Consider the following 56550-nt stretch of genomic DNA (forward strand, 5'->3'; position numbering starts at 1 on the left):
GCGAGATCGTCATTGCGCCAGCTTTCGATCGTCAGCGTCTTGTCCTGGGCGAGCGCGATCCCGGCTGTGCCGAGAATGCTGGACGCCATCAGAAGTCCAGTAAGCAACCTGTTCGTCATTTCCATTCTCCCTGTTTGTACTTTCTCTCGGGCCTCTACTGATGAGAGCCTCTGCTCCCCTCGAGCTTCGAAAGTGCGGGCCTGAGCCGTTGGTCCGCACCTTCAAGAAGTTGGTTTGCCGCTTCCGGGCTCGATGCGCCGGAGGCCAAAAGGATGGCGAGCTTGACCGAACCGCCGCTCTTTTCGAGCAGGGCTTCGGCAGTCGCGGTGTCGCAGCCTGAAATCGCCGAAACGATGCGCGCGGCACGCTCGTGCAGCTTGATGTTGTCGGCGTGCAGATTGACCATGTAACCGTCATGGACATGGCCGAGATGAATGGCGGCCAGCGTCGACATCATGTTGAGTGCGATCTTCTGCGCCGTGCCGGCACCCATGCGGGTCGAGCCGGCGACGACTTCCGGCGGCGTTGCCAGCAGCACCGAAACATCGGCGAGGTCGAACATCGGCGCGCCCGAGTTATTGGCAAAAGCGATGGTCGCGGCACCGCGGCGGCGCGCTTCTTCGAGCGCGCTCATTGCATAAGGCGTCGAGCCGCTGGCCGAGTTGGCGACAAGGCAATCGCCCGCCTCAAGGCCGGTCGCGGCGACATCACTGGCTGCCTGGCCGGCATCGTCCTCGGGACCGCCGGCGAGATTGACCAGCGCCTCGCGGCCGCCGGCAAGAAGGATGAACACACGCTCGCGCGGGATGCCGAAGGTACCGGGAAGCTCCAGCGCATCGGCCAGCGCCATCAAGCCTGAACTACCAGCTGCGGCATAAACCAGGCGGCCGCCGCCAGCGAGGCAGGCCGCAACCTTTTCGGCAGCTTGGGCAATGGCGGGGATGGCTGAGTGGACAGCACGCGCAGCTTCGATCTGCGCATCGGCAAGCAGGCGAAGAACGGAATCGGGCGCCTGGGCATCAATGCCCCCAGCATCCTTGTGCACCGCTTCTGTACGCCTTGGCGCCATTCTGTCTCTCCCTTTCATCGACAATACCAAAAAAATACCACTTGTCCAGCGCCGTTAACAAATTCCTTTGCTGCAGCGCAAGGCAATTCAAAAACTCTATAAAATTCAACCAAATGAACATCTGGTTCCGCCATCCGGAATTTAACACTTGGCTATTGGTATTTTATTGGTATTATCACGCTTGAGGAGAAAACACCGTGGATCTTGTGCTCGGGATAGATGGTGGCGGCACTGGCTGCCGGGCCGCTCTGGCCAATGCAAGTGGCGACATTCTCGGCCGCGGGCGTGGCGGGCCGGCCAATATCCGCACCGACCTTGCCGGTGCGTGCCACAACATCGTCGAGGCCGCCCGCCAGGCATTGGTGGATGCCGGCCAGGACCCGGCATCGATCGCCACTGTCGATGCCGTCCTCGGGCTCGCGGGCGCCAATGTCGGTGACTACAAGCAGCGGCTCGAAGACATGCTGCCGTTTCGAAACAGTTCCGTCGAAAACGACTCGCTGATCTCGCTGGAAGGCGCGCTTGGCGACCATGATGGCGCCATCGCAGCGCTCGGCACCGGAACCGTCTATCTCGGCCGCAGGGCCGGCCAGTTCCAGCCGCTCGGCGGCTGGGGCTTCCAGATCGGCGACCTCGGCAGCGGCGCGCGCATCGGCCGCGACCTCTTGCAGGAGACCCTGCTGGTCTACGACAGGATCCATGCCGGCTCGGCGCTGACCGACATCATGCTGGAGCGTTTCAACGGCAACCCCAGCGACATCGTCGAGTTCACTACCAACGCCAAGCCCGGAGACTACGGCCAGTTCGCGCCGATGGTGTTCGAGCACGCAGCGAAGGGCGACGCGGTCGGGCAGAAGCTCGTCGACCGCGCCGTCGCCGATGTCGAGGAAACGCTTGCCGTCTTCGATCTCACGCCGAGCGAGCGGCTCTGCCTTCTCGGCGGGCTCGCTGGCCTCTATGCGCCGCTGCTGTCGAAACGCTACCGCGCGATCATGCACCCGCCACTGCAGGACGCGCTGGGCGGAGCGGTGCAGATGGCGGTGAAGAAATACGCCAAGGCGGGAGGCGGCCATGGATGATGCCGCCGAACGCATTTTCGCCGCCCTGCGCGACGTCAGCCAGTCTGGTGCGCCGCTCTATCTCCAGCTCAAGAAGAACATCGAAGAAGCGGTCAAGCGCGGCCTGATCGGCCCCGGCGACGCCCTGCCTTCGGAGCGCGACATCGCCGCAGAGGCCGACATTTCGCGTGTCACAGTGCGCAAGGCGGTACAGGACCTGGTCAAGTCGGGCGTGCTGGTGCAGCGCCACGGCTCCGGCACCTTCGTTGCCCCGCGCATGGAACGCGTCGAACAGTCGCTGTCGCGGCTGACCTCGTTCACCGAAGACATGGCACGGCGCGGCATGGCCGCGCGTTCGCAGTGGCTCGACCGCGGCATCTACACCGCCTCGCCTGACGAGATGATGGTGCTGGGCCTTTCCGCCAGCGAGCTGGTGTCCAGGCTCAGCCGCCTGCGAATTGCCGACGAGACGCCGCTTGCCATCGAGCGCGCAACAATTTCGGCTTCGGTGCTGCCAGACCCTCACGAAGTGACATCTTCGCTCTATATGGCTCTTGGCAAGACCGGCCATCGCCCGGTCCGGGCCGTGCAGCGCATCTCCGCCGTCAATCTCGGCGAGGCCGAGGCACAGCTCCTGGCCGTGCCCATGGGCTCGGCCTGCCTGCAGATCGAGCGCATTTCATACCTTGCCAGCGGCAAGGTGATCGAGTTCACCAAGTCGATCTATCGCGGCGACGCCTACGACTTCGTCGCGGAACTGAGATTGCCCGGCCCGGATGGGCAAGAAGGAGAAGGTACTTGAACGCGACTACCCATATGCGGCGCGAAATCGCCGAAATCCCCGAAGCGACAGCCCGCCTGCTCGAAGGATCGGCCAAGGAACTGGCCGAGACCGGCCTGCACCTGAAGCGCGCCCAGCCCCGCTTCGTCACGACGGTCGCTCGCGGTTCCTCCGACCACGCCGCGTCCTTCCTCAAATATGCCATCGAGCTCAATGCCGGCCTGCCCGTGGCCTCCATCGGCCCGTCGATCTCGTCGATCTACGGCGCACGTCTGAAGCTTGCCGATTCCGCCTGCCTCGCCATCTCGCAGTCGGGCAAGAGCCCCGACATCGTCGCCATGGCCGAGGGTGCCCGCGCCGGTGGCGCGCTGACGATTGCGCTCACCAACACCGCCGGCTCGCCGCTGGCCGAGGCGTCCGACCACGCCATCGACATCCGCGCCGGCGTCGAAAAGAGCGTCGCGGCGACCAAGACCTTCGTCAATTCGGCGGTCGCCGGCCTTGCCGTGCTCGCCCACTGGACCGGCGACGACAAGCTGCTCGCAGCTCTCGATGCCCTGCCCGAGCATTTTGCCAAGGCTGTCGACTGCGACTGGATGGGCATTGCCGGCGAACTGACCGAAGGCAATTCGCTGTTCATCCTCGGCCGCGGCCCGTCCTTTGCCATCGCCAACGAGGCGGCGCTGAAGTTCAAGGAAACCTGCGCCATGCACGCCGAGTCCTACAGCGCGGCTGAAGTGATGCACGGCCCGCTGGCGCTGGTGCGCCCCGGCTTCCCGGTGCTGGCGCTGGCTGCCCGCGACGCCTCGGAGCCGTCGATTGCGGACGCCGCCGACGGCCTCGCCGATCGCGGTGCTGCGATCCACATCACCTCGTCGCTGGCAAAGAAGGCCAAGGTGCTGGAGCATGTCGCCACCGGCCACCCGCTGACCGATCCGCTGATGCTAATCGCCTCGTTCTACGGCTTCGTCGAGGCCTTCGCCCGCCACCGCGGCCTCAACCCCGACGCCCCGCCCAACCTTCGGAAAGTGACCGAAACGATATGAGCGAACGTCTTGCCATTGCTGCCGGGCGCATCTTCGACGGTGACGCCTGGCACCAGGATGCCGCGCTGCTTGTAGTGGACGGGCTGGTCGAGGGCATCGTCGCGCGCCGTGACATTCCCGCTGGCGTGACGGTGACGGAGGCCGGCGCCATGCTCGTCCCCGGCTTCATCGACCTGCAGGTCAATGGCGGCGGCGGGTTGATGCTCAACGACAAGCCGGACGTCGACACGCTCGAAGTCATCTGCAAGGCGCAGATGCCCTTCGGCACGACGGCGGTGCTGCCGACGCTGATCACCGACACACGCGAGATCACCCGATCGACAATTGCGGCCGGCGTCGAAGCGGCCAGGCGCAAGATGCCGGGCTTCCTCGGCCTGCATCTTGAAGGTCCGCATCTGTCGCTCAGCCGGAAGGGTGCGCACGATCCCCAGCTGATCCGCCCGATGGATGCCGACGACGAGGCAGCTTTGATCGCCGCGCGTCCGTCGATGCCCGTGCTGCTCACCACCGTCGCGCCGGAATCGGTCAAGGCTGAGCAGGTCAAGGCGCTGGCCGATGCCGGCATCGTCGTCAGCCTCGGCCACACCGATACCAGCTACCGCACGGCCAAGGAATATGGCGAGGCGGGCGCTTCGATGGCGACACACCTGTTCAACGCCATGAGCCAGATCGGCAACCGCGAGCCGGGTCTCGCCGGCGCCGCCGTCGAGATATCAAGCTTCTCGGCTGGCCTGATCGCCGACGGCATCCATGTCGACCCGGCAACGATGAAGATCGCACTCAAGGCCAAGAACGGCCCTGCCCGCATCTTCCTCGTCACCGACGCCATGGCAACCATCGGCACCGACCTCAAGTCGTTCGAGCTCAACGGCCGCACCATCAAGCGTGAGAACGGACGGCTGACGCTGGAGAACGGCACGCTGGCCGGCGCCGACCTCGACATGATCTCGGCAATCCGCTTCATGCACCAGACGATCGGCTACGAGTTCGGCGAGGCGATCCGCATGGCCTCGCTCTATCCGGCGGAAGCCGTCGGCCAGGAAAAGCGCCTCGGCCGCCTGGCCAAGGGCTATCAGGCGAACGCCGTGCAGCTGACCGAGGAGCTCGACGTGTCGGGCACCTGGATCGATGGCAAGAGGGTATTTGGCGCCTAAGCGCCTCGGCCGGGCACGGTCAGTAGCCCCCGAGGGGGCTTTGCCCATTCAGCCTCCAGGTCAGATCGCCGCCTTGTCCGCCGCAGCCCGGATCGCCTCGATGTTCGCGGCATAAGCCGCAGGCCCGCCCTTGAACACAGCGTTGCCGGCGACCAGCACATTGGCACCGGCGGCGGTGACCAGCGGCGCGGTTTCGGGCGTGACGCCGCCGTCGATCTCGATGTCGATCGGACGGTTGCCGATCATCGCCTTGACGCGCTTGACCTTGTCGATGACCGCCGGGATGAAAGCCTGGCCGCCGAAGCCCGGATTGACCGTCATCAACAGCACCAGATCGAGGCGGTCGAGCACATATTCAATTACCGATTCCGGCGTCGACGGGTTGAGCGACACGCCGGCCTTCTTGCCGAGATTGCGGATCGTCTGCAGCGAGCGGTCGAGATGCGGGCCGGCCTCGGCGTGAACCGTGATGATGTCGCAGCCGGCATCGGCAAAGGCCGCCAGATACGGATCGGTCGGCGCAATCATCAGATGGCAGTCGAATACCTTGTCGGTGCGGTCGCGGATCGCCTTGATGACCGGCGGGCCGAAGGTAATGTTGGGGACGAAATGGCCGTCCATGACATCGAGGTGAATCCAGTCGGCGCCAGCGGCGACGATGGCCTCGACCTCTTCGCCGAGCCTGGAGAAGTCGGACGACAGCACCGAGGGCGCGATCAGGGTCTTGTTGCTCACGTTCAGGCCTTTCGAAAGGGGCAGAGGCGGTTTTCCCGACTGCCTAATCTCCGGCGCACGGCTTGTCGAGCCGAGAATCCCGCCATATCGCCGCAAAATCCTGAAAAAGCGGAACCCCGCCGGCAAGCCGGCGGGGTTCCATTGCGTTGGCATCGATCACAGCAAGCCGATCACTGCGGAATGATGTTGTTGTTGCTCGGGCGCTGCGGCTGCTGTTGCCTCTGCGGGATCAGCCCACGCAACACATCCGGGTTGATCGGCATGATCTCGAGCGTCGGACGCTGGCGCGGGCGGCAGTTCGGATACTGGCCGACCGTGCCGCGCGGGCACTCACGCTCGATGGTCATGCACTGGCCGTTGATCAGCACCTCGCCACGGCGGCAGACGGTGTCCTGCCGGTCAGGCACGCAGCGGCCACGCACCAGCGACGTGCCTTCGGGGCACTGCGTCGTCGGCGCCTTGCGGCATGCGCCCCTGATCAACTGGGTGCCACGCGGGCAGATGCAACGGCCATCCTGCGTCCGGATCTGGCCGGGCAGCAGCGTGCACTGGCGCACCGGAGGCTGATCCTTGACGCAGCGACCGTTCCTCAACTCGGTGCCGCGCGGGCAGATGCAACGGCCATCCTGCGTCCGGATCTGGCCGGGCAGCAGCGTGCATTGGCGCACCGGGGGCTGATCCTTGACGCAGCGACCGTTCCTCAGCTCGGTGCCACGCGGGCAGATGCAGCTTCCGTCCTGCGTGCGGATCTGACCAGGCAGCAGCTTGCACTGGCGTTCAGGAGGTTGTTCCGGACGCACGCACTTGCCGTTCTTAAGGTCCGTGCCGCGCGGGCAGATGCAGCGCCCGTCATTGGTGCGGATCTGCCCAGGCAAGAGCACGCACTGGCGCACAACCGGCGGAACCGGCGTCACCGTGCCACCACCCTGGACGCACTGGCCGTTGCGGAACGTCGTACCCTCGGGGCAGACGCAGCGGCCTGCCTGGTTGAGCACGAAGCCTTCCGAACACTGCTGCTTTTCCTCATGGTCGATCAGGAAGCGGTGGCAGGCATAGGGGCTGCCGCCAACACCACCCGGAACCGCAGTAGCGCCAGCCAGATCGAGCCCGCGAACCGGCGTGTCCGGCGGAAGCACGGCAACGCAGTTCTGGGCCGGCACCGGCCGGGGAAGATTGGCGAGACGGCCGTCGTTAGGGATCACCACCGTCACCCTGTGGACGCGGCTTTCGCCAGCGCCAAGGCTGATGTTGGTGACGCAGGACAGCGGCAGAGTCGCCGGTTCAGGCGAACAGCCGAAGGGCGGCTCGATCGAGCTGATCGCAACGCCATCCAGCCGGCCGAGGCCATCCACGCCGATCGCATCGCCGATACGGACCGAGCCATTGAACGGGCCGGTGCCACTGTTGGTGATGGTGATCTCGAACGTGCAGGGCTGGCCGGTCTCGCACTGGCGGTCGCCAGTCTTGGCAACCGTCAGGCGTGGCCGTCCCGGGTGCGGGATGCGCATCGTGGCGCAGGCCTTGTTATTGGCCAGCACCGTCTCGCCGGGGATCGCCCGGACCTCGCCGCAGTTGCGGATCATGTCGGACTGGTAGTCCGCCGGCACGATGGCAACGACGGAAAGCGGCACCGACGCACCCGGCACCAGTGCTACTCCAGGATGGTCGCAGCGGAACTGACCGGGACCGGCCGGACCGCAAGCCCAGGGCGGGCTCGGGCCGAAAGTCGAGGACGACGGCGCTCCCGTGGGATAGTCGTCGATGACGGTCAGCGGGCCGACATAGTTTTGCGTGCCGTTGTTGTAGACCCGGATCAGGAAGCTGCAGACGCCAACGGCGCTGCAGGAAGCCGAACGCGGGTCCTTGGTGATGCGCAGGTCGACCTTCTTTTCCACCGGCGGACGGCAATCGGGATCGCCGCGCTTGCAGATCGGAATGGTGGCGCACGCCTTGTCGTTGTCGGTACGGCCGAACACCTCGGGCTTTTCGCTCGCCGTGTAGTCGTACTCGGCGCAGTTGCGGATGAAGCGTGCCTCCCAGCCGGGTCCGGGCTTGAAGCCGATCTTGAGATCGACAAACTCGCCGGGATTGAGCGTGGTGGCAGGATGCTCGCAGCTCATAGGGCTGGTTGCCGGCAGACAGGTCCAGGGCGCGTTGGGCCCGGAATCTATCGTTGCGTTGCCGGGCAAGGTCACCTCGTCGAGCACGATCTTGCCGTTATAGGGGCCGTCGCCGACATTGCTGACGCGGATGGTGAAGTTGCAACCGCCTTCCAGCGTGCAACGGGCGACGTCGGCACGCTTCTCCACCTTGATGTCCGGTTCCTTGTCGGGCGGGCACCTGAGGTCGGGCGGAATGACGATGTCGACCGTCTGGGTGCAGCACAGGCCGACGCCCTCTTCCGGTCCGGCATAGGTCTCGATGCCGGTGACGATCAGATGGACGACGTCGCCGGGGCCCGCGCCCTCGATCTCCCAGTGCAGCACGCCGCCGCCGGGCGGAACGAGTTGCAGCGGCGGATCGATGGTGATGCCGGGCGTGGTGGTGCGAAGCTGCACCCAGCGGCCGGCCATCTCGGGCCCGACGGGCATGTTGTAGATGTAGGCGCCGCCGCCGGGCACGCAGTCGACATCGCCACGTTCGACTTTGAAGCACGGCTCGCTGCCCGGAGGTGGTGGCGGAGGCGGCTCGCAGTCGGTCACGTCGATGCGGATCTGGGTCTTTTCGCCGGTGCGGAAATCGCCGTCGTCAGGCTTGGACGGATCGTGCGAGGGAATCTCGAGCGAGCCGGGACCTGCCGACAACTTGACGAAGCCCTGGTTGTCGACGACCGCGGGTGCCGGGAAGGCAGCGTGGTCGATGAGGGCGGTGATGCGGATGTCGATGTAGCGCTCGTTGGGTGCGCCAGCACCGTCGAGATCGGTCGCCGACAGTCGGAAGTCGGAAATGCCAGCGGTGTCGTTGGGGTTCGCCGTGGTACCGATGGCGGCTGCCGGCAGCGGACCGCCGACGGCATCAGTGCCATCGCCGGATGCCTGGACATTGACGATCGTCAGGCCTGCGGCGACCTGGTCGCGGAAATCCATCCGCAACGTCTTGAGGCCGTTGGCGAAGGCCGGATCGAAGAACTTCTCCGGATTGCCGCGGGCACCGAAGCGCAGGTTGTAGACGACATAGTCGCAATTGCGCTGGGCACCCTTCTTGGTGAAGAACGGCACGACGTCGTCATGGCCGGGATGCGGGATGACGCGGTCGAGCCTCAGTTCAGGCACGACCTCGGGCAACGGCTGGGCTGTTGCCGGCGACAGGGGCATGGCGGCGAGCGCGATCCCTGCCGCCATCAGCCAGCGCGCGCCGCGCCTGGCGAATGACAGGGGTTTCATGATCGTCTCCATGACGGTTGGGTTGCTCTGCGTGGCGAGCGGGGCGGAAGCGTGGATGTTCATCTCTCCCTCCCTCACGGTTCGCAGCTGACTTGGGGCGTGGCAAGCGGCACCACTACTTTGCAGCACGGGTAGTAGCCGCCCTTGTCGGCGTCGGACTGCTTGTAGAAACACAGGCCGACATTGACGGTGTCGCCGGGGAAGTGGCCGGTCACCCCGATGGTGAACGGCGCACCCGCCGGCTTGCTCTGCTGAAGCGGTGAAATGCCAACGCCCGGCGTCCTGGAATCGGCCTTGACGGAATCGCCGCCAATGCCTGCAACGTCACGGACATAGAGATCGGCCTCGAGCCCGGCCGGGGTGCAGAAGTACTCGACCGCCTCGATGTCGAGGCAGGGCGGAATGTTGCCGGGCGGCGGGAAATCCGGCGGCCACAGCGGCGTCGGATAGTCGCCCGGATAGGGGATCTGCTCGTAATAGCCGGCGCGGCCTTCGCAAGGACGCCAGATCTCGACGTCGCCGACATGGCCCTCGACCTCAGGGTCTTCATAAAAGCTGTCGAAGTCGACGAACCACGAGCCGAAAGGCGGAACGTTCGCCGGCTTGACCAGCGAGGTCGAGGTGATCTGCACCCCATGGACGGCGAGCGGGCCACCCGCGGCAAGCTGCTCGGCCAGCGCCGGGTTGTCCCTCAGCTTGTCGCCTGTCTTGACGATGGTGTCGGTGCAGGCATTGGGGTTGATGAAGCCCTGTGCGTCATAGCCATATTGCAGGTCGATGCCACCAGCCGACTGGCGATTGGCTTCGGGGAAGCCGACGGCATATTCCTGCGGCACCGGCACCCAGATGCTTTCCGTCGCCGGATCATCGGGACTTTCGCGCCAGTAGCGGATGACCTCGCCATCGCCTGTATCGGCAAACTGGCTGTAGTCGTAGCGGTTCTCGATCTCTCCGCGCTGGGCCAGATACATGAAGCCCTTGTTGTCGAAGGCAATATCGGTGACCGGCAGGTCCTTGTCGGCCTCGACCGTCAGCTCCCAGCGCGGGTCGCCGGCGAATTTGCCGTCACGAGCGATGCCGACCGACCAGATCTCGGCCTTGTCGCCGACCGCGTAGTAGACGCGGCCGCCGTGGAAGGCTGTGCCCCAGACACGGCGTTCGTCCTGAGTGTAGCCCCAGGTGCCAGGGTCGTCGCTGTCGAAGGCGGCACCGGCGATGTCCATGACAGCGCCGTCGTCGGCAGTTGGCGCCAAGCCGCGCACCGGCCGCCCTGTGACACCGTGATCGAAGGTGTCGATCAAAGCGCCCGTGGCGTCGATGCGATGGATCAGGCCGGTGTCGAGATCGGAGGCGAAGAACTGGCGATGCGCCTTGTCGAAGGCGACGTCGCCAATGCCGGGACCACTGTTGGTGTCGATGTCGGCGAACTTGCTGACGGCACCGGAGATGCCGTCGATCCGCCAGATCGTGCCGGGACCGCCGCCATTTTCCTCGCCGAACTGGCCGGCCATGAAGGTGGCGCCGGCCTTGCCGCGACGCTCACGCTCGGGACGTCCATCGTCGTCGGCATCAGGCGTGACGATGCGGATGCCGTGCAGCGAGGTCGCGCCCGCGTAGAGATCGGGCACATCAGAGGGCGTACCGTCGCGGACGCCGTCGTCATAGGTCAGCGCGAAGACCTGGCCGATCTGGCTGGCCAGGACCTCGAAGGGCAACGGCGTGTTGACGAGCTGGCCGGTCGGCGGACCACCGAGGGCCGAAACGTCAAAAACGCGCAAAGTTGCGCGCTCGGTGTCGATGAAGGTTTCGTCGACCGGATCGACCCAGGGCACCAGGCCCTCGTCTATGCCGGGGATGATGGTGCCGGAAAAGCCGGTGACCGCCATCGATCCGGGATTGATGATCTGGGTTTCCTGGGCTTGTGCCGGCGGTGCGAGCCAGGGACTTGCGGCAAGCGCCAGTGCCATCATGCCGGCGTTGAGCGCGAGTGCTCTCAGGCGGGCGCCTGACGGTTCGGCTGGTTGCGCGAGCGCACCGGAACCACCACGAAAGCACGGCATGACACCTCTCCCGAGTTGTGTGGAAGAAGGTGCTGGAGCGCAAGCAAGAGCAAAGCGCTGATACCCGGCACTTTCCTCCCTTGCATTCCTGCTATTGTCCCTCGGCGCGACGATACGCCGGGGCTTACCCAGGGTCAATGCAACAAGCCCGAAGCCCAACGCGCCCACCCTCTCTCTGAGGCGGTGGTCGCGCCGTGCTCCGGGTGCTCGCGGTGACCCGCAACACCTGGTGTTTGTGGTCATTGGGTTTTTCCTTTGCTGACACCGCGCTATGCGGGGCCTGGACGTTGGTCGCTCCGACACGGGGAAAGGTTCACCACGGCGGGCATCTCGGCGGCCGCACCCCGAAACGCGCCGTGGTGTCGAAAATCCCGTGAAAATGCCAATTGAAATCGATTACATTTTCGGCTTATGATCCCCTGCAGTAGTTTTTCTGTGCATCGGGAGGAGTTCATGAGGAAATTTTCAGTACTGGCGCTCACCACCGTCGCGGCGCTGGCCGTGTCCGCGTTCTCGACCCAGGCGGCCGACTACAAGATCGGCCTGTCCAATGGCTGGGTCGGCTCGGAATGGCGCACGCAAATGATCGAAGAGGCCCAGGCAGCGGCAGCCGCCTGGAAGGAAAAGGGCGTCAATGTCGAGGTCGTGGTGCAGAGCGCCAATGTCGACGTGCCCGGCCAGATCGCGCATGTCCGCAACTTCATCAGCGAGGGCGTCAACGCCATCATCATCAACCCGAACAGCCCGACGGCGTTCGATCCGGTCTTCGCCCAGGCCAAGGAAGCCGGCATCCTGGTGATCTCGACCGACGCCGAAGTGTCGTCGCCTGACGCCACCTATGTCGGCATCGACCAGAAGGCATGGGGTGCGGCAGGCGCCAAGTGGCTCGCCGAAACGCTCGGCGGCAAGGGCAATGTCGTTGCCATCAACGGCGTCGCCGGCCACCCGGCCAACGAGATGCGCGTCGCCGGCTACAAGGAAGTGTTCGGCCAGTATCCCGACATCAAGATCGTCAACGAAGTGAATGCCAACTGGGATCAGGCCCAGGGCCAGCAGGCGATGCAGAACCTGCTCGCCACTTACCCCGACATCAACGGCGTGTGGGTACAGGACGGCATGGCGGCGGGCGCCTGGAAGTCGATCATCGACGCCAAGAAGGAATCGTCGATCGCCGCCACCGGCGAGATCCGAAAGGACTTCATCGACATCTGGACCAAGGACAAGCTGAACTCCGGTGCCTCGGTGAACCCGCCCGGCGTCATGGCTTCGGCACTCAACGTTGCCGTGCTGATGCTGCAGGGCAAGGAACTGAAGGAGCCGGCAACGGCTGGCCAGTACAAGAACGCCATGTACCTGCCGATCCCCTTCATCGACAGCAAGAACCTCGCTGACGCAGCCAAGGCCGTCAACGGCAAGCCTGGCTACTACTCGTACACCAGCCAGCTTTCGATCGCTGACGCCGAGGCGCTGTTCAAGTAAGCTTCCTCCCAAGACGGGGACGCGGCACCTGCCCAGCAGGCCCGCGTCCCCGCGACCGACGAAGCTCCGGGAAGCCACCACCATGTCGAAACTCATCATGCGCGGCGTAAGCAAGGCTTACGGCGCCACCCTTGCCTTGCGCCGCGGCGACCTCACCGTCGAAGCCGGCGAAGTGCATGTGCTGATCGGCTCGAACGGTTCGGGCAAGAGCACCTTGTGCAAGGTGCTGGCCGGCAGTGTGCGCCCAGACAACGGCGAAATCCTCATCGACGGCAAGCCGGTCACCATCAGCGGCCCGCATGCGGCACGCGCATCCGGCATCGGCATCTTCTACCAGGAGCTTAGCCTCGCCGGACATCGCACGGTGGCTGAAAACATCTGCCTGCCCGACATGCCGGGCGGCATCTTCGTCGACCGCGCCGCGCTGGAGAACCGGGCACAGCGCTACATCGCCCTGTTCGACACCGTTTCCGGCGAAGGCTTTGCGGCTGAAGCAGTGGTCGAGAACCTGCGTGCCGACCAGCGCCAGCTGGTCGAAATCATGAAGGCGCTGGCGACCGAGGCGCCGATCACCATCTTCGACGAACCGACCTCGGCGCTCGACCGAGCACAGGTCGACCGCTTCTTCGAAATCCTGCGCGACCTGAAGGCCGAAGGACGCAGCATCATCTTCATCTCGCACCGCATGGACGAGATCTTCGCCATCGGCGACCGCGTCACCGTCATCCGCGATGGCGAGACGGTTGGTACCGAAAACATCGCCGACACCAACCCTGGCGCGGTGATCCGGTTGATGGTCGGCGGGCAGGACGAGCTTGCGCCCGGTGCCAGTGCGCCGCCTGCCACGGCTGCGACACGCAATGGCGCGGTGCTGACCGTCGCCAACTTCTCCGGCAAGGGCTTTGCCAATGTCGGCTTCGAAGTCGCCAAGGGCGAGATCCTCGGCTTCGGCGGCCTGCATGGCCAGGGCCAGTCAGCGGTGCTGCGCGCCATCTTCGGCGCCAACCCCTCCAGCGGCGGCGCCCTTGCATTGTCCGGCTCGGCCTTCGTGCCATCCGATCCGCGCGCAGCAATCCGGCGCGGCCTGGCCTATGTCTCCGGCGACCGCAGCCGCGACGGCGTCATCTCGGGCCGGCCGATCCTCGAGAACGTGACGCCGATCCACTATCTCAAGCAGAAGCTCTTCCTCGCGCGTCCGTCAGCCCTGGCAGAACGGGTCAAGCCGGCGCTCGAGGCGCTGCACACCAAGTTCGCCGGGCTCGGCCACCCGATCAACTCGCTGTCGGGCGGCAACCAGCAGAAGATCGTGATCGCGCGCTGGCTGATCGACCGGCCCGACGTGCTGTTGCTCGACGACCCGACCAAGGGCATCGACCTGTCGGCGAAGGCAGACCTGTTTGCGCTGATCCGCAAGCTCGCCGCCGAGGGCATGGGCATCGTGCTCTATTCCTCCGAAGACGCCGAGTTGCTCAACAATGCCGACCGCATCCTCGTCTTCAACGGCGGCCAGGTGCGGCGCGAACTCACCGGCGCGGACAGAACGCGCTACAATCTCTACCAGGCAGCTTACGAGGCCGCGTGATGACGACCGCGACCCTATCCACCCCAAAGCCTGGCGGCCTGAAGCGCCTCATTGAGCGCTATCCATTCCTGCCTGCGCTGCTGATCGCGCTCGTGCTGCTTGGCCTCAACGGCCTCTACCAACCGCGCAGTGTCAGCTTCATCGGCATCACCGGGCTGGTGAAGACCTACCTGGCGCTGATCATGCTCGCCATCGCCCAGACCTACGTCGTCTATGCCGGCGACATCGACCTGTCGGTCGGCGCCATCGTGTCGCTGGTCAATGTCGTCATCGTCGTGATGATGGAAAAGATGGGCGGCACCGGCTTCTCGGTGGTGGCAGCACTTGGAATGGGCCTGCTCGTCGGCCTCGCCTGCGGCATCGTCAACGGCATCGTCGTCGCCGCACTGCGACTGCAGGCGATCGTTGCGACCTTCGCCACCAGCATTTTCTTCACCGGCCTGGCGCTCTATGTCATGCCGGTTGCCGGAACACCGGCGCCGGCCACCTTCTGGCGCACCTATGGCGGCCGCTTCTTCGAAATTCCGTTCGTCTTCTATGCGGCAGTGTTGCTCGCCATCGTGATCTACGTGCTCGCCCGCACGCGACTTGCAACGCAACTGCTCGCCGTTGGCGACGACGCGCAGGCGGCCTTTCAGAGCGGCCTGCCGGTGACGAAGATCCGCATCCAGGGCTACGCGCTGTGCGGATTGTTCGCAGCCCTCGCCGCCTTCTGCATCACCGGTGACACGGCAAGCGGCGACCCGCTTGTCGGCGGCAAGATGACCCTGTTTTCGGTGGCTGCGGTGGTGCTCGGCGGCAGCGCGCTGTCGGGCGGCTTCGGCACCGTCGTCGGCTCGATTGTCGGGGCGCTGATCATCGGTCTGATCAACTCGTTGGTGTTCTTCGTCGGTACCCCGTCCGAATGGCAGAACCTGGTCCAGGGCCTCGCCATCCTTGTCGCGCTTATGGCCGGCATCCTTGTGGGACGGAGGGCACGGGCATGACCACGACCACGCAAACACAGGCAGCGGCGCCCTCGCCGGTGTTGACCTTCCTCAAGAAGCCACTGCTGGTGGCGCTGATCCTGATCGCCGCCCTGCTGCTGCTCGGCGAGGCGCTGTCACCGGGCTTCGCCTCGGGCCAGCAGATCCTCAGGCTGCTCATCGTCGCAGCACTTCTCGGCATCGTCGCCGCCGGCCAGAACCTGGTCATCCTTGGTGGCCGCGAAGGCATCGACCTGTCCGTCGGCGGCGTCGTTTCGCTCAGCGCCATCATCGGCGGCAACCTGATGAACGGCGCTGACGCCGGTATCCTGCCCGCGATCCTCGGCTGCATTGCCGCCGGTGCTGTGATCGGCCTGTTCAACGGCCTCGGCGTGACGCTGCTGCGCATCCCGCCGCTGGTGATGACGCTCGGCATGCTCGGCGTGTTGCAGGGCCTGCTGGTGGTGATCCGCAACGGCATCCCTTCGGGACGGGCGGCACCCGGGCTGTCGCAGTTCGTCACCCAGCCCTTCCTGCTCGGCCTGCCCGGCATTATCTGGCTGTGGGTGGCGATCGGGCTGCTGCTGGCCTTCATGCTGGGCCGCACCGTGTTCGGCCATCGCATCTATGCCATCGGCTCAAACGAGCAGGCGGCGTTCATGGCAGGCGTGCCGGTCAAGCGAACGCGCATCGCCCTGTTCATGCTGTCGGGTGCCTTCGCCGCTGTCGCCGGCATGTGCCTGATCGGCTATTCCGGCTCATCCTTCGCCAATGTCGGGGAACAATACATGCTGCCCTCGATCATCGCCGTGGTGTTCGGCGGCACGCCTTTGTCGGGCGGCAAGGGCGGCTATACCGGCACCATGGCAGGTGCGGTGCTGCTGGTCGTTTTGCAGAGCATCCTGACCACGGTGCATATCGACGAATCCGGACGGCAGATGGTGTTCGGCGCGACATTGCTGATCCTGATGCTGTTCTATGGCCGAGGCAGGGCGATGCGCGCATGAACGAGCGACCGAAGATCAAGGACATCGCCGAGCGGCTGGGCGTTTCCGCAGCCACCGTGTCGCGCGCGCTCTCTGACAGCGGCCTCGTCGCCGAGCCGACGCTGAGCCGCATCCGCGAGGTGGCGCGTGAGATGAACTACCGGCCCAATGTCAGCGCCCGCAACCTGCGCACGCAAAAGGCGATGGCGGTGCTGATGGTCGTCCGCGACGTTGGCAACCCGTTCTATCTCGAAATTCTGAAAGGCGTCGAAGCCACCGCCCGCGCCGCCGGCTACTCGGTGCTGATGGGCAACACCGAAAACGACTCCGATCGCGAAGTCGAGTATTTCGACATGCTGCGCGACGGCCATGCCGACGGCATGATCCTGATGACCGGCAAGCTGCCGGAGCGCGAGGGCTTCCTCGCCTCGGTCGAGGGCGGCGCGCCGATCGTTGTCGCGCTGGAGGAGATCCAGAACGCCGACTTCCCGCATGTGATGGTCGACAACGAGGCCGCTGCGCGCAACGCGGTCGAGCACCTGATCGGCCTCGGCCATGTCAGGATCGCCCATGTCTCCGGGCCGGTGCCCGAAATCATGAGCGTCGACCGCCGCGATGGCTACCGCTCGGCCATGCAGGCCGCGGGCCTCGCCATTGCCGACGGCTACGAGCAGCGCGGCGATTATCTGCTGCACACCGGCCAGCGCCTGTGCCGGGCGCTGTTCGAGCTGCCCGACCCGCCGACGGCAATCTTCGTCGCCAACGACGAAATGGCCTTCGGCGTGATCCACGAATTGCGCAAGCTCGGCCTCGACGTGCCCGGCCAGGTCTCGGTCGTCGGCTTCGACGACCTGTTCCTCAGCGAGGCCTTCTACCCGCCGCTGACCACCGTCAGCCAGCCGCGCACCGACATCGGCCGCGCCGCCATGACCATGCTGCTCGACCTGCTGTCGGGCGGACTTACGCCGCGCAAGCCGGTGATGCTGCCGACCACGCTCAAGGTTCGCGGCACCACAGCACCTGCGCCGAAATGATTACAGTCTAGGGGACCATACATGACCGGATTGCCCAAACAGCGGCTGCGCGTCGGCTTCGTCGGAAGCGGCTTTATCGCGGACTTCCACCTCAAGGGCATGCTCGGCGTGCGCAATGTCGACGTCACCGGCGTGTTCAGCCGCAAGGCGGAAAACCGGGCCCGCTTCGCCAACCGCGTTGCCGAACTCGGCCTCGGCGAATGCACCAGCCACGACAGCTTGGAATCGCTTGTTAACGCCGACAATGTCGATGCGATCTGGATCCTGTCGCCTAACTACACCCGCCTCGACGTGATGCGCACGCTACATGCCGAGGTGAAGGCCGGCCGCAGCAAGGTCATCGCTGTCGCCTGCGAAAAGCCGCTGGCCCGCACCATCGCCGAGGCGCGCGAGATGCTGCGCCTGGCCGAAGACGCCGGCCTCAACCACGGCTATCTCGAAAACCAGGTGTTCTGCACACCGGTCATTCGCGGCAAGGATATCATCTGGCGCCGTGCCGCCTCGGCTACCGGCCGGCCCTATCTGGCGCGTGCCGCGGAAGAGCATTCCGGCCCGCACGAGCCGTGGTTCTGGCAGGGCGACAAGCAGGGCGGCGGGGTGTTGTCCGACATGATGTGCCACAGCGTCGAGGTCGCCCGCCACCTGCTGACCAAGCCGGGTGCTCAGCGCAAGTCGCTGACCATCAAGCAGGTCAGCGGCACCGTCGCCAATCTCAAATGGACGCGGCCCAACTATGCCGACCAGCTGCGCAAGCGCTTTGGCAATGATGTCGACTACCGCAACCGCCCGTCGGAGGATTTCGCCCGCGGCACCATCCTGCTCGAGGACGAGGACGGCAACGAACTGGTCATCGAGGCGACGACCTCCTGGGCCTATGTCGGGGCCGGCCTGCGCATCCAGCTCGAACTGCTCGGGCCCGAATATGCGATGGAGTTCAACTCGCTCAACACCGGGCTCAAGATCTTCATGTCGCGCGAGGTCAAGGGCGAGGAAGGCGAGGACTTGGTCGAGAAGCAGAATGCCGAACAGGGCCTGATGCCGGTGCTCGAAGACGAGGCCGGCGTCTATGGCTACACCGATGAGAACCGCCACATGGTCGAGTGCTTCCGCAAGGGCGAAACGCCGATGGAAACCTTCCATGACGGCCTCGCCGTCGTCGAGATCCTGATGGGACTGTATCGCTCGGCCGAAATCAGCGGCTCGGTCAGCTTCCCGGCGCCGGAGCTCGAAAACTATGTGCCGGTGGTCGCCCGCACGGGCGCCTGAGCGGATCATCCGACGGCCGGATCATGGAGCGCCGCTCCGGTCGGCTGGCGACGGGCAAGGCCACTGTGTCAAATGACCTTGCCCGAGCCCCAGAGACACGTTGGGCAGGGTCGTCAAATCATTCGAAACACGTTATGATTTGCCCAGGTGAAGGTCGCGGTTTGGCGTGACCACTCTTGCCAAGCGCGAGCCGCGACCCACCCCAACGGAGGAGTGGTCATGGCAAGTTTCCATGTGTACGCAGGCGCCACCAATACGATCGTGCATCCCGCGATCCGCCGCATAACGGTCGCGGATGTGTTTGACGCGCTGCGACGTGGCTTCGACGACTTTTGGGACAAGCCTTCGCATTACGTTTTCCTGTGCCTGATCTACCCGGTCGTCGGGGTGTTCCTGATCACATGGACTTCTGGCGGCAACGCCCTGCAGCTCATTTTCCCGCTGATGTCCGGCTTTGCCTTGCTCGGCCCATTTTTCGGAATAGGCCTGTACGAGATCAGCCGAAGGCGCGAGCAAAACCTCGACACGTCCTGGAAGCATGCCTTCGATGTCAGGCATTCGCCGGCCATTCCTGCAATGCTGGCCATCGGCATCATGCTGCTCGTGCTTTTCGTCGCGTGGCTGCTGGTCGCGCAGGGGCTCTACACCTGGCTTTACGGGGCCGGCGCACCGCAGTCGATGGCAGCTTTCTTCGGCGATCTCTTCACCACCCAGCGCGGCTGGACGCTGATTATCCTGGGCAATCTGATCGGTTTCCTGTTCGCCCTGGCAGTGCTCTGCACCACCGTCGTCGCCTTGCCGTTGCTGCTCGACTGCGATGTCGGTGCCTATGCCGCGATCGAAACCTCGGCACGGGCGGTGCGGGCCAATCCGCTGCCAATGCTGCTATGGGGCCTGATCGTCGCTGTCGCGCTGCTGATCGGGTCGCTGCCGTTCCTGGCGGGCCTTGCCATCGTCATCCCGGTGCTCGGCCACGCGACGTGGCACCTCTATCGCAAGGTCGTGGAAGTCCCGGCCGACAAGAAGACGCCCCTGCCACCTACTCCCGACAAGGGGGAAGATGGACACTTCCCATACTGGCTTCGCGGGTAATCGCGCCGCTACTGCAGCTGACGGCTTGGCGCCTTGGCGGGTGCCTTCACCGGTGTTGGTGAAGGCACCGAAAGCCGATCGAGATGCATGCGGATATGGGCGGCCTCGGCTGCGGTGTTGGCCAGCGCGATCGCCCGGTCGAAAGCTTCGCGCGCCTCGTCGGTGCGGCCGAGCTGCATCAGCAAGCCGCCCTTGACGCCGAAGAAATGGAAATAGCCTGACAGTTTCGGCGCCAGCGGCTCGATCAGCTTCAGCGCCGCCTCCGGCCCGCGCAATTTAGCGAAGGCAACGGCGCGGTTGAGCGTGACGACCGGCGACGGCGTCATCGATTCCAGCACCGAATAGAGCAGGTCGATCTCGGCCCAGTCGGTGTCCTCTGGCTTTGCCGCGCGGGCATGCAGTGCCGCGATCGCCGACTGGATCTGGTAGGGGCCGGGACGGCGGTGGCGCATGGCCTTGTCGATCAGCGCAAGACCCTCGTCGATCAGCGCCTTGTTCCACAGCGTGCGGTCCTGATCGTCCATCAGCACCAGTTCGCCATTGGCATCGAAACGGGCGGCGGCGCGGGCATGCTGGAGCAGCAGCAGCGCTGTCAGGCCCATCACCTCCGGCTCGGTTTGGAACAGGCGCAGCAACAGCCGCGCCAGCCTTATCGCCTCCTCGCATAGCGGCGCGCGGTTGGCGATCTCGGTGGCGCCGGCGGAATAGCCTTCGTTGAAGACGAGATAAACCATCGCCAGCACGGCGGCGACGCGTTCGGAGCGCTCGACCGGGCCGGGCGCCTCGAACGGCACGTCGGCGTTGGCGATGCGCGCCTTGGCGCGGGTGATGCGCTGTTCCATAGCGCTTTCGCCGACAAGGAAGGCGCGCGCGATCTGCTTGACCGACAGGCCCGAGACGATGCGCAAGGCCAGTGCCACCTGCTGCGTCGCCGGCAGGTCGGGATGGCAGCAGATGAACAGCAGGCGCAAAATGTCGTCGCGGTAGTGCTGGCCGTCGAGCCGCTCGGCGATATTGGCTTCGGCATCCTCGAGATCTGACACCAGTTCCTCTGCCGGCAGCGGCGCCTGCTTGCTCTGGCGGCGGGCGGCGTCGATGCCGGAATTGCGGCCGACGAAAATCAGCCAGGCGGCCGGATCACGCGGCGGTCCCTTCTCCGGCCAACTGCGCAAGGCACGCAGGCAGGCCTCCTGGAACGCTTCTTCTGCGGTATCGAGATTGCGGAAGTAGCGCAGCAGGGCTGCCACGGCCTGCGGCCGGGCGGAAGAAAGTGCCGTGTTGATCCAGGCCGGGTCGGTCATGCTGCCTCTTTTCCGGGGAAAAATGCGCCGATCGGGCGCAGTTCGTAAGAGCCGCCGCCAGGATTGGCATCGGCCAGTTCTCGGGCGACATCGACGGCATCGTCGAGCGACGCGCAATCGACGACGTAGAAGCCGAGGAACTGTTCCTTGGTTTCAGCGAACGGTCCGTCGATGACCAGCGGTTCATCGTTGGTCTTGCGCAACGTGGTGGCGGCCGTCGTCGGCATCAGGCGCGCAACAGGCCCGAGCCTGCCCTGGTCGCGGAGCTTGCCGGTCACGACCTGAAGACGGGCCATCACCTCGTCGTCCTGCTCCTTGGACCAGGCGCAGACGACGTCTTCGTTGTTGTAGCAGAGGATGGCGTAGAGCATCTTTTCAGTTCCTTCATGACTAGGACGCGCGAGTATGCGCAAATCCGACAGGGCTTCAGCAATTTTTTCGTCGTTCGCGAGGACCAATGCCTTCGGCCATCGTGATGGCTTGTGAAAAGCCGGGAGAGGTGCAGATATGGCGCCGGTTTGGCGCCTGCAAGGTGCCGGCGAGGTTGGAGGATCACCGATGAAAAACGCCGAAATTTCACAACGCAAGATGCAGACCATCGCCCGCGGCGTCGGCATGACGACGCAGGTCTATGCCGACCGCGCCGAGAACTCCGAGATCTGGGATGTTGAAGGCCGCCGCTACATCGACTTCTCCTCCGGCATCGCCGTGGTCAACACCGGCCACCGCCACCCGCGCGTCATCGAAGCGGTGAAAGCGCAGCTCGACCGCTTCACCCACACCTGCCACCAGGTCGTGCCTTATGAGAGCTATGTCCGGCTCGGCGAAAGGCTGAACGCGATCGCCCCGATGAAGGGCGACAAGCGCACCGTCTTCGTCACCACGGGTGCCGAAGCCGTGGAGAACGCCATCAAGATCGCCCGCAACGCCACCGGACGCCAGGCCGTCATCGCCTTTGCCGGCGGCTTCCACGGCCGCACCTTCATGGGCATGGCGCTGACCGGCAAGGTGCAGCCCTACAAGGCAGGCTTTGGCGCCATGCCGGGCGACGTCTTCCACGCGCCGTTCCCTGTGCCGCTGCATGGCGTGACGACGGCCGATGCGCTCGCAGCGCTCGACCGGCTGTTCAAGGCCGATGTCGACCCGGCGCGAGTCGCTGCCATCATCATCGAGCCGGTGCAGGGCGAAGGCGGCTTCTACGAGGTGCCGCGCGACTTCATGACCGCGCTACGCAAGGTCTGCGACCAGCATGGCATGCTCTTGATCACTGATGAGGTGCAGACCGGTTTCGCCCGCACCGGCAAGATGTTTGCGATGGACCATCACGATGTCGCGCCCGACCTTATGACCATGGCCAAGAGCCTCGCCGGCGGCTTCCCGCTCGCCGCCGTCACCGGCCGGGCCGAACTGATGGACGCGCCCAATCCCGGCGGCCTCGGCGGCACCTATGGCGGCAGCCCGATCGGCGTCGCTGCGGCACACGCCGTGCTCGACGTCATCGAGGATGAGAAACTGTGCGACCGCGCCAACCAGCTCGGCGCGCGGCTCAAGCAGCGGCTGGAATCGTTGCGCGACGACGTGCCCGAAATCGTCGACATCCGCGGCCCCGGCTTCATGAACGCGGTCGAGTTCAACGACGTGAAGACCAGGCTGCCTTCGGCCGACTTCGCCAATGCGGTGCGGCTCAAGGCGCTGGAAAAAGGCCTGATCCTGTTGACCTGCGGCGTCCACGGCAACGTCATCCGCTTCCTGGCGCCAATCACCATCCAGGACGAGGTGCTGACCGAGGCGCTCGACATCCTCGAGGCGTCGATCCGGGAAAGCCGGACGGCCTGACACTGCCCTCTCCGTAGGTTAATGCCGCCCCTCACCCTTACCCTCTCCCTGTGAAGAACGGGGAGAGGGAGCGTCAACGTTGCGGCCAGCCTTCTTTTCGGAAACCGCGGCCGCCTTATCTTTGGCAACTAAAAGCAGCATGGCGCAGGCGGAGAAGCTTCGTCCTTCTCCCCGTCATTACGGGGAGAAGGACCGGCAGGGGATGAGGGGCAGCGCCAAGTTGGCGGAATTATTCCGCCGGCAGCGCAGCCAGCGCTGCCTTCAGCACGTCCGTACCGCCTGCGACCTGCTCCGGCGTCGGCGAGAAGCCGAGGCCGAGCATCTTGCGGCCGAGCATGTGGTCGGCGGGGCGGTTGACGGATTCGATGGCGGTCAGACGGTCGACGGCGAAGTGGAACACCGAAAAGCGGTTCTCCGCCGGATCGCCCGACAGGATCTGGCGGTCGCTGCCCGCGGTCAGGCCGACCATCTGCAGCTTCATGTCGCCGATGTCGGACCAGAACCACGGCACGGCAGTGTAGTCGCTGGGGCGGCCGACGATGGTGCGCGCGGCGAGTTTGGCCTGATCGGTGGCGTTCTGCACCGATTCCAGGCGCACATCGCCCCCGGTCTGCCAGTGGCGGTAGCTCGCATTGTCGCCGATGGCGAGGATGCCAGGCACCGAACTGCGCATCGCGCTGTCGATGCGAATGCCATTGGCGATCGTCAGGCCGGCCGTCTCGGCGAGCTCGACATTGGGCACGACGCCGATGCCGGTGATCACCATCTTCGCCGGCAAATGTTCGCCCGAAGGGGTCAGCACGCCCGAGACGTGGCCGCCCTCGCCCTCGATGCGGTCGATGGTGGTCTTGAGCAGGATGCGAATGCCCACAGCCTCCAGCCGCTTGCGCACATGCTCGGCAATCAGCGGGGCCACGGCGCGGCCAAGCAGGCGGTCGAGCGCCTCGATCACCGTCACCTTACGGCCGCCGGCGGCCAAGGTCGCTGCGATCTCGAGGCCAATGAAGCCGCCGCCGATGACGACGACCTCCTCGCAGGCAGCGCTCTGGTCGCGGATCAGCCGGGCATCGGCCACCGAGCGCAGCGACAGCACGCCGGCGAGGTCGGCGCCCGGCAGCGGCAGGACGCGCGGACGCGAACCGGTGGCGAGGATCAGGTGGTCATAGGCAAGGTTGCCGCCGCCAGCGAGTTCGAGCCGGCGCGCGCCGGCATCAAGCCGTTCGACCAGCGTTCCGGGGCGCAATTCGATGGTATGGCCGGTGTAGAAGGCCTCGCCGCGCAAGGGCTGCGGCTGGGCTGCGGCATCCTTGATGAAGGTCTTAGACAGCGGCGGCTTGTGATAGGGCAGTTCCGTCTCGTCGCCGACCAGCAGAACCGGGCCGTCATAACCCTCTTCGCGCAGGCTGGCGGCCGCCTGGACCCCGGCATGGCCTGAACCGACAATGACGACACCGTTCTTCATGCCCGCCTCGCTGTTGGGGATCAACCGGGGAAATGGCCGTTGGTCCACCTTGCTGCAAGGGGCCATGGACAGGTTTTGGGGTGACAGCCGTATGCTGGCCTGTCAAGCGCGCCGGCGCGTATTTTAGCCTGTTGTGAAGCAGCAAGCGCGCCGCTACGCGATGTCGCAGGCCGCGCGCGGCTGCCCGCCTCGCTCCGGACAGGCCCCTCGACAAATCAACGGCTTGGCTGTTCCGCCCGGCCACAAACTGGACAAAAGTAGTTTAGAATCATTCCAAACTATTGATCCCGCTCGTCTTTTTGGCCGAAATTGCGTTGACTTTTGATGCCACTCCGCTTTTATGAAGACGTGCTTTACAGCGCCTGTCTTTGATGTCTGGGCCTTTAACCCTTTCGATTGGAGCTATTCGGGTGCCTGCCTTCGTCGAACCGCGCCATGGTGCGGGTGCTTGCAGCATGGTCGCGCTGCGCCCTGTCAGGGCCTCGAACCACGCGCATGTCCGAAGCGGGATGACCCTTGAGCTTTCATTCGAGTCCATGCCGCCGCTGCAGCAAAATGTTGCCGGCACACGATTTTTCGGCGCTTGTCTACGCCACTTGGTTCACTGAGGAGAGACCATGCCTGCATCCATCTCGCGCAACCGTCACTACGGCAGGCTCGCCGCCATTGCCGCGACGACAGCGCTGACCGCTGCGATCTTCGTACTGCCGGCAAAGGCCGCGACCGACGCCAAGGCGGTTCTCACCACCTATTCCGACATAGCACTCGCCAAGTACGAAGACTCGCTGACATCAGCCAAGGCGCTCGACGTTGCCATCGAGGCGCTGATCGCCAAGCCGTCGGATGAGACACTGAAGGCGGCGCGCGAGGCCTGGAAGGCAGCCCGCATCCCCTACCAGCAGACCGAAGTCTACCGTTTCGGCAATGCGATCGTCGACGACTGGGAAGGCCGCGTGAACGCATGGCCGCTCGACGAAGGCCTGATCGACTATGTCGACAAGAGCTACGGCACCGAATCCGACGAGAACAAGCTCTACACCGCCAATGTGATCGCCAATCCGTCGATCGAGATCAACGGCCAGAAGGTCGACGCCTCGAAGATCACGCCCGAGTTCCTCTCCGGCACGCTGCAGGAAGCCGGCGATATCGAGGCCAACGTGGCCAGCGGCTACCATGCCATCGAATTCCTGCTCTGGGGCCAGGATCTCAACGGCACCGCAGCAGGCGCTGGCAACCGCCCCTTCACCGATTATGACACCACCAACTGCACCGGCGGCAATTGCGACCGTCGCGGCCAGTATCTCAATGCGGCATCCGACCTGCTCGTCGCCGATCTCGAAGAGATGGTCGGCAACTGGAAGGCAGACGGTGCGGCCCGCAAGGCGCTGCTCGACGGCGACGCCAAGGCCGGCATCGCCACCATCCTGACCGGCATGGGCTCGCTGTCCTACGGCGAACTGGCCGGCGAGCGCATGAAGCTCGGCCTTCTGCTGCACGATCCGGAAGAGGAGCATGACTGCTTCTCCGACAACACCCACATCTCGCACCTCTACGACGCCGTCGGCATCCGCAACGCCTATCACGGCAGCTACAAGCGCATCGACGGCTCGACCGTCGAGGGCCCTTCGGTCTCCGACATGGTCAAGGAAGCGGACGCTGCCCTCGACACCGAGCTTTCGGGCAAGCTGGACACCACCGTCACCAAGATGGAAGCGATCCAGGCGCGCGCGGTTGGCGGCGAGGCCTATGACCAGCAGATCGGCGAAGGCAATACCGAGGGCAACGCCACGGTGCAGGCCGCCATCGACGCCCTGGTCGACCAGACCAAGTCGATCGAGCGCGCTGTCGCCGCCCTCAAGCTCGACGCCATCGCCTTTGAAGGCTCGGACAGCCTGGATTCGCCAGACAAGGTCTTCCAGTGAGGACCTACGACGCCTAAATTTCTCTAGCCAAACGGCGCGCCAAGGGAGCGCGCCGTCAGCCACGGTCATTCGAAATCATGCTCATCTGCCATTGCAATCTCATCACCCAGAAGGAGATCGAAGACACAATCGTCGAACTTTTGGACAGGGACCCGTGGACACTGATCGTGCCCGCGAAGGTTTATCATACGCTGCAAAAACGAGGTCGTTGTTGCGGCTGCTTCCCAAATGTGGTCGAAACGATAATTCGGGTCACCGAAGCTTATCACGCTCGTTCTGAAGCGGGCGAGATGGACATCGTTTCACACCTGGACCGCGTCAGAGAGTTGCGCGTTCAATTTGGGAGCAAGGCCAATGAAGGGCGAAAAACAGGTCATCGAGCGGCTTAACGAAGCGCTTTTCCTCGAACTCGGCGCCGTCAACCAGTATTGGGTGCACTTCCGCCTGCTTGAGGATTGGGGCTACGGCAAGCTCGCCAAGAAAGAGCGTGCGGAATCGATCGAGGAGATGCACCACGCCGACAAGCTGGTGGCGCGCATTATCTTCCTCGAAGGCCACCCTAACCTGCAGTCGGTGTCGCCGCTGCGCATCGGCCAGAACGTCAAGGAAGTGCTCGAGAGCGATCTCGCCGGCGAGTATGACGCCCGCACCTCCTACAAAAAATCGCGGGACATCTGCTCCCAGCATGGCGACTACGTATCGATGAAGCTCTTCGAGGAGCTGCTCGCCGACGAGGAAGGTCACATCGACTTCCTTGAGACGCAGTTGCAGTTGCTCGCCGAGATCGGCGAAGAGAAGTACGGCCAGCTCAACGCCGAGACAGCTGACAAGGCCGAATAGGACATGCCGGAATGCGGCGCACTTTTCTGACCACGCGCCGCGCTGATACCGGCAAGTTTCCCAACAGCCCCTTGCAACCACCGCGAAGCGCGAAAGCGCTTCGCGCATTGCTGTTGACCACTCTGGTCCTTGGCCTGCCGTCGACGGCGGCCATTTCGGGCGAGCCCACGGGCCTTGCCACCGAACGCACCGACCTGATCCCCAAGGACAAGGCGCGCGTCGAAAAGATCGTCAAGCCGACCACCGACTTCAGCAAGCCCGAGCAGTTCGAGCGCATGCAGGGCGGCGCGGGAACGTCGGAAAAGCGCGTCAACCAGGATGCGTTCTCGCATTCGTCCGCCAACATCACCTTCGAGGAAGAAGGCACCTTCAAGCTCGGCAACGGCATGTTCCGCAAGCTGTGGGTGTCGTCGCCGTCCTCGACCCAGGCGTCCGACGGGCTCGGGCCGCTGTTCAACGCCCGCGCCTGCCAGAGCTGCCACCTCAAGGATGGCCGCGGCCATCCGCCGGAAGGCAACAGCGATGCCACCTCGATGTTTCTCAGGCTTGCCCGCACGGCGGAGAGCACAGAGGAAAGGGCGGCGATCGCCGACCGCAAGGTGCTGAACTTCCCCGATCCGACCTATGGCGGCCAGTTCCAGGACCTTGCCGTGCCCGGGCTCAAGGGCGAAGGCCGGATGGTCATCTCCTACCAGCAGTTTCCGGTCCAGCTTTCCGACGCCAAGACGGCGCTGCGCTGGCCGATCTATTCGGTGACCGATCTCGGCTATGGCCCGATGGACCCGAACACAACCTTGTCGCCACGCGTCACGCCGCCGATGATCGGCCTTGGGCTCGTCGAGCAGATCCACCCCGCCGACATCCTTGCCAATGCCGACCCCGACGACAGGGACGGCGACGGCATATCGGGCAAGCCGTCCATCGTGCGCGACCACAAATCAGGCGAACTGACGCTGGGCCGCTTCGGCTGGAAGGCCTCGGCGCCGTCGATCCGCCAGCAGTCGGCCGATGCCTTTGCCGGCGACATCGGCATTTCGACACCTGATGTGCCCAAGCACTGGGGCGATTGCACCGAGGCGCAGGCGGCTTGCAGGGAAATGCCCAACGGCGTGCAGGAACGGCTCGGACCGAGCGAAGCCCCCGATCCGATCATGGATCTTGTCACCTTCTACTCGCAAAACCTCGCCGTGCCGGCACGGCGCGACATCGACAACCCGCAAGTTCTGCGCGGCAAGCAGATGTTCTACGAGGCCGGCTGCGCCTCCTGCCACATGCCGAAATTCGTCACCCGCCGCGATGCGCCGAACAAGGCGCAGAAATTCCAGCTGATCTGGCCCTATTCCGATTTCCTGCTGCACGACATGGGCGATGAGCTCGGCGACGGCCAGCAGGTCGGCGACGCCACCGGCAACGAATGGCGCACGCCGCCGCTGTGGGGCATCGGCCTGACCAAGACGGTCAACGGCCATACATTCTTCCTGCATGATGGCCGCGCCCGTAACCTGAGCGAGGCGATCCTCTGGCACGGTGGCGAAGGCCAGAAGTCTCGCGACCGTTTCGCTGCGCTGCCTGCGCAAGACCGCGATGCCCTGATCAAATTCCTGGAGTCGCTCTGATGACTGGACGTTCTCTGGCCACTGCCCTGACCCTTTGCCTGTTGCTGCCCTCGACCGCCGGCCACGCCAGTGAGGCTTCGGACAAGGTGATTGCCGCCGCCATCGACGGCTTCATCCGCCCGGCCTATGGCCGGCTGGTCGAAACGACAGCCGACCTCGGTAAGTCGATGGCTACGCTTTGCGCGACGCCATCGCCCGACAATCTTGCTGCAGCGCGCGCAGCATTCTCCCGGACGACCGCAACATGGTCGGAGGTCGAGATCATCCGCTTCGGACCTGTCACCGAGCAGAACCGGCTCGAGCGCCTGCTGTTCTGGCCTGACCGCAAGGGTACCGGGCTGAAACAGGTGCAGGCCGCCCTCGCCGACCAGGATGCCACCGCCACCGACGCCGCCAGGCTGGGCCAGAAAAGCGTTGCCATGCAAGGTCTCGGCGCGCTGGAATTCGTGCTGTTCGGCACCGGCGCCGACGAGCTTGCCGGCACCTCGGCCGCCTATCGCTGCACCTATGGCAAGGCGATATCGGGCAACATCTCCAGCATCGCTGCCGACGTCGATGCCGCCTGGCGCGACGACAACGGCTTTGCCAGCCAGTGGAAGAACCCCGGCGCTGCCAACCCGCTCTACCGCGACGACAACGAGGCCCTGACCGAACTGCTCGAAGTCTATGTCAACGGGTTGGAGCTGGTGCGCGCCGTGCGCGTCAACGGCTTCCTCGGCAAGGATGCCGCGTCCGATAAGCCCAAGCAGGCGCTCTATTGGCGCTCGCAAGGCACGGCGGCATCGCTTGCCGGCAATATATCAGGCATGGAGGCGCTTTTCGTCGCTTCGAAATTCGGCGAACTGGTGACGGCCGACGAACGCTGGGTGGCGGACTCGATCGGCTTCGAGTTCACCAATGCGCTGGCTGCAGCGGCCGCTGTCACCGGGCCGATCGATGCAGCGCTTTCCGACCAAGCCAAGCGCGAAAAACTCGGCTATTTCGCGCTGGTGACGTCGAGCCTGTCGGAGCAGTTCGGCACCAGGCTGTCGGGTGCGCTCGGCCTGACCGCCGGCTTCTCGTCGCTCGACGGCGACTGAGCACTTCGGCCAAGCCGGCGAAGGAGACGACCATGCTCAATTCCTGCAAGCGGACGCCGCTGTTTGACCGCCGCGATTTCCTCAAGGCGGCCGGTGCGACCTTCCTGTTGTCGCTGACCCCGGTCAAGCGCGCGCTGGCACTCGACACCGACGCCATGTTCGCCACGGCTTACCAGGCACGCTCGGGTGAATATGGCGTGGCCATCCTGTCGGAGGCAGGCAAGATCCTGCACAGCGTGACGCTGCCGGAGCGCGGCCATGACGTCACCTTCGATCCTGTTTCGCGCAGGTCGGTGGTCTTCGCACGCCAGCCCGGCACCTTCATGCTGGTCTTCGACCACACCGGCAAGGACGCGCCGCTGACCATTCCGAGCATCGCCGGCCGCCATTATTACGGCCATGGCGTGTTCTCGCCCGACGGCACGCTGCTCTACGTGACCGAGAACGACTTCGACAACGCCACCGGTATGGTCGGTGTCTACGATGCCCGCGACGGCTTCCGCCGCCTCGGCGAGTTCCCGACCCATGGCGTCGGCCCGCATGAACTGATCCTGCTCGGCGACGGACGCACGCTCGCCATCTGCAATGGCGGCATCGAGACCCATCCGGATTTCGGCCGCGCCAAGCTCAACATTTCGACCATGAAGCCATCCTTCGTGCTCGTCGACCGCATTTCAGGCGATCTGCTGGAAAAACATGAACTGCCTGAAAAGCTTCACCAATTGTCGATCCGACATATGGACATCGACGCTGAGGGCACGGTCTGGTTCGGCTGCCAGCACGAAGGTCCGGCGACGGAAAGGCCGCTGCTGGTCGGCCGCGCGGCGCGCGGCGAAGAACTCGCCATGCTGGAGATGCCAGAAGACATTCTCGGCGGCTTCCGCAACTATATCGGCTCGGTAGCGGCCAACCGCGACGCCGGCCTTGTCGCGGTATCATCGCCGCAAGGCAATGCCTGGGCGATGATCGAAGCGAAGACCGGCAAGGTGGTTGCGAAAAACGATCTCGTCGAGGTTTGCGGCCTGGCGCCCGACCGCGATGGTTTCCTGGCAACCACGGGTGCCGGCCTCCTCGTCGAACCCGACGGCAAGCAGACCGACGATCCCGAGCATGTCTGGGACAACCATGTGCTGCGCTTCGATCCGCAAAATACGTAAGTCATTACTTACCTAAATAAGCCCCGACACATCCGAAAACGCGACCGCCTTGCGCAGCACGGCAAGGAAGCGTTCGCCGGCAATGTCTGCCGAACCGCTGTTGTCGATGGCGATGTAGCCGGGACCGCTGAGATCGTGCGGGGCGGTACGTGCCAACCGCGCCAGCACTTCGCCGCGCGATTCACGGCCACGCGCGGCAAGCCGCTCGGCCAGGATTTCAGGCGATGCGGTGATTTCGACGACCGCGACATTGGCGTAGCGCTGGCGCAGCGCCGGGATGACCCCCCGCGAGGTGTTGGCGACGACAACGTGGCCGACCGAAATCGCATCATCGACGGAAGCAGGGATGCCGTAGCGCAGGCCGTGTGCCTCCCATGACAGCGCGAAGGCGCCCGATGCTTCGGCCTCGATGAAGGCGGCGTCGGCCAGCGTGTCGTGATCCTCGGTGGCGCCGTCGCTGTGGCGGGTGATGACACGGCGGGCGAATTCGACGTGATCGTCGTCGGTCAGGCGCTCGCGGACATAGGCAATCAGCGTGTCCTTGCCGGCACCGCTGGGTCCGACGACGGCGACGAACACGCCGTTGCGGACGGGCGAGCCTACCCGGGTCAATTCACGCTCGATCAAAGCTGAAACCATCATGCGACGTCATTTCCTCCATGTCCGCGCATCGGCCCGAAAATCACTTTCGATTTTCGGAAAGCACGATGCGCCACTTCAAGCCTAGAGCGTCCTTTGTGCGTCCCCGGACGCACGGCGCTCTAGTGCCCCGCCCTGGCAGCGCCGGCCCCTTGTCTGGTGGCTCGACACATTGAACATCTCCAGTGCCGGCCTGTCACGCTCCATGGCTTGGACCACGGGCGGGCGGCGGCACTGCGATGCCATTAGGCGATTTGCATGACGGAATGACGAAACGGAAATGGCGGAGCGGCAATGCGCCCCGCCATGCAGGATCAGGCGACGATGTCGCGGACCTGATAGTCCTTGATCGCGGCAAAGCGGATCATCTTCCAGCGCTCGGCCTCGTAGTTGAGCGAGAACTCGTGCTGGGCGAGGAACACCGGATCGTTGTCGAGATCGCGGGCGATGTCGCCGCGATGGCTTTCGATGAAGCGGTGCAGGTCGGCCTTGTCGTCTGCCTCGATCCAGCGGCAGATCGAAAAGCGCGCCATCTCGAAATCGACCGGCAGCGTGTATTCGACCGACAGCCGCTCTTTGAGCACGTCGATCTGCAGCGCGCCGACGACGCCGACGATGGCCGGCGAGCCGTCCTCGGGCTGGAACAGCTGGACCACGCCCTCCTCTGCCATCTGATGCAGGGCTTCCTTGAGCTTCTTGGCCTTCATCGCGTCGCCGAGACGGACGCGGCGCAAAATTTCCGGCGCGAAGTTGGGCACGCCGCGGAACAGGATGTCTTCGCCCTCGGTCAGCGTGTCGCCGATGCGCAGCGTGCCGTGGTTGGGGATGCCGACGACGTCGCCGGCATAGGCCTCGTCGGCGGTGATGCGCGAGCGGGCGAAGAAGAACTGCGGCGCCGACAGGCTCATCTGCTTGCCGGTGCGCACCAGCTTGGCCTTCATGCCGCGCTTGAGCTCGCCCGAGCAGACGCGGACGAAGGCGATGCGGTCGCGGTGATTGGGGTCCATGTTGGCCTGGATCTTGAAGACGAACGACGTCATCTTCTCTTCCGTCGCCTCGACCTTGCGCGTGTCGGCCTCCTGGGCGCGGGGTGCGGGGCCAAAGTCGCCAAGTGCTTCGATCAGGTCGCGGACGCCGAAATTGCGCAGCGCCGAACCGAAATAGACCGGCGTCAGATGGCCTTCACGGAAGGCCTGCAGGTCGAATGGGCGGCAGGCCTCGCGGGCGAGTTCCAGTTCCTCGATGAAGGCCGGGCGCTCATTGTCGGGCAACAGGCCGGCGGCGCGGTTGGAATCGGGGCCATGCACCGCCGTGCGCTCGGCCTCGGCGTCGCCACGGCGCACCGCGTTCTGGGCGAGATGGTAGGTGCCGGAGAAGGTCTTGCCCTGGCCGATCGGCCAGGTGATCGGCGCGGTGTCGAGCGCCAGCTTCTCTTCGATCTCGTCGAGGATTTCGAAGGTGTTGCGCGCCTCGCGGTCCATCTTGTTGACGAAGGTGATGATCGGAATGTCGCGCAGGCGGCAGACCTCGAACAGCTTCAGCGTGCGCGGCTCGATACCCTTGGCGGCGTCGATGACCATGACCGCGCTGTCGACCGCCGAAAGCGTGCGATAGGTGTCGTCGGCGAAGTCTTCGTGGCCGGGCGTGTCGAGCAGATTGAAGACGTTGTCGCCATACTCGAAGGTCATGACGGAAGTTACGACCGAGATGCCGCGCTCACGCTCGATCTTCATCCAGTCCGAGCGGGTCTGGATCTTGTCCTTCTTGGCCTTGACCTCGCCGGCGAGCTGGATCGCGCCACCGAACAGCAGAAGCTTTTCGGTCAGCGTGGTCTTGCCGGCGTCAGGGTGCGCGATGATCGCGAAAGTACGGCGGCGCGCCACCGCCTTTTCGATGTCTTCAGCCATCGGGGATTCCTTGTGATGGCGGGCTTCTAACAGCCGATGCCGCGCCTGTCGAGGAATTGGAACGATGCCGGGCGTTCAGGACCTCCCTCCCCTCGTGGGGAGGGATAGAAGGTGAGGGTACGCCGTAGAGCGGAGCTGTTGGCAGGTTCACCCTCCCCCACGACGGGGAGGAGACAGGTGTGAGCGTCGCTACTACCCCTTCAGCTCGAATCCGCCTTCGGCAACCGTCTCGCCATTGACGATCAGTTCGATCAGGTGATGGCCGGGATAATGCTTGCGCGTGGTGAAGTCGCGCACCGCCTGGCTGATCGAAAGCTCCTTCTGGCCGCCCGGCGCAAGGTTGATTTCCTTGAGCTTGAACACCTTCTTCGAGCTGCCGCCGCTTTTCTTGACATAGTGCACGGCATAGTCGACCACCAGCTGCTGCACGGTCTCGGCGGTCGAGGCAATGTTGGCCTTCAGCGTGATGCGGCCGCCGAGCAGGATCGCCGCCGGCTGGATCGCGAAGGTCTCGACACGCACCATCGGCTTGCCCGTCGTGCCAATCGCGCCAAGCGCGCGCGGATCGCCCTTCTTGATCATCGTGCGCAGCGCATGCTTGACGATCCAGGCGGTGTTCCTGTCTTCCATGTCCCAAGCCGAGACGCGGTCGATCACCCGGTCGGGATGATCCTTGGAAATGTCGTTGAGGTGGTTGGCCACCGACTTGCGCACATAAAGGCTCGGATCACAGCGCAGCGCCTCGAGGATCGGCGCCGTCGGCGACGGGTCCTTGATCAGCTGCTTGAGCTGGAACGACCATGGCAGCCGCGGGCGCGAACCTTCGCTGGCCAGGCGGCGCACATGCTCGTTTTCGTCGAGCGCCCAGCCACGCATCACCTGCAACGTGCCATCGAAATCCCTGGCCAGGAAATGACGGATGGCGAACTCGGCCGAACCGAAGCGGGTGAAATAGCTCAGCGCCTGCATCGACAGGTCGAAATGCCCCTTGCCGTAAAGCGCGACATATTCCGACAGAACGATTGAGGCGAAGCCGTGCTGGATTCGCGGCGCTAGCTCGTGCAGCACATCGACGGCATTCTCGAAACTGCCCGGCAGTGCGCCGTGCAGGCTGGTTGCCGTCTGGCGCAGGCGTTGCATGATGCCGAGATCGTCGAGATTGGCGGTTGCCAGCGCCATGAACTTTTCCGCATCGAAGGCAGCAGAAATGGAAGCCGTCTCTGTGGCGATGTGGCGAAGGCGCTCACGGTCGAAGATTTCCTTGAGTGCCGGGGCGGCTAGCGTCTGGTCTTCCGTCATCGATCTCGTCCTGCATGGCGCCCCCGCGCCGGCCCCCCGTGCGTCCATCCGGATGCACGGGCTTGCTGCGCAGATACGAAGCTCGCCTCCAATCTACAACCTCTCTCCTGCCAATGAGCTGTCAGGAGATTGCCGGCGGCCGCATTTGCAGGGCATTGCGCTGACGTTGACGACCGACCGTGACAGGCGGAAAATAATCCGAAAGCGCGCGCCATCTAGCGCCGTTCCAGGAGGTCGCATGACCATCCACCAGGAAGTGCACATCAAGGGTTCGCCCAAAAACATTTACGAGCTGCTGCTCGATTCCGCCCGTTTCCAGGCGATGTCAGGCGGCCGCGCAGCGCACATCTCGACGCATGAAGGCGGCGAGGTGTCGATGTTCGGCGGCGACATCGAAGCCCGCAATGTCGAGCTGGTGCCCAACCGCCGTATCGTCCAGGCATGGCGTTCGCGCGGCTGGCCAGAGGGAACCTATTCGATCGTGCGCTTCGAGTTGCAGGCCGACGGCACCGGCACCCGGCTGACCTTCGACCAGGCCGGCTACCCCCGATCGGCGCACGCAACGCTCGATGAGGGCTGGCAAAAAATGTACTGGGAGCCGATGAACCGCGCGCTGACGCATCATTGAATGATCGCCGAGCGCGCGCCTTTCAGTCGCCTGCGGCCTGGCGCGCCAGTTCGACATAGGCGGCGACATGCCGATCCTTGATGTCCGACACCGACGTCAGCTTGATGTGGCGGCGCAGCTTGCCTTGTCCCTGCAGCATGCCATGCGGATCCGGCAAGGCTGCACCTTCGCTGAATTCCAGCGTAACGTGACCGGCATATGAGAAGACGCCGCAAAACGGCGTACGCGCCGAAAACAGGATGCCGCCGTATTTGACCTCCTCGGAGATGGACGGACCGGCCTCCAGCAAGATCTCGCGCACCCGCGACACGATGGCGAAATGGTCCGGTTGGTGATCGCGCATCTCGTCGAGCAGAGCTTGGACGCGATTACCGGTCATGGCCTGCTCCTGGCGCGTAGAACTGCCTGAATTCGGCAGATGGCGCCCTGTTGGAATAGATGTAGAGCATGATGCCGTTCGGGTCCTGGATCGCGAAGCCACGATCACCCCAGGGATGATCCTCGATCGGCATGACAGGCACCAGTCCCGCCGCCGTCATCAGTCGGTGGTCGTCATCGACGTTGTCGACGCAGAAATTGTAGGTCAGCCCTGCGGTGTTGCACAAAGGCTGCTCGCCCTGCGGCTCCATGAACTGCAGCGAAAGCCCTGTCTCAAATTCAAGACTGACAAACCAGCCGCAATCGAACACCGCTCGCGCACCAAAATATCTCAAGTAGAAGTCGCGCGTCTCCGCGACCAGCTTCGTTGTGATGCAGGGAGAGGCAGTTGTCGGGCGCATCGACGGGCTCGCTGTGTAACGTGTGGGGACTGGTGGTTTCTAACTTGCGGGACGAGCGTCAATCCGGCATCGCCGAGGCGATCTCGACCAGGCAACCATTGAGATCGCGGACATAGCCGACGATCTGTCCCCAAGGCTTGTTCTCAGGTGGCTTCACCGGGCTGGCGCCCGCAGCGACCGCCTTTCGGTAGGCATCGTGAGGGTCGGGAAAGACCAATGCGAGTTCGAAGCCCGCCGCCAGGTCGCTCTTGCGGTTGGCGCGAATGGCCAGGCCGTTCGTTTCCGCCATCGCCTCGCCGGCAAAAGACAAAGTCGTGGGGCCGGTTTCCATTTCGGCGTAGAGATTGCTCTCGTGGATGAATTTGCGACGCAGGCCGAAAGCGGCTTCGTAAAACGAAACGGTCGCTTCGACGTCGGCAACGTACAGGATGGTGTAGCCAAGGCGCACTGTCATCGAAGATCTCCAGGCAAGGTGCCAGATGGACGGCCGCGCGCCAAGTTTGGCACGCAAGCAGGGGGAACCCCGTCCGGCTTATGCGCGGATCATCACGCCTCGCTCCAATTCGATCTTGAACAAATCGGACATCAGTCGAGCAAACTGACGAGGGTGACATCGGCAAGCCGTGCCGGCGAGAAGCCGCCCATGCGCCTGATGACGCGGCTCATATGCGCCTGATCCGAAAAGCCTGCCTCAAGCGCTGCCGCTGCCGGACTGAGGCGATGATCCCGCAGCAGCCGCAAGGCGCGGTGGAACTGCAGAACAGCCGCGAACGCCTTTGGCGTCAACCCCGTCGCCTTGACCACAAGGCGCTGCACGGTTCGCTCTGAAAGGCCGTGCATCTCAGCCACCTCGCTGATGCGCAGTCGTCCGCCCGATGCGTGAAAGGCGCTGATCACGCTGCGCGCCAGAGGCGCCGGCCTGAAGCGGCTGGCAGTGGCGCGCTGGCGAACGAAAGCCGTCAGTCGCGCGACGAGTTCGGTTTGGTCGCGCGCAGGCGCGCAGAGCGCCTCAAGCCCGGGGCATGCCGAAACAGCGTCCGGGCCGATCAGATTGGCGTTCGCCAGCTCCGTCGGTTCAAATCCGAGCACGCTTTCGAAACGGCCCGGTCGAATACGAACGCCGGCAAAGCCCATGCCCGGTTCGATGGCAACATCGTAGAAGCGCGTTACCGGACCGGTGATGACGACAGTCGCACTGTTGATCGGCTTTTGTCCGGCATCGAACCTGAGGATGATGTCGCAACGGCCGTCCGGCAAGACACGGTAGCTTCCGGCGCGATCGCTGACCGACGTCCACACGGCCTCGACCTCGTCACTGACGTCGGCGGCCAGGCCCAGTTCCAAGTAGCGAGCCGACAAGGTCATTTCTCGAGCCAGCTCGATCCGTTTGCGCAAAACACTCCGTTTGCGCGAAACACTCCGTTTGCTCGAAACACATGGGGTGATTGCCGTTTCAACGCGGCCAACATGTCTCAGGAGATAGCAGACTTCAGCCGGCCAGCGCCAGCTGGGCCAATGCCGGTTGGAATGGACGGACCGTCATGTCATCGCGCGTCATGGAAACGAAGCTCGACGGCGGCACCGCCTGCCAGCTCTGGCCTTCATGGTCGAAGGGCTCAGAGACGATGCAGCGCCCGGTTTCGCCGTCGCGGGTGTAGAGCGTCGGTGCATGTCCGTCAGTGGCATAACGCACGGCAAACAGGTTCTGGCCGTCGCTGAAGGCAGCCGTCAGCTTCAGCTGCGGGTCGACGCCGGCGCTGTGTGCGGCAGCAACCACACGGCCGGTCGCTCGCGTGACCGCCCCTTGCGGATCGGCCTCGAGCCCTTCCTCCAGCATCAGCAGGAAGAACAGCTCGGAATCGGTCGTGCCCTGGCGCTGCTCGTAGAGATCGTCGTTGATGCTGGCCTCGAGCCGGCGCCGGATCTTCTCGAAGCCCGAGATCTGGCCGTTATGCATGAAGCTCCAGCGGCCCGAGACGAAGGGATGGCAGTTGGCGCGGCTGGTGGCGCCGCCGGTCGATGCCCTGACATGGGCGAGAAACAGGCCGGACTTGATCTGCCGGCACAGGCTTTTCAGATTTGGGTCCGACCAGGCCGGCAGGATGTCACGATAAAGGCCCGGCTCCGGCCGCTCGCCATACCAGGCGAGACCGAAACCGTCGCCATTGGTCGGCGACTTGGCCTCCTGGGCACAGTGGCTCTGGGCGATCAGCGAATGGCATGGCGCCGTCACGATGTCTTCGAGGAAGACCTCTTCACCGATATAGGCTGCCCACCGGCACATGCGCTTCAGTGTCCCCGATTGTGCGTCCGCTCGTAGAGCCGGCGGATGATCGCGCTTGCTGTAGATTCAAACAGGAAGGGTAACAAAGCGTGAATGAGTGCCGCGCCGGCGGCGAGAAACAGCTGGCCGGCGAACCAGCCGGCAAAACGCATGTGCTCGAAATAGGTCTCGTCGACCGCCTCGGGATGAGTCGTGAACAGCTTTGCGATACGTGCGGACATGAAAACCTCCCTGGCTGATATGAGTATCGTCTCACGGGGTAGAGGTTCAACGATCCCAATTTGTCCTTGTATTTCGTCATTCTTTGGGACAAACATCCCAATATGTCCGGAGAACTCGATACGATCGATCGAAGAATCCTCGCCGAGCTGCAACGCGACGGCACGCTTTCGGTCGACCAGCTGTCGGAACGTGTCGGCCTGTCGCGCAATGCCTGCTGGCGCCGGGTCAAGCGGCTCGACGACGAACGCTTCATCACCGGCCGCGTCGCGCTTGTCGATGCCGACAAGCTCGGCCTTGGCCTGTCGGTGTTCATCCTGGTGCGCACGTCGAGCCACGATCCCGAGTGGCTGGCCAAATTCCGTGCCGGGGTGACTTCGTTTCCCGAGATTACCGGCGTCTATCGCATGTCGGGTGATCTCGACTATGTGTTGCGTGCTCGCGTTGCCGATGTGAAAGCGTATGACCGTCTCTACCAGCGCCTCATCGCCAAGGTGCCGCTGTCGGATGTCTCGGCCTCCTTCGTCATGGAGGAAATCCGCGAAACGACTGTCGTGCCGGTGGAAATTCGCTGAGTGCGACCTGTTGTGAATTGACCTGCCCTGGACGCTGTCTCATAGGATCGCCGCCATGACATCGACCGCCGCAACCTCCTCCGCCCCCGTCATCGGGATCGTCCGTTTGCCGCATGCAAGCGATCTGCCCCTGCCGTCCTATGAGACGTCGGGTGCTGCCGGCATGGACCTGCGCGCCGCCGTGCCGGATGATCGGCCGCTGCTGATCCTGCCCGGCAAGCGCGCTTTGGTGCCGACCGGCCTGATCTTCGAAATCCCAGAGGGTTTTGAAGGCCAGATTCGTCCGCGCTCGGGCCTCGCCTTCAAGCACGGCATCACCTGCCTCAACACGCCAGGCACCATCGACAGCGACTATCGCGGCGAGGTCAAGGTGCTGCTGATCAATCACGGCGACGAGGACTTCTACATCGAGCGCGGCATGCGCATCGCCCAGATGGTGATCGCCTCGGTGACCCGTGCCGCGATCGAGGAGCGCGACCTCGCCGCCGCAACGACGCGCGGCGCCGGCGGCTTCGGCTCGACCGGAACCGCATGAGCAGACCCAAGCTCGTCATCTTCGACTGCGACGGCGTGCTCGTCGACACCGAGCCGCTGGCCAACCAGCGGCTGTCGGCCTGGCTGAGCGAGGCGGGTTACCCCGTCAGCTACGAACAATGCCGCCGCCAATTCGTCGGCCGCAGCCTGGTATCGGTACAGAAAGAGGTCGAAGCATCAGGTGTCAGCCTGGGCCCTGATTTCGTCGAGCGCTGGTATCGCGAACTGCCGGAGCTGTTTGCGACCGGCGTGCAGGCGATCCCGCACATCGAGAGCTTCGTCGAGGCGGTCAAGAGCGCCGGCATTGCCTATTGCGTGGCATCGTCGGCGCGGGTCAACAAGATGCATATGACGCTCGGCCAGACCGGCCTTCTCGAGTATTTCCGCGACGTGCTGTTTTCGGCCACCATGGTCGAGCACGGCAAGCCGTTCCCCGATCTCTTCCTGCATGCCGCTAGCACGATGGGTTATCAACCCGCCGACTGCATCGTCATCGAAGACAGCGTCGCAGGCGCCCAGGCAGGTGCCGCTGCCGGCATGCGGGTGTTTGGCTACCACGGCGATCCGCATTCCGACCGCGACGGGCTGGTGGCGAGTGGTGCCGTGCCGTTCGACGACATGCGCAAGCTGGCAGGATTGATTCCGATCGCCTGAAACAGCGTTTGAGCCCTTGCCGGCTCCGGTCTAGAATTGCCTTTTCCAAAACAGTCGAGGCGAGGCGATGGACAAGGGCGCGGTCTTCCGGAAATTGCACGAGGCGCCGGGCGCCTTCATCATTCCCAATCCCTGGGACATCGGCACATCAAAGCTTCTGGCGTCCTTCGGCTTCGAGGCGCTGGCGACGACCAGTGCCGGCTATGCCTTTTCGCGCGGGCGCCCCGACGGCGACGTCGGTTTCGAGGAAATGATCCACCATTGCCGTGACCTGGCCCACGCCACCGGACTGCCCGTCTCGGCCGACCTCGAGAAGGGCAAGGGCGACAGCCCCGAAAGTTCCGGCGAGACCGTCTTCGCCGCCGAGGCTGCCGGCCTTGCCGGTTGCTCGCTCGAGGACCACACCGGCGACGCCGACAAGCCGATCTACGATTTCTCGCTGGCGGTCGAACGCGTGACGGCAGCTGCCGAGGCGGCGCGGGCGCTGAAGCACGATTTCGTGCTGACGGCGCGCTCGGAGAATTTCCTCTGGGGCCGGCCCGATCTCGACGACACGATCAAGCGCCTGCAGGCGTTCGAGAAGGCCGGCGCCGACGTGCTCTATGCGCCCGGCATCACCGATCTCGACATGGTCCGAACGCTGTGCAGCGCCGTCACCAAGCCGGTCAATGTGCTGGCGGTGCCGGGCTTTTCGGTCGCGGTGCTGGCAGAGGCCGGCGCCAAGCGCGTTTCGCTCGGCTCCAAGCTCACCGCCTACGCCTTCGGCATGATGGAGCAGGCGTCGCGCGAAATGCTCGGCCAGGGCACGTTCGAGTTCACCCGCGACGGCATCGCCTATGCCAAGCTGCAGGCGCTGTTCGGCCGCGACGGCTAAACCAGCAGCGCCACCGTCACGCCCGCGCCATCGCCGGCCTGCGCTCGGCCGCTGATACGGCCTTGTGCAGATGCACCATCATCGCCGCGGCGAAGAGCGGGGTCAAAAGGTTGAGGATCGGCACAGCGAGGAAGGCTGCGATGACGATGCCGGCCATGAAAACGGTACCGGCGTTGCGGCGGCGCAGGTCCTTGGCCCCCTGCTCCGAACGGTAACGCATGGCGGCGAACTCGAAGAACTCGCGCCCGAGCAGATAGCCGTTGACCAGGAAAAAGGCGCCGATGTTGACGATGGGGATGAACATCAAAAGCAGCGCCAGCAGATTGCCGACAATGACGATGCCAAAAAACTTGATCGCCAGCACCATCGCGCGCAGCGCCGGCACCGGCTCCCCGGGGCGTTCCTGGGGATAGTTGGTCTTTTCGACGACCTCGGCGACATCGTCGAGGAACAGGCCGGCGACGATCGCCGTCACCGGCGCGATCAGCAGAGCGAGACCGAGCGCAAGGCCGATGCCGGCGATGATGGCGGCGATCAGGCCGAGCCAGCCGGTCCACGAGGGCAGGCCGGGCAGCATGGCATCGATCCACGGCCAGGCGAGCCAGTCGAAGACTTCGCGGATGCCGAACCACAGCGCGACCAGCGTCAGCAACGTCAGCCCCAGCGTCTTCAAAAACACCGTGCGGAATTCGGCCGTGAAGAGTTGGCTTGCGGCGGTGCGGGCGGCATCGAGGATCATGTCTTTGTGGTCGCTCCCTGTTTGCGTCCTGAGATAAGGTGCCGCACGGCCGGGCTCAAGCGCTCGCCGACCAATTTGCCGGGTAGGCAAACGTGCCGCGAGCCGCTAAACGCAATCCGTTTTGCCGAGCTGTCGGCCCCTGTTACGGCGAACGCGCCGCGGAGACCCTGATGAGCCAATATGACGTGCTGTGCATCGGCAACGCCATCGTCGACATCATCGCGCAATGCGATGAGGCCTTTTTGACCGACAACGGCATCATCAAGGGCGCGATGAACCTGATCGACGGCGAGCGCGCCGAACTGCTCTATTCCCGCATGGGCCCGGCGATCGAGGCCTCCGGCGGTTCGGCCGGCAACACGGCTGCCGGCATCGCCAGCTTCGGCGGCCGCGCCGCCTATTTCGGCAAGGTTTCGCGCGACCATCTCGGCGACATCTTCACCCACGACATCCATGCCCAAGGCGTCGCCTTCGACACCAAACCTCTTGAAGGTGGGCCGCTCGACGGCACCCCGCCGACGGCGCGCTCGATGATCTTCGTCACCCCCGACGGCGAGCGCTCGATGAACACCTATCTCGGCGCCTGCGTCGAGCTCGGGCCCGATGACGTCGAAGCCGACAAGGCGAGCGGTGCCAAGGTCACCTATTTCGAAGGCTATCTGTGGGATCCGCCGCTGGCCAAGGAAGCGATCCGCATGACAGCGGCGCATGCGCACGCGGCAGGCCGCGAAGTGTCGATGACGCTGTCGGATTCGTTCTGCGTCGACCGCTACCGCGCCGAGTTCCTCGAGCTGATGCGCTCTGATACCGTCGACATCGTCTTTGCCAACTCCCACGAGATCAAGTCGCTCTACGAAACCTCGTCCTTCGACGAGGCGCTGGCCCAGATCCGCAAGGACTGCAAGATCGCCGCCGTCACCCGCTCGGAGAAGGGTTCTGTCATCGTGCGCGGCGACGAAACGGTGGTGATCCAGGCGACCGAGATCCACGAGCTCGTCGACACCACTGGTGCCGGCGACCTCTATGCCGCAGGTTTCCTGTTTGGCTACACGCAAGGGCGCAGCCTGAAAGATTGCGGCGACCTCGGTTCGCTGGCCGCCGGGCTGGTGATCCAGCAGATCGGCCCGCGCCCCCGGCAGAATCTGAGGCGCGAAGCTGAGCAGGCGGGATTGCTGTAGCCTCCTTTTCCTTCGCCCCGTTTACGGGGAGAGGGTGGCCGCGAAGCGGTCGGGTGAGGGGCGGCGGAAACCTGCCCGCTCTCATTCCTTCGCACCCCCCTCTGCCCTGCCGGGCATCTCCCCCACAAGGAGGGAGATCAGCAGCTTTGACTCCTCGCCCAACCGCTACCGGCGCAAGAAGGCGGCAGCGCCATGCCCTTCGCTATGGCTCCGGGCCTTGAGTCGCTTCAATCGACAAATCGTTGTCGATTGATCGGCCCTTCGCCATGGCTCAGGGCCGACCGCTCCTCAAGTCCCCGCATTATACGCCGCGATCGCCGCCATGTTGACGATGTCGCTGTCCTTGGCGTTGAGCGAAACGATCTGCACCGGCTTGTTGAGGCCGACGAGAAGCGGGCCGATGACGGTGGAGCCGCCGAGTTCCTGCAGCATCTTGGTCGAGATGGCGGCCGAGTGGAACGCCGGCATGACCAGCACGTTGGCGGCACCCGAGAGGCGGCAGAAGGGGTATTGCTGCTGCATCAGGCGGTGGTTGAGGGCGACGTCGGCGGCCATTTCGCCGTCATACTCGAAATCGACGCGGCGCTTGTCGAGGATCTTGACCGCTTCCTGGACGCGCTCGGACCGCTCGCCGGCGGGGTGGCCGAAGGTCGAGTAGGCGAGCATCGCCACGCGCGGCTCGTAGCCCATGCGCCGAGCGAAATGGGCGGCTTCCTCGGCGATGTCGGCGATCTGCTCGGCGTTGGGCATGTCGTGGACAGCGGTGTCGGCAACAATCACGGTGCGGCCGCGCGCCAGAACGATCGACACGCCGATGACGCGGTGGCCGGGCTTGGCGTCGATGACGCGGCGGACGTCTTCGAGCACGGTCGAGTAGTTGCGGGTGACGCCCGTGACCACGCCATCGGCATCACCAAGGGCGACCATGCAGGCGGCGAAGTGGTTGCGGTCGTTGTTGATCAGGCGCTGGCAGTCACGCAGCAGATAGCCCTTGCGCTGCATGCGCTCGTAGAGGAAGTCGGCATAGATGGCGTTGCGGCGCGACAGGCGCGCATTGATGATCTCGAGGCCCGGCTTGTTGAGGTCGATGCCGGCTTGCCTGGCATTTTCCTTGATGATGTCGTCGCGGCCCAAAAGGATGGCGGTGCCGAGCTTCTGGTTGACGTAGGACACAGCGGCCCGCATCACCTGCTCCTCCTCGCCCTCGGCAAAGACGATGCGCTTCGGCTGGCGCCGGACGCGGTCGTAGATGCGCTGCAAGGTGGAGGCGATCGGGTCGCGGCGGGCGGAGAGCTCGTTGGCGTACTTGTCGAGATCGAGGATCGGCCGGCCGGCGACGCCCGATTCCATCGCCGCCTTGGCGACAGCGATCGGGATCGCCGAGATCAGGCGCGGGTCGAACGGCACAGGGATGATGTAGTTGGGACCGAATTTCGGCCGGTTGCCCTGATAGGCGGCGGCGACGTCGTCGGGCACGTCCTGGCGGGCGAGCTCGGCGAGCGCGTTGGCAGCGGCGACCTTCATCGCGTCGTTGATGGTTGTCGCCCTGACATCGAGCGCGCCGCGGAAGATGTAGGGGAAGCCGAGCACGTTGTTGACCTGGTTCGGATAGTCCGAACGGCCGGTCGCCATGATGGCGTCGGTGCGGATCTCGGCGACTTCCTCGGGCGTGATCTCCGGATCGGGGTTGGCCATGGCGAAGATGATCGGGTTCTTGGCCATCGACTGGATCATGGCCGGAGTGAGTGCGCCCTTGGCGGAGAGGCCGAAGACGATGTCGGCGCCGTCCATGGCGTCGGCAAGCGTGCGCGCCTCGGTCTTGACCGCATGCGCCGACTTCCACTGGTTCATGCCTTCGGTGCGGCCCTGGTAGACCACGCCCTTGGTGTCGCACAAGATGACATTGTCAGGGGTGAAGCCCATCGACTTGATCAGCTCGATGCAGGCGATGCCAGCGGAACCGGCGCCGTTGCAGACCAGCTTTGACGTCTTCATGTCGCGGCCGGTGATGGCGAGCGCGTTAATCAGGCCGGCGGCGGCGATGATGGCGGTGCCGTGCTGGTCGTCGTGGAAGACCGGGATGTCCATCAGCTCGCGCAGGCGCTGCTCGATGATGAAGCACTCGGGCGCCTTGATGTCTTCGAGGTTGATGCCGCCGAAGGAGGGCCCGAGGAAACGCACGCAGTTGATGAACTCGTCGGCGTCTTCAGTGTCGACCTCGAGGTCGATGGAATCGACGTCGGCGAAGCGCTTGAACAGCACCGCCTTGCCTTCCATGACCGGCTTGGAGGCGAGCGCGCCGAGATTGCCGAGGCCCAGGATCGCGGTGCCGTTGGAGATGACGGCGACCATGTTGCCCCTGGTGGTGTAGTCGTAGGCGCGTGAGGGATCCTCGGCGATGGCCTTCACCGGAACGGCGACGCCGGGCGAATAGGCCAGGCTGAGGTCGCGCTGGGTCGCCATCGGCTTGGTCGGCACGACCTCCAGCTTGCCGGGCCGGCCCATGGCATGGAACTCGAGCGCCTCCTCTGCGGAGACAGAGGGGCCGGAATTGTCGGGTTTCCTGGTGGTTGCCATGGCGAGAAGCGTTCCTGTCCCTTAAATTTCTTTTTGTGGAGCGTTTTGGATTAAGGCTACACATCGGCGCTGTAAACCGCCAAGCAGGGTGAGGAATTTCCTTTTTCTGAAGGTTCAGGCGTGAACGATCGACCGATCATATCTGCTGACGCTGACTTTGCGGAAGCCGGGGCGGAAGGCGGGGCGGAAGCCCGGCCCGAAGCCCAGGTGCACGCAGCACCCACGCCGATGATGGAGCAGTATATCGAGATCAAGGCGGCGAACCCGGATTCGCTGCTGTTTTATCGCATGGGCGATTTCTACGAGCTGTTCTTCGACGACGCCGAAAAGGCGTCGCGGGCGCTCGGGATCGTGCTGACCAAACGCGGCAAGCACCAGGGCCAGGACATCCCGATGTGCGGCGTGCCGATCCATGCCGCCGACGACTACCTGCAGAAGCTGATCGGCCAGGGTTTCCGCGTTGCCGTGTGCGAGCAGATCGAGGATCCGGCGGAGGCCAAGAAGCGCGGCTCGAAATCGGTGGTCAAGCGCGACGTGGTGCGTCTGGTCACCCCTGGTACCATCACCGAAGACAAGCTGCTGGCGCCGCAGGAATCGAACTTCCTGATGGCGCTGGGGCGGGTGAAAGGTGCGGGCGAAGCGTCCCTCGCGCTCGCCTGGATCGAGATCTCGACGGGCGTGTTCCGCGTTGCCGAGACGACGCCCGACAGGCTCGCCGCCGACATCTTCCGCATCGACCCGCGCGAGCTGATCGTCGCCGAGCCGGCGTTCCATGACGAGGAACTGAGACCCACCTTCGACCTCGTCGGCCGCATCGCCAACCCGCAGCCGCCGTCCCTGTTCGACTCGACCTCGGCGCCGGGGCGCATCGCGCGTTTCTACGAGGTGGCGACGCCGGACAGTTTTGGCGCATTCAGCCGCGCCGAGCTGTCGGCGATCTCGGGCGTCATCGCTTATGTCGAAAAGACCCAGAAGGCCGAGCGGCCGCCGCTGTCGCATCCCGAGCGCGAGCAGGAAGGCTCGACCCTGTTCATCGATCCAGCGACGCGCGCCAATCTAGAACTGCTGCGCACGCTGTCGGGTGGCCGCGACGGCTCGCTGTTCCGCGCCATCGACCGCACGGTGACGGGTGGCGGCGCGCGCCTGCTCGCCGACCGGCTGATGTCGCCGCTGACCGATCCGGAGGCGATTGGCGCCAGGCTCGATGCGGTGTCGTTCTTCATCGGTGAGACACGGCTGGCCGATGCGCTCAGGCTCAGCCTCAAGGGCGTCGCCGACATGCCGCGCGCCCTTTCCAGGCTTGCGCTCAACCGCGGCGGTCCGCGCGATCTCGGTGCGCTGCGCTCCGGCTTTGCGGCAGCGCAAACGATTGCCGGGCTGTTTGCCGAGATGACGGTGCCGCGTGAACTCGCGACAGCGCTCGAAGCGATTTCGGCCCTGCCCGCGGCATTTGCCGGACATCTCGACACAGCCCTTGGCGAGGAGCTGCCGCTGCTCAAGCGCGATGGCGGTTTTGTCCGCGCCAACTACCATGCCGAGCTCGACGAGATGCGGGCGCTGCGCGACCAGTCCAGGCGGGTGATCGCCGGCATGGAACGCGACCTGATCGAGGAGACGGGCATCCGCTCGCTCAAGATCCGCCACAACAACGTGCTCGGCTACTACATCGAGGTGACGGCCAACAACCAGGCGGCGCTGAACGGCAGCGACGAGGCCAAGGCGCGCTTCATCCACCGCCAGACCATGGCGAGCGCGATGCGCTTCACCACCACCGAGCTTGCCGGCCTCGAGACCAAGATCGCCAACGCCGCCGACCGGGCGCTGACCATCGAGCTCGCCGCCTTCGACGCACTTGTCGAGGAAGCGGTGGCGCATGCCGACGCGATCCGCGCCGGTGCCAACGCGCTGTCGGTGCTCGACGTCTCGACCGGCCTGGCTGCGCTTGCGGCAGGTGAAGCCTGGTGCCGGCCGCAGGTCGACCAGAGCCTTGCCTTCGACGTCAAGGGCGGCCGCCACCCTGTCGTCGAGCAGTCGCTGAGGCGCACCGCATCGGCACCCTTCGTTGCCAATGACTGCGACCTGTCGCCTTCGGATACCGGCCGCAACGGCGCGATCTGGTTGCTCACCGGCCCGAACATGGGCGGTAAATCGACCTTCCTGCGCCAGAACGCGCTGATTGCCATCCTCGCCCAGATGGGTTCGTTCGTGCCGGCGGAGAGCGCCCATGTCGGCGTCGTCGACCGGCTGTTTTCGCGCGTCGGCGCCTCCGACGATCTGGCGCGCGGGCGCTCGACCTTCATGGTCGAGATGGTCGAGACCGCCGCCATCCTCAACCAGGCGAGCGAGCGCTCGCTGGTCATCCTCGACGAGATCGGCCGCGGCACCGCGACATTCGACGGCCTGTCGATCGCCTGGGCGGCGGTCGAATATCTGCATGAGAAGAACCGCTGCCGCGCCGTTTTCGCCACCCATTTCCATGAGCTGACCGCCCTTTCGGGCAAGCTCGAACGCCTGCACAACGTGACGATGCGGGTCAAGGAGTGGGAAGGCGAAGTGGTGTTCCTGCATGAGGTCGGCAAGGGTGCCGCCGACCGCTCCTACGGCGTGCAGGTCGCCCGCCTCGCCGGCCTGCCCGATGCCGTGGTGGCGCGCGCCAAGGAGGTGCTGCACCAGCTCGAGGAAGGCGAAACGTCAGGCAAAGCCAACCGGCTCGTCGACGACTTGCCGCTGTTCTCCGTCGCGGTGAAGCGCGAGGCGGCCAAACCCGTCGCCAACGATGCGCTGACCAAGGCGCTGGAGGGGCTGAGCCCCGACGAAATGACACCGCGCGAGGCGCTCGACGCGCTGTACAGGCTCAAGGGGCTTTCGAGCCGATAGTCGAGGTCGTGCATTGGAGTTGGCGTCGCATGCTTCACCATATCTCGCTTGGCGTCGCTGATATCGAACGCGCCGCAACGTTTTACGACGCGGCCCTTGCCCCGCTTGGCTATGTCAGGGTCTGGGAAGACCTTTCACCCGGAGATGACGACCAGGCCGTCGGCTACGGAGTAACAGGCGGCGGCGACAAACTGGCGATCAAGCTGCGCGCGGAAGGACAGCGCCCGCCCGGTCCGGGCTTCCACCTCGCCTTTACCGCACCCGACCGGCAGGCGGTCGCGGCGTTCCACAAGGCCGCGCTCGCGCATGGCGGCACCGACAATGGCGGTCCCGGCCTGCGGCTGCATTATGGCCCGAACTACTTCGCCGCCTTCGTGGTTGATCCTGACGGGCACAATATCGAGGCTGTGTTCAACGAGGCCGTCTAGGCTGGGAGCGGGGGAGGCGCCGAACGCGCTCTATGAACTCATGGGCCCGCTAGCGGGACCATATGGCGCATGCGCGGTGTGAAACGGTTTGGCTCGCTTTGCGGATATAGGTGAGTTTACAACCGAATGGCAGCTAAGCGCGCTTCGTAGCGGCCATTGAGGCACCGCTGCCGTTCGCCAAAAACTGACGTCGGCAGCGGTCCCTAGGTGCTTGTGGCGGTCGGAGCCCGTCACGTCCACGCGATGTGCCTGTTGCGATTTCAGGACTCGAGCCACACCTTTTCGAGCTGAATCTGGAGAAGCGGATGAGCGTGATGGTCTTTGACCTTCGGGACGAAATGGGCAAAGACCTTGCGCCAGTAGGGCTGGATGATGACACCTGACCCTTGAAGGATCTTTTCGATGTCTTCCATGGCGTCGCGACGTTTGTCGACAGCGGAAATCGAAAGCGCCTCGTTGAGTTTTGTATCGAACTCATCGTTGGCAAACCCGGTTTCGTTCCAGGCCTCGCCGCTCCGATAAGCGAGCGCCAGGATTTGGACGCCCAGAGGACGCATCGTCCACCCGGTCAGCGAAAACGGAAACTTCGTCCAGTCATTCCAGAATGTGGAACTAGGCAGCACGGTGCGCTTGACCTTGAAGCCTGCTTCTCGCAACTGCCCCGCGATCGCGTCGGCCGTCCCCCGATGCCAGTCATCGTCGCTGCTGATGAGATCGTGCTCGAAATCCACCATGCCGGCTTCCTGCATGAGGGCCGCAGCCTTTTCGAGATTCCGCTCCAGTTTCGGCAAGGGGTAGTACTCGGGGTGAATTGGGCAGACATGGTGGTTTTCGGCGATATTGCCGCGGCCGCTGTAGCCGAGGCTGAGGACTGCAGCATTGTCGACGGCGAGTTGCATTGCGTTGCGAACGCGCTGATCGTCGTAAGGCTTGTTTCTCACATTGAACCGGGCAACGGCGGTCGCTGCGGTCGGGGCTTCGCTGCGGGCAAGCCCCATTGAATCCAGCACTTGAATCTGATCGCCGGTGGTTTCGAAGTTGGCGTCGACTTCGCCTGCTTCGAATGCACTGGCGAGTGCATTGGGATCGGTGCCGTAATCAATGAACTCGACACCATCCAGGTAGGTTTCGCCGCCCCACCAGCCGTCCCGGCGTTTGTAGACGGCACGTACCGATGTTTCGAAGGAGACGAGTTCAAACGGCCCTGTGCCAATGGGGTGCTTCACCAGATCGGAACCCGTTTCCTGGTAACTGCGGTGGACGATGAGTGCGGGGAAATCGGCGAAGTTCGCAATCAGCGAGATGTCCGATTTCGACAGCGACAGCTTGACCGTATGATCGTCAACCTTGGCGATGGCGTCTGCACGCGCTTTTCCGGTTGCGGGATCGACCAGTGCGGCCATGCGCCCGGCCATGGAGTTGCCCGGCGTTTTCTTGTCGCACCAGCGGTTGATGTTGAATATCGCATCCTCCGCCGTGAAATCGTCGCCGTTGTTCCATTTCACGCCTTTGCGCAGATGCAGCACGTACTGCGTCGCATCGTCGTTGACGTCCCAGCTTTCGAGAAGCATGGGCTCGAATGTGTAGTTGGCAGTGTATTTGACAAAGGGATCGAGAAACTGCCTGCCGAGATTGCCCATCTCGCCCCAGTCGAAAGTACGCGGATCCTTCAGTTCCTTGACGGGCATCGCAACCCTGAGCACGCCGCCTTTTTGCGGGGCTGCTGCCCGCGCAGGCACAGGCAGTGCCAGGCCCGCAAGTGCATAGGCGGTCGCCGCGCTCAGTCCCATCGTGCTGGCGATGGTCAGAAACTCGCGCCGGTCCATCCTGCCGGCCTTGGCCATTCGGGCCATCTGCGCGACCGCGGCTGGTATCGGCTTTTCATCATGGTTGTGATTGCTCATTACATGCTCCTCCCCGGGGGATGCCGGCGCCACGAAATCGTGGTGTCAGGCGATTGTGGTGGCTGGTCAGTGAACGGCAGGAGCCGACGAAAAGGCCGGGGCGCTGTTCAGAACGATGCCTTGACGCTTCCGTATGGCCCAAAATCCGCTTCGATAAAGTCGCCGTCCGAGACGGCTACTGCTCTTGCGAACGCTCCGGACATGACAATGTCTCCCTTGCGGAGGCGCTCTCCGGTCTCGATAAGCGCGTTCGCAAGCCAAGCGACACAGGCGGCCGGATGGCCCATCCCGATTGCTGAAACGCCCGCTTCTTCCATGACACCATTGCGTGACAGGGTTGCGCCGACCCAACGGGTGTCGATGTCGTGTGGACGCAAGCGCCGCTCGGAAAGGATGACGGCAGCAAAGGCGGAATTGTCGGCAACCGTGTCAGCGACAATGCGCGGCGGAGCCATTCGATGGTCGACAAGTTCAAGTGCTGGGACCACATAGTCCGTAGCCTGCAGCACCTCATCTATTGTTGCGCCTGGTTGATCGATGTCACGCCCCATGATGAAGGCCAGTTCCATTTCGATATGTGGTTTCACGAACCGTGCAGCTGACATCGTGAAGCCGCTGTCGAAGACGGCATTGCTCAGGATTCTTCCACGGATAGGTTCGGTCAGAGCGCATGCAACTTGGGTCGAGCGCCAGGTCAGGCCGATCTTGTGGCCGGCGAAACGGAGCCCCTGCTTCTGACGAATGTCGTTAAGCAGGTTCTGGATGAGATATGCGTCATCGAGCGTGAGATCTGGATGTTTGCCACTGAGCGGCTGCATGCTCATCGCATTGCGTTCGGCACTCAGAATTGCTTCTGCTGCCTTATGCATGTCGAGGCGTTGCGAGGGCGTTTCACGCATCGAAGTGTCCAGCTATTTCAACAACGACCTTGCCAAGCGCCTGCCCGCTTTCGAGACGGCGGAAGGCATCGGGCAGCCTGTCCAGCGTGAAGCGTTCGGGGTCGATCAATGGGCGAACGCTCTCGTTTTCGACCAAGGCCACCAGTTCGCGGAGGATCCGGCCATGCGCCTCCCTGCCGATACCCGAAAGCAGGGGGATCAGCATGAACACGACGTGGAGAGACAGCGCCTTGCCATGCATCGGCGACAGATCGTGGGTGCTTCGCGCGGCGGTCGCGACAACGCGGCCGAGCGGTGCGGCGGCCTGCAAGGAATGGTCCAGGCTGTTACCGCCGACCGTATCGACGACGACATCGAACCCATGCCCGGCAGTCAGCCTGTCGACATAGCCCTGTACCGGTTCACGCGGATAGAGGATCGTGTCGTCTGCACCCAGTTTGCGGGCGAACGCTGCCTTTTCCGTTGAAGAGACGGTCGTCGCAACACGCGCGCCGCGTGCTTTGGCCAACTGGATGGCGATATGGCCAACGCCGCCGCAGCCACCGTGCACCAGGACATGGTCGGAGGCGCAAACGTCTGCGCGTGTCATGCAGTTCCAAGCGGTAATCGATACCAAGGGCAGCGCCGCTGCCTCGATCATCGAAAGGCTTTTTGGCTTCGGCGCAAGCAAGCGAGCATCGGCGGCAATGTATTCGGCGAAAGTGCCACCAAGACCTTTCACGCCACCGGCGCAGCCATAGACCTCGTCGCCCGGCACCAGGTCGGCAACGCCTTCGCCTATGGCTTCGACGGTGCCGGCAAGATCGGCGCCCAACACCGCTGGCAGCGCAGGTCCGATGGGAAGACCGTTCCGAATACGGACGTCGACCGGGTTCACGGACGCTGCCTGCACGCGCACCAGCACCTCTCCTGGGGCAAGTCGAGGTGTTTCAAGCCTGGCGAGGTTGACGTTGTCCGGACCTCCGAAAGCCCCCAAGACCATTGCACGCATTCACGATTCCCAACACATTTCGTCTTTTGGGAGTGTGCCGTCAGCGCCGCATGAGAGGAAACGCATAAATCTAATGCTATCGATCTGGAACGCTTCTAGCTTATGGTGACGCTTGGACGACAGACAGGGGCCGCAATGAGATATCCCGATCTAGAGATCGATCTTCTCCGGGCATTCACGACGGTCGCCGAAACAGGCAGCTTTACTGCTGCCGCCGATGTCGTCGGGCGTTCGCAGTCCGCCGTCAGCCAAAAGATCATCCGACTGGAAGATCTTTTGGGGCGACCGCTGTTCAGGCGGACCAGCCGTTCCCTTGTCCTCACGGGCGAGGGGGAACGACTTCTCTCGGCGGCAAGGCGCATGCTCGAGTTCAACGATCTGGCGGTTCGTACGCTTGTCGATTCCGCTGAGGTCGAACGGCTGCGTATCGGCATTTCGGAAGATTTCGTGCCGCACCATCTGCCTGCCTTGTTGTCGAAATTTGCCAGCTTGTGTCCAGCGGTGAGGCTCGAACTGATGACTGGCCTCAGTTGCAACCTCTTGGCGGCCTATGACGAGGATCGGCTGGATATCGTCATCGCCAAAAAGGATGGGCGCGCGCAGCGAGGCAGGGTCATCTGGCGTGAGCCGTTGATGTGGATCTCGTCCAAGCAATATGATCGCGATCCAGGCGAACCGGTGCCGCTGGTTCTCTTGCCGGCCCCGTGCACCTACCGCGGCGTGGCCATCAAGGCGCTCGATTCGGTTCGGCGCGATTGGTTTGTGGCCTGCACGACCAACAGCCTGGCCGGCGCGCGCGCAGCCGTCGCCGGTGGTTTCGGGGTGACCGTGCTGGGGAGATCATTCGTTCAGGACGGAATGCAGGTCATCCGCCCTTCGGATCAGTGGCCTGCACTTCCGATGACCGAGATCGTGGTCATCGGTGAGGAGAAGAGCGAAGCGCGCATTGTCCAACCTCTTCTTTCTTTCCTCACCGACAATCTTGCCCACTGACGCCACCGAGACTTCCGACGAAAGCCGGCCGAATTCTGCGAAAGGCAGCTTTGCGCCCTCATTTCTGCAGTAAGGTGGCCGCTGCCAGTACCTAAAAGCTGCCGTTCCCGTCCGGCTGCGGCAAGGTCCGCGAGGGGTGATTTAGACGGTCCGCTCTCGACATCACTTCGGTCCTTCGATGTCAACAGTTCTCACGGTCGGTCCCTGACTGAACCGGGTCCGCGGTCTACGGCGGCGGGCCCGCCACTTGAGAAGACGGCGCTCATTTCCCAAGCTGCCTGCGTAGCTCAGGGCCCCCTTCTGCTTGGATGCCATTGCATCTCCCCGCAAATCTGGCCAAGCCGGCCCTTCCAGGGAGACCGGCTGCCGAACTGGCGTCATTTGCAAGAACGCCGACACGACCACCGTCCCGCGCACCGGCCTGACCACCGCTGCGGTCTCACAAGGGCTCAACCGTCCAGCCAGGCAGCGAGACCGTCCATGGTCTGCAGCCCGTATTCGACCGCGCCGAAGCCGATGACCACCTGGCGCCGTTCGCGGCTCGGGTGCAGCTGCCGCATGGTCAGCACCGTCTTGCCGTCGGTCTGCTCGTCGAAGGTCACCGTGACGCGGAAACGGTCGGGGTCGTTGGGCTCGGGCGTGCCGTAGTCGATCACGATGCGTTCGTTGGGCACGATCTCGACAAAGCGCATCAGGTTCGGGAAGCGCTGCTGCTTGCCCTCGAACACGCCGACCATGTCGAAGCGCCAGACCCCGCCTTCGCGGATATCGGCCTCGTGGCTTTCGATGCTGAGGCCGGCGGGGCCGTACCATTCAGCCAACGCCTTGGGGTCCATCCAGGCGGCAAAGACCTTGTCGCGTGGGTGGTTGAGCAGCTTGACCAGCACGATCTCGCGATCGAGCGACCAGGTCTCAAGCAGGTTAGTCATGTGCTTCATCCTCTTCATTCTTGTCCAGATACAATTCCAGCCGATCCAGCCGCTCGGCCCAGCGCCGGCGCTCCGCTTCCATCCAGTCCGCCGCCTCGTCGAAGCGCGCCGGCACCAGCTTGCACCAGCGGCTGCGCCCGCGCTTTTCGCTGACGATCAGCCCGCATTCCTCCAGCACCTTGAGATGCTGGGCGAAGGAGGGCAGCGCCATATCGAAAGGCGCGGCCAGGGCGCTGACCGGCACCTCGCCCCCGGCCAGCCGCGACACCACCGCGCGGCGGGTCGGGTCGCTGAGGGCGTGAAAGGCGAGGTCGAGGGGCGTCGAATGGTAAGGCATGTGCCTTAGTAACGCAGGCCGGCGGCGCCTGTCAACGCATACTAAGGTAATTACCTTAGTATGCGTTGACAGGTCGCCTGCGGACCGGGAGATATAGACCCGTTCGGTACCGCGCCTGATTTCGGTCATTGACGTCATCGCTGCCGCGGCCCCTATGGTGACATTGCGCGCGATATCGCCGGCAATCTTGTTTGCTGGCGAACGACAACGAACCAGATGGAGGACGGATGCCCAAGGTCAAAGGTCAGAGCGCCCTCGACAAGGAGCGCGCCAAGACAGAAAAGCTGCTCAAGAAGGTGGGCTACACGGCCTTGAAGGAGGCCGGGGTCAAATCCAAAAGACCAGACCTTCCGGACCTGAAGATCGAAAAGCGCGCGAAGTAGCGCAGCCGTCCTTGCCCGCCCGGTTGCTTCCGATCTTGCGAGGTGCTTCAAAGTCGATCGCGGAGCGGCCTGAATTGCGAAGGGGACGTGGCATGGTGGATTCCGAGCGGATCGACAAGTTGATCGCGGCGGTGCCCCCCGCCTTGGCGCTTCGCGCCGGGCTCGACCTTGACATCTTCACCCGGCTTGGCGGCGGTGCTGCGACTGCCGCCAGCCTTGGCGCTGCGCTCGACGTCGCGCCCGACCGCCTGTCGCGGCTGCTCTACGCACTCGCCAGCATCGGCCTGCTCGAGGTCGAGGACGGCCAGTTTCGCAACGGCGCTGAGGCAGCAGCCTTCCTCGACGCGTCCGAGCCGACCTATCGCGGCGGCGATCACGCGCTGCTGCGCGAGCTCTGGGGTGCCGACCTGTTGACCGCGGAGTCGCTGCGACAGAACCGGCCGGCAGCACTACACGATTTTTCCGAAGCGGGGCCTGAGTCTGCGGCGGCCTTCAGCCGCCTGCTCGCACCGGGCGGGGTGATTTTCGGCCGGCAGCTGGCCCAGGTGCTCGACCTTTCGGCGGTCGGTTCGGTGATCGACATCGGTGGCGGTGCAGGCACTATTCTCGTTGGCCTGCGCGAGCAGCGGCCGCAGATTGCAGCGACGCTGATGGAGCTGCCGACGGTCGCAGCCGTCGCGCCTGATATCCTGTCGGAATACGGCGCAAGCGACGTGGTTGTCGAAGCAGGCGACATCACCGTCGCACCCTCGATCGGCCGCCACGACCTGGCGATCCTGAAGGCGGTCGTGCAGGTGCTGCCGCCTGAGCAGGCGCGCAGTTCGATCCTGAACGCGGCGCGTTGCCTCGCACCCGGAGGCGAGATCGCTATTGCCGGGTGGGGTGTCGTCGATGACGACCGCCTTGGCCCGCCCGAGGGTGTCTTTCTGAACCTCACCTTCCTGAACCTCTACCGCCACGGCGAGGCGTACACCGAAGGTCAGTATCGGGCGTGGATGACCGAGGCCGGATTGGTTGACA

General features: G+C 64.3%; 53 protein-coding genes (2 of these 53 only partly in view). 29 read left to right on the forward strand and 24 right to left on the reverse strand.

What is annotated here, in order from left to right; genetic code table 11:
• Together IHE39_RS19655 and IHE39_RS19660 are read right to left on the reverse strand one after the other, a co-directional pair.
• Positions 1–119, reverse strand: the start of a protein-coding gene (locus tag IHE39_RS19655) for an ABC transporter substrate-binding protein (protein ID WP_192567664.1). Its footprint begins 1141 nt before the window's first position; the window shows 119 of its 1260 coding nt (coding positions 1–119); its start codon is at positions 117–119; its stop codon lies beyond the left edge, outside the window.
• 35 nt (positions 120–154) lie between these two features.
• Complete coding sequence (locus IHE39_RS19660) at positions 155–1069, reverse strand: N-acetylmuramic acid 6-phosphate etherase (protein ID WP_192567665.1); 915 nt, start codon at positions 1067–1069, stop codon at positions 155–157.
• A 197-nt stretch (positions 1070–1266) separates the two neighbouring features.
• Between IHE39_RS19660 and IHE39_RS19665 the strand changes: the two genes are divergently transcribed.
• From IHE39_RS19665 to nagA, 4 genes are read left to right on the forward strand one after another with little or no spacing between them, the layout of a single operon-like run.
• The gene (locus IHE39_RS19665; RefSeq protein WP_184770258.1) at positions 1267–2148 is read left to right on the forward strand and encodes a glucosamine kinase nucleotide-binding domain-containing protein; all 882 of its coding nucleotides are present in this window, start codon (positions 1267–1269) and stop codon (positions 2146–2148) included.
• Positions 2141–2929, forward strand: a complete 789-nt coding sequence (locus tag IHE39_RS19670; protein WP_184770257.1) for a GntR family transcriptional regulator — start codon at positions 2141–2143, stop codon at positions 2927–2929. Before IHE39_RS19665 ends, IHE39_RS19670 begins: the two co-directional genes overlap by 8 nt.
• Before the next feature lie 14 nt (positions 2930–2943).
• Complete coding sequence (locus IHE39_RS19675; RefSeq protein ID WP_115729757.1) at positions 2944–3954, forward strand: SIS domain-containing protein; 1011 nt, start codon at positions 2944–2946, stop codon at positions 3952–3954.
• Positions 3951–5108 (forward strand): N-acetylglucosamine-6-phosphate deacetylase, encoded by a 1158-nt coding sequence (gene nagA / locus IHE39_RS19680; protein ID WP_192567666.1) that lies wholly within the window; start codon positions 3951–3953, stop codon positions 5106–5108. The genes IHE39_RS19675 and nagA overlap by 4 nt, the downstream gene beginning before the upstream one ends.
• Positions 5109–5168: 60 nt before the next feature.
• On the opposite strand, the gene rpe is transcribed toward nagA, so the two are convergent.
• The 3 genes from rpe to IHE39_RS19695 all read right to left on the reverse strand — a co-directional run bounded on the left by rpe (position 5169) and on the right by IHE39_RS19695 (position 11196).
• The gene (rpe, locus tag IHE39_RS19685; RefSeq protein ID WP_192567667.1) at positions 5169–5843 is read right to left on the reverse strand and encodes a ribulose-phosphate 3-epimerase; all 675 of its coding nucleotides are present in this window, start codon (positions 5841–5843) and stop codon (positions 5169–5171) included.
• Positions 5844–6013: 170 nt separating this feature from the next.
• On the reverse strand, positions 6014–9289 hold the full coding sequence (locus IHE39_RS19690; protein WP_192567668.1) for an EB domain-containing protein: 3276 nt from the start codon (positions 9287–9289) through the stop codon (positions 6014–6016).
• 11 nt (positions 9290–9300) lie between these two features.
• Complete coding sequence (locus IHE39_RS19695) at positions 9301–11196, reverse strand: YncE family protein (RefSeq protein ID WP_246485580.1); 1896 nt, start codon at positions 11194–11196, stop codon at positions 9301–9303.
• 543 nt (positions 11197–11739) lie between these two features.
• Here IHE39_RS19695 and IHE39_RS19700 point away from each other — a divergent pair.
• The 7 genes from IHE39_RS19700 (at position 11740) to IHE39_RS19730 (ending at position 19690) form a co-directional block, all read left to right on the forward strand.
• Positions 11740–12765 carry an ABC transporter substrate-binding protein gene (locus IHE39_RS19700; RefSeq protein WP_192567670.1) on the forward strand — a complete coding sequence of 342 codons (1026 nt, stop codon included), beginning with the start codon at positions 11740–11742 and terminating at the stop codon, positions 12763–12765.
• Between the two features lie 82 nt (positions 12766–12847).
• A complete protein-coding gene (locus IHE39_RS19705; RefSeq protein ID WP_192567671.1) occupies positions 12848–14347 on the forward strand; it encodes a sugar ABC transporter ATP-binding protein in 1500 nt (499 codons plus the stop codon).
• On the forward strand, positions 14344–15333 hold the full coding sequence (locus IHE39_RS19710) for an ABC transporter permease (protein WP_434781324.1): 990 nt from the start codon (positions 14344–14346) through the stop codon (positions 15331–15333). Before IHE39_RS19705 ends, IHE39_RS19710 begins: the two co-directional genes overlap by 4 nt.
• Entirely contained in the window at positions 15330–16319 is a 990-nt protein-coding gene (locus tag IHE39_RS19715; RefSeq protein WP_192567673.1) for an ABC transporter permease, read from the forward strand. Before IHE39_RS19710 ends, IHE39_RS19715 begins: the two co-directional genes overlap by 4 nt.
• Positions 16316–17332, forward strand: coding sequence for a LacI family DNA-binding transcriptional regulator (locus IHE39_RS19720; protein ID WP_192567674.1), 1017 nt, complete (start codon positions 16316–16318; stop codon positions 17330–17332). The genes IHE39_RS19715 and IHE39_RS19720 overlap by 4 nt, the downstream gene beginning before the upstream one ends.
• A 21-nt stretch (positions 17333–17353) precedes the next feature.
• Entirely contained in the window at positions 17354–18598 is a 1245-nt protein-coding gene (locus IHE39_RS19725) for a Gfo/Idh/MocA family protein (RefSeq protein WP_192567675.1), read from the forward strand.
• A gap of 219 nt (positions 18599–18817) precedes the next feature.
• Positions 18818–19690, forward strand: a complete 873-nt coding sequence (locus tag IHE39_RS19730; RefSeq protein WP_192567764.1) for a DUF2189 domain-containing protein — start codon at positions 18818–18820, stop codon at positions 19688–19690.
• 8 nt (positions 19691–19698) lie between these two features.
• Here the strand turns inward: IHE39_RS19730 and IHE39_RS19735 are convergent, their stop codons facing one another.
• Positions 19699–20991, reverse strand: coding sequence for an RNA polymerase sigma factor (locus IHE39_RS19735; RefSeq protein ID WP_184770245.1), 1293 nt, complete (start codon positions 20989–20991; stop codon positions 19699–19701).
• The gene (locus IHE39_RS19740; RefSeq protein WP_184770244.1) at positions 20988–21362 is read right to left on the reverse strand and encodes a YciI family protein; all 375 of its coding nucleotides are present in this window, start codon (positions 21360–21362) and stop codon (positions 20988–20990) included. Before IHE39_RS19740 ends, IHE39_RS19735 begins: the two co-directional genes overlap by 4 nt.
• 187 nt (positions 21363–21549) lie before the next feature.
• Here IHE39_RS19740 and IHE39_RS19745 point away from each other — a divergent pair, with 187 nt between their 5' ends.
• Positions 21550–22827, forward strand: a complete 1278-nt coding sequence (locus tag IHE39_RS19745; protein ID WP_192567676.1) for a 4-aminobutyrate--2-oxoglutarate transaminase — start codon at positions 21550–21552, stop codon at positions 22825–22827.
• 229 nt (positions 22828–23056) lie between these two features.
• Here the strand turns inward: IHE39_RS19745 and IHE39_RS19750 are convergent, their stop codons facing one another.
• Complete coding sequence (locus IHE39_RS19750) at positions 23057–24289, reverse strand: NAD(P)/FAD-dependent oxidoreductase (protein WP_192567677.1); 1233 nt, start codon at positions 24287–24289, stop codon at positions 23057–23059.
• A 617-nt stretch (positions 24290–24906) separates the two neighbouring features.
• Between IHE39_RS19750 and IHE39_RS19755 the strand changes: the two genes are divergently transcribed.
• The 6 genes from IHE39_RS19755 (at position 24907) to IHE39_RS19780 (ending at position 30903) form a co-directional block, all read left to right on the forward strand.
• Positions 24907–26211, forward strand: coding sequence for an imelysin family protein (locus IHE39_RS19755; RefSeq protein WP_192567678.1), 1305 nt, complete (start codon positions 24907–24909; stop codon positions 26209–26211).
• 77 nt (positions 26212–26288) lie between these two features.
• Positions 26289–26600, forward strand: a complete 312-nt coding sequence (locus tag IHE39_RS19760) for a bacterioferritin-associated ferredoxin (protein ID WP_184770240.1) — start codon at positions 26289–26291, stop codon at positions 26598–26600.
• The gene (bfr, locus tag IHE39_RS19765; RefSeq protein WP_184770239.1) at positions 26566–27051 is read left to right on the forward strand and encodes a bacterioferritin; all 486 of its coding nucleotides are present in this window, start codon (positions 26566–26568) and stop codon (positions 27049–27051) included. The genes IHE39_RS19760 and bfr overlap by 35 nt, the downstream gene beginning before the upstream one ends.
• Positions 27052–27062: 11 nt before the next feature.
• Positions 27063–28667 carry a di-heme oxidoreductase family protein gene (locus IHE39_RS19770; protein WP_192567679.1) on the forward strand — a complete coding sequence of 535 codons (1605 nt, stop codon included), beginning with the start codon at positions 27063–27065 and terminating at the stop codon, positions 28665–28667.
• Entirely contained in the window at positions 28667–29746 is a 1080-nt protein-coding gene (locus tag IHE39_RS19775; protein WP_192567680.1) for an imelysin family protein, read from the forward strand. The genes IHE39_RS19770 and IHE39_RS19775 overlap by 1 nt, the downstream gene beginning before the upstream one ends.
• Before the next feature lie 32 nt (positions 29747–29778).
• The gene (locus IHE39_RS19780) at positions 29779–30903 is read left to right on the forward strand and encodes a DUF1513 domain-containing protein (RefSeq protein ID WP_192567681.1); all 1125 of its coding nucleotides are present in this window, start codon (positions 29779–29781) and stop codon (positions 30901–30903) included.
• Positions 30904–30915: 12 nt separating this feature from the next.
• Here the strand turns inward: IHE39_RS19780 and phnN are convergent, their stop codons facing one another.
• From phnN to IHE39_RS19795, 3 genes are all read right to left on the reverse strand, one after another.
• A complete protein-coding gene (gene phnN / locus IHE39_RS19785; RefSeq protein ID WP_192567682.1) occupies positions 30916–31545 on the reverse strand; it encodes a phosphonate metabolism protein/1,5-bisphosphokinase (PRPP-forming) PhnN in 630 nt (209 codons plus the stop codon).
• Positions 31546–31856: 311 nt separating this feature from the next.
• Positions 31857–33449: a peptide chain release factor 3 gene (locus IHE39_RS19790; RefSeq protein ID WP_184770234.1), complete on the reverse strand. Its 1593-nt coding sequence runs from the start codon at positions 33447–33449 to the stop codon at positions 31857–31859.
• 192 nt (positions 33450–33641) lie between these two features.
• Positions 33642–34748, reverse strand: coding sequence for a DNA alkylation repair protein (locus tag IHE39_RS19795; RefSeq protein WP_192567683.1), 1107 nt, complete (start codon positions 34746–34748; stop codon positions 33642–33644).
• 238 nt (positions 34749–34986) lie between these two features.
• On the opposite strand from IHE39_RS19795, the gene IHE39_RS19800 reads away from it, so the two are divergent.
• Positions 34987–35376, forward strand: coding sequence for an SRPBCC domain-containing protein (locus IHE39_RS19800; RefSeq protein ID WP_192567684.1), 390 nt, complete (start codon positions 34987–34989; stop codon positions 35374–35376).
• Between the two features lie 22 nt (positions 35377–35398).
• On the opposite strand, the gene IHE39_RS19805 is transcribed toward IHE39_RS19800, so the two are convergent.
• The 6 genes from IHE39_RS19805 to IHE39_RS19830 form a co-directional block, all read right to left on the reverse strand.
• Complete coding sequence (locus tag IHE39_RS19805) at positions 35399–35755, reverse strand: DUF1801 domain-containing protein (RefSeq protein WP_192567685.1); 357 nt, start codon at positions 35753–35755, stop codon at positions 35399–35401.
• Positions 35745–36155 (reverse strand): VOC family protein, encoded by a 411-nt coding sequence (locus IHE39_RS19810; protein WP_192567686.1) that lies wholly within the window; start codon positions 36153–36155, stop codon positions 35745–35747. Before IHE39_RS19810 ends, IHE39_RS19805 begins: the two co-directional genes overlap by 11 nt.
• A gap of 58 nt (positions 36156–36213) precedes the next feature.
• The gene (locus IHE39_RS19815; RefSeq protein WP_210327626.1) at positions 36214–36609 is read right to left on the reverse strand and encodes a VOC family protein; all 396 of its coding nucleotides are present in this window, start codon (positions 36607–36609) and stop codon (positions 36214–36216) included.
• A gap of 131 nt (positions 36610–36740) precedes the next feature.
• The gene (locus IHE39_RS19820) at positions 36741–37520 is read right to left on the reverse strand and encodes a helix-turn-helix transcriptional regulator (protein WP_192567687.1); all 780 of its coding nucleotides are present in this window, start codon (positions 37518–37520) and stop codon (positions 36741–36743) included.
• Between the two features lie 124 nt (positions 37521–37644).
• A complete protein-coding gene (locus tag IHE39_RS19825; RefSeq protein ID WP_192567688.1) occupies positions 37645–38439 on the reverse strand; it encodes a class II glutamine amidotransferase in 795 nt (264 codons plus the stop codon).
• 5 nt (positions 38440–38444) lie between these two features.
• On the reverse strand, positions 38445–38660 hold the full coding sequence (locus IHE39_RS19830) for a DUF6356 family protein (protein ID WP_192567689.1): 216 nt from the start codon (positions 38658–38660) through the stop codon (positions 38445–38447).
• Between the two features lie 102 nt (positions 38661–38762).
• Here IHE39_RS19830 and IHE39_RS19835 point away from each other — a divergent pair, with 102 nt between their 5' ends.
• The 4 genes from IHE39_RS19835 (at position 38763) to IHE39_RS19850 (ending at position 41295) form a co-directional block, all read left to right on the forward strand.
• Positions 38763–39233, forward strand: a complete 471-nt coding sequence (locus IHE39_RS19835) for an Lrp/AsnC family transcriptional regulator (RefSeq protein ID WP_154385884.1) — start codon at positions 38763–38765, stop codon at positions 39231–39233.
• A 55-nt stretch (positions 39234–39288) separates the two neighbouring features.
• Entirely contained in the window at positions 39289–39768 is a 480-nt protein-coding gene (gene dut, locus IHE39_RS19840; protein ID WP_192567690.1) for a dUTP diphosphatase, read from the forward strand.
• Complete coding sequence (locus tag IHE39_RS19845; RefSeq protein WP_192567691.1) at positions 39765–40421, forward strand: HAD family hydrolase; 657 nt, start codon at positions 39765–39767, stop codon at positions 40419–40421. The genes dut and IHE39_RS19845 overlap by 4 nt, the downstream gene beginning before the upstream one ends.
• Positions 40422–40488: 67 nt before the next feature.
• On the forward strand, positions 40489–41295 hold the full coding sequence (locus tag IHE39_RS19850) for an isocitrate lyase/PEP mutase family protein (RefSeq protein WP_192567692.1): 807 nt from the start codon (positions 40489–40491) through the stop codon (positions 41293–41295).
• 16 nt (positions 41296–41311) lie between these two features.
• Here IHE39_RS19850 and IHE39_RS19855 read toward each other — a convergent pair whose 3' ends face one another.
• Positions 41312–42034 carry a sulfate transporter family protein gene (locus IHE39_RS19855; RefSeq protein WP_192567693.1) on the reverse strand — a complete coding sequence of 241 codons (723 nt, stop codon included), beginning with the start codon at positions 42032–42034 and terminating at the stop codon, positions 41312–41314.
• A gap of 170 nt (positions 42035–42204) precedes the next feature.
• Here IHE39_RS19855 and IHE39_RS19860 point away from each other — a divergent pair, with 170 nt between their 5' ends.
• Positions 42205–43212, forward strand: coding sequence for an adenosine kinase (locus tag IHE39_RS19860; protein ID WP_192567694.1), 1008 nt, complete (start codon positions 42205–42207; stop codon positions 43210–43212).
• 288 nt (positions 43213–43500) lie between these two features.
• Here the strand turns inward: IHE39_RS19860 and IHE39_RS19865 are convergent, their stop codons facing one another.
• Positions 43501–45789, reverse strand: coding sequence for an NADP-dependent malic enzyme (locus IHE39_RS19865; RefSeq protein WP_192567695.1), 2289 nt, complete (start codon positions 45787–45789; stop codon positions 43501–43503).
• 207 nt (positions 45790–45996) lie between these two features.
• Between IHE39_RS19865 and mutS the strand changes: the two genes are divergently transcribed.
• Both mutS and IHE39_RS19875 read left to right on the forward strand, forming a co-directional pair.
• Complete coding sequence (gene mutS / locus IHE39_RS19870) at positions 45997–48666, forward strand: DNA mismatch repair protein MutS (RefSeq protein WP_434781327.1); 2670 nt, start codon at positions 45997–45999, stop codon at positions 48664–48666.
• Between the two features lie 29 nt (positions 48667–48695).
• Positions 48696–49094: a VOC family protein gene (locus IHE39_RS19875; RefSeq protein WP_192567697.1), complete on the forward strand. Its 399-nt coding sequence runs from the start codon at positions 48696–48698 to the stop codon at positions 49092–49094.
• Between the two features lie 260 nt (positions 49095–49354).
• Here the strand turns inward: IHE39_RS19875 and IHE39_RS19880 are convergent, their stop codons facing one another.
• From IHE39_RS19880 to IHE39_RS19890, 3 genes are all read right to left on the reverse strand, one after another.
• Positions 49355–50998 carry an ABC transporter substrate-binding protein gene (locus IHE39_RS19880; RefSeq protein ID WP_184770218.1) on the reverse strand — a complete coding sequence of 548 codons (1644 nt, stop codon included), beginning with the start codon at positions 50996–50998 and terminating at the stop codon, positions 49355–49357.
• A gap of 107 nt (positions 50999–51105) precedes the next feature.
• Positions 51106–51897 carry a 2-keto-4-pentenoate hydratase gene (locus tag IHE39_RS19885; RefSeq protein WP_192567698.1) on the reverse strand — a complete coding sequence of 264 codons (792 nt, stop codon included), beginning with the start codon at positions 51895–51897 and terminating at the stop codon, positions 51106–51108.
• Positions 51890–52888, reverse strand: a complete 999-nt coding sequence (locus IHE39_RS19890; RefSeq protein WP_192567699.1) for a zinc-dependent alcohol dehydrogenase family protein — start codon at positions 52886–52888, stop codon at positions 51890–51892. The genes IHE39_RS19885 and IHE39_RS19890 overlap by 8 nt, the downstream gene beginning before the upstream one ends.
• Before the next feature lie 135 nt (positions 52889–53023).
• Between IHE39_RS19890 and IHE39_RS19895 the strand changes: the two genes are divergently transcribed.
• Positions 53024–53881, forward strand: coding sequence for a LysR substrate-binding domain-containing protein (locus tag IHE39_RS19895; protein WP_184770366.1), 858 nt, complete (start codon positions 53024–53026; stop codon positions 53879–53881).
• A gap of 449 nt (positions 53882–54330) precedes the next feature.
• On the opposite strand, the gene IHE39_RS19900 is transcribed toward IHE39_RS19895, so the two are convergent.
• Together IHE39_RS19900 and IHE39_RS19905 are read right to left on the reverse strand one after the other, a co-directional pair.
• Positions 54331–54819: an SRPBCC family protein gene (locus IHE39_RS19900; protein ID WP_192567700.1), complete on the reverse strand. Its 489-nt coding sequence runs from the start codon at positions 54817–54819 to the stop codon at positions 54331–54333.
• Complete coding sequence (locus IHE39_RS19905) at positions 54803–55147, reverse strand: ArsR/SmtB family transcription factor (RefSeq protein WP_192567701.1); 345 nt, start codon at positions 55145–55147, stop codon at positions 54803–54805. The genes IHE39_RS19900 and IHE39_RS19905 overlap by 17 nt, the downstream gene beginning before the upstream one ends.
• A 227-nt stretch (positions 55148–55374) precedes the next feature.
• On the opposite strand from IHE39_RS19905, the gene IHE39_RS19910 reads away from it, so the two are divergent.
• Positions 55375–55530, forward strand: coding sequence for a hypothetical protein (locus IHE39_RS19910; protein ID WP_184770213.1), 156 nt, complete (start codon positions 55375–55377; stop codon positions 55528–55530).
• A gap of 92 nt (positions 55531–55622) precedes the next feature.
• Positions 55623–56550 carry the 5' portion of a methyltransferase gene (locus IHE39_RS19915; protein WP_192567702.1) on the forward strand. Its footprint extends 59 nt past the window's final position, so the window shows 928 of its 987 coding nt (coding positions 1–928); the start codon lies at positions 55623–55625; the stop codon falls past the right edge of the window.

It is taken from the genome of Aminobacter carboxidus (assembly GCF_014863355.1).
Taxonomy (GTDB): Bacteria; Pseudomonadota; Alphaproteobacteria; order Rhizobiales; family Rhizobiaceae; genus Aminobacter; species Aminobacter carboxidus.

Excerpts from the sequence above, each read along its gene's own strand:
- IHE39_RS19660 (WP_192567665.1), bottom strand. The coding sequence starts at position 1,069 with ATGGCGCCAAGGCGTACAGAAGCGGTGCACAAGGATGCTGGGGGCATT.
- IHE39_RS19670 (WP_184770257.1), top strand. The coding sequence starts at position 2,141 with ATGGATGATGCCGCCGAACGCATTTTCGCCGCCCTGCGCGACGTCAGC.
- IHE39_RS19675 (WP_115729757.1), top strand. The coding sequence starts at position 2,944 with ATGCGGCGCGAAATCGCCGAAATCCCCGAAGCGACAGCCCGCCTGCTC.
- nagA (WP_192567666.1), top strand. The coding sequence starts at position 3,951 with ATGAGCGAACGTCTTGCCATTGCTGCCGGGCGCATCTTCGACGGTGAC.
- IHE39_RS19690 (WP_192567668.1), bottom strand. The coding sequence starts at position 9,289 with ATGAACATCCACGCTTCCGCCCCGCTCGCCACGCAGAGCAACCCAACC.
- IHE39_RS19695 (WP_246485580.1), bottom strand. The coding sequence starts at position 11,196 with ATGATGGCACTGGCGCTTGCCGCAAGTCCCTGGCTCGCACCGCCGGCA.
- IHE39_RS19700 (WP_192567670.1), top strand. The coding sequence starts at position 11,740 with ATGAGGAAATTTTCAGTACTGGCGCTCACCACCGTCGCGGCGCTGGCC.
- IHE39_RS19705 (WP_192567671.1), top strand. The coding sequence starts at position 12,848 with ATGTCGAAACTCATCATGCGCGGCGTAAGCAAGGCTTACGGCGCCACC.
- IHE39_RS19715 (WP_192567673.1), top strand. The coding sequence starts at position 15,330 with ATGACCACGACCACGCAAACACAGGCAGCGGCGCCCTCGCCGGTGTTG.
- IHE39_RS19720 (WP_192567674.1), top strand. The coding sequence starts at position 16,316 with ATGAACGAGCGACCGAAGATCAAGGACATCGCCGAGCGGCTGGGCGTT.
- IHE39_RS19725 (WP_192567675.1), top strand. The coding sequence starts at position 17,354 with ATGACCGGATTGCCCAAACAGCGGCTGCGCGTCGGCTTCGTCGGAAGC.
- IHE39_RS19730 (WP_192567764.1), top strand. The coding sequence starts at position 18,818 with ATGGCAAGTTTCCATGTGTACGCAGGCGCCACCAATACGATCGTGCAT.
- IHE39_RS19735 (WP_184770245.1), bottom strand. The coding sequence starts at position 20,991 with ATGACCGACCCGGCCTGGATCAACACGGCACTTTCTTCCGCCCGGCCG.
- IHE39_RS19740 (WP_184770244.1), bottom strand. The coding sequence starts at position 21,362 with ATGCTCTACGCCATCCTCTGCTACAACAACGAAGACGTCGTCTGCGCC.
- IHE39_RS19745 (WP_192567676.1), top strand. The coding sequence starts at position 21,550 with ATGAAAAACGCCGAAATTTCACAACGCAAGATGCAGACCATCGCCCGC.
- IHE39_RS19750 (WP_192567677.1), bottom strand. The coding sequence starts at position 24,289 with ATGAAGAACGGTGTCGTCATTGTCGGTTCAGGCCATGCCGGGGTCCAG.
- IHE39_RS19755 (WP_192567678.1), top strand. The coding sequence starts at position 24,907 with ATGCCTGCATCCATCTCGCGCAACCGTCACTACGGCAGGCTCGCCGCC.
- IHE39_RS19760 (WP_184770240.1), top strand. The coding sequence starts at position 26,289 with ATGCTCATCTGCCATTGCAATCTCATCACCCAGAAGGAGATCGAAGAC.
- bfr (WP_184770239.1), top strand. The coding sequence starts at position 26,566 with ATGAAGGGCGAAAAACAGGTCATCGAGCGGCTTAACGAAGCGCTTTTC.
- IHE39_RS19770 (WP_192567679.1), top strand. The coding sequence starts at position 27,063 with ATGCGGCGCACTTTTCTGACCACGCGCCGCGCTGATACCGGCAAGTTT.
- IHE39_RS19775 (WP_192567680.1), top strand. The coding sequence starts at position 28,667 with ATGACTGGACGTTCTCTGGCCACTGCCCTGACCCTTTGCCTGTTGCTG.
- IHE39_RS19780 (WP_192567681.1), top strand. The coding sequence starts at position 29,779 with ATGCTCAATTCCTGCAAGCGGACGCCGCTGTTTGACCGCCGCGATTTC.
- phnN (WP_192567682.1), bottom strand. The coding sequence starts at position 31,545 with ATGATGGTTTCAGCTTTGATCGAGCGTGAATTGACCCGGGTAGGCTCG.
- IHE39_RS19790 (WP_184770234.1), bottom strand. The coding sequence starts at position 33,449 with ATGGCTGAAGACATCGAAAAGGCGGTGGCGCGCCGCCGTACTTTCGCG.
- IHE39_RS19795 (WP_192567683.1), bottom strand. The coding sequence starts at position 34,748 with ATGACGGAAGACCAGACGCTAGCCGCCCCGGCACTCAAGGAAATCTTC.
- IHE39_RS19800 (WP_192567684.1), top strand. The coding sequence starts at position 34,987 with ATGACCATCCACCAGGAAGTGCACATCAAGGGTTCGCCCAAAAACATT.
- IHE39_RS19805 (WP_192567685.1), bottom strand. The coding sequence starts at position 35,755 with ATGACCGGTAATCGCGTCCAAGCTCTGCTCGACGAGATGCGCGATCAC.
- IHE39_RS19810 (WP_192567686.1), bottom strand. The coding sequence starts at position 36,155 with ATGCGCCCGACAACTGCCTCTCCCTGCATCACAACGAAGCTGGTCGCG.
- IHE39_RS19815 (WP_210327626.1), bottom strand. The coding sequence starts at position 36,609 with ATGACAGTGCGCCTTGGCTACACCATCCTGTACGTTGCCGACGTCGAA.
- IHE39_RS19820 (WP_192567687.1), bottom strand. The coding sequence starts at position 37,520 with ATGACCTTGTCGGCTCGCTACTTGGAACTGGGCCTGGCCGCCGACGTC.
- IHE39_RS19825 (WP_192567688.1), bottom strand. The coding sequence starts at position 38,439 with ATGTGCCGGTGGGCAGCCTATATCGGTGAAGAGGTCTTCCTCGAAGAC.
- IHE39_RS19830 (WP_192567689.1), bottom strand. The coding sequence starts at position 38,660 with ATGTCCGCACGTATCGCAAAGCTGTTCACGACTCATCCCGAGGCGGTC.
- IHE39_RS19835 (WP_154385884.1), top strand. The coding sequence starts at position 38,763 with ATGTCCGGAGAACTCGATACGATCGATCGAAGAATCCTCGCCGAGCTG.
- dut (WP_192567690.1), top strand. The coding sequence starts at position 39,289 with ATGACATCGACCGCCGCAACCTCCTCCGCCCCCGTCATCGGGATCGTC.
- IHE39_RS19845 (WP_192567691.1), top strand. The coding sequence starts at position 39,765 with ATGAGCAGACCCAAGCTCGTCATCTTCGACTGCGACGGCGTGCTCGTC.
- IHE39_RS19850 (WP_192567692.1), top strand. The coding sequence starts at position 40,489 with ATGGACAAGGGCGCGGTCTTCCGGAAATTGCACGAGGCGCCGGGCGCC.
- IHE39_RS19855 (WP_192567693.1), bottom strand. The coding sequence starts at position 42,034 with ATGATCCTCGATGCCGCCCGCACCGCCGCAAGCCAACTCTTCACGGCC.
- IHE39_RS19860 (WP_192567694.1), top strand. The coding sequence starts at position 42,205 with ATGAGCCAATATGACGTGCTGTGCATCGGCAACGCCATCGTCGACATC.
- IHE39_RS19865 (WP_192567695.1), bottom strand. The coding sequence starts at position 45,789 with ATGGCAACCACCAGGAAACCCGACAATTCCGGCCCCTCTGTCTCCGCA.
- IHE39_RS19875 (WP_192567697.1), top strand. The coding sequence starts at position 48,696 with ATGCTTCACCATATCTCGCTTGGCGTCGCTGATATCGAACGCGCCGCA.
- IHE39_RS19880 (WP_184770218.1), bottom strand. The coding sequence starts at position 50,998 with ATGAGCAATCACAACCATGATGAAAAGCCGATACCAGCCGCGGTCGCG.
- IHE39_RS19885 (WP_192567698.1), bottom strand. The coding sequence starts at position 51,897 with ATGCGTGAAACGCCCTCGCAACGCCTCGACATGCATAAGGCAGCAGAA.
- IHE39_RS19890 (WP_192567699.1), bottom strand. The coding sequence starts at position 52,888 with ATGCGTGCAATGGTCTTGGGGGCTTTCGGAGGTCCGGACAACGTCAAC.
- IHE39_RS19895 (WP_184770366.1), top strand. The coding sequence starts at position 53,024 with ATGAGATATCCCGATCTAGAGATCGATCTTCTCCGGGCATTCACGACG.
- IHE39_RS19900 (WP_192567700.1), bottom strand. The coding sequence starts at position 54,819 with ATGAAGCACATGACTAACCTGCTTGAGACCTGGTCGCTCGATCGCGAG.
- IHE39_RS19905 (WP_192567701.1), bottom strand. The coding sequence starts at position 55,147 with ATGCCTTACCATTCGACGCCCCTCGACCTCGCCTTTCACGCCCTCAGC.
- IHE39_RS19910 (WP_184770213.1), top strand. The coding sequence starts at position 55,375 with ATGCCCAAGGTCAAAGGTCAGAGCGCCCTCGACAAGGAGCGCGCCAAG.